We start from the raw sequence: 43,200 nt of genomic DNA, 5'->3' as shown, positions 1-43,200 counted from the left end.
GGTACTGCAGGGGGGACCCTGTGGGAGAGTAGGACGCCGCCGAACAATTATTGTGGGGAAGCCCCGCACCTTCTGGTGCGGGGCTTTTCTGCGTTTCAGGGCAGCCGTCCACCCCGTCCACCCCTGTGCACGTGCCGGCGATGGCTGAGGGTAGGGTCAGGAGGCATCGTTGGCACGTTCCACACAGGAGGCCCCCGGGTGGAGGTCCAGGAGACCCGCGTTCAGACGGACCGGGTACTCACCATCCCCAACATCCTCAGCATGGCGCGCCTGGCCGGTGTGCCGCTCTTCCTGTGGCTGATTCTCCGCCCCGAGTTCGGGGGGCCGAAGAGCGATGGCTGGGCATTGCTCGTGCTGATGCTGAGTGGCGTCAGTGACTATCTCGACGGCAAGCTTGCCCGGCGCTGGAACCAGATCAGCAGTCTCGGGCGGCTTCTCGACCCCGCCGCCGACCGTTTGTACATCCTCTCCACCCTTGTCGGGCTGACCTGGCGGGAGATTCTGCCCATCTGGCTCACCGCGGCCCTATTGGCCCGGGAGCTGATGCTGCTGGTGATGGTGGGAATCCTCCGTCGCCACGGGTATCCGCCACCGCAGGTGAACTTCCTGGGCAAGGCGGCCACGTTCAACCTCATGTATGCCTTCCCGCTGCTCCTCCTCAGTGACGGAAGTGGGTGGCTTGCGTCACTGGCTGCTATTTTCGGATGGGCGTTCGCCGGATGGGGTACAACTCTCTATTGGTGGGCAGGGATCCTCTACGTGGTCCAGGTCCGCCGACTCGTCAAGGCGGATGCAGCGGCCGATTGACCTCGTCGATGCGGCGCCCTGCAGAGTTGCAGGCCGCGCATGACGCCAGAGGGCCTCTTTGGGCGGGTGAAGTCGGCTGGACCGTCGTCTCTTCAAGGAGGACGCTTCCGACATGAAGGCCGTCGTGATGGCCGGAGGCGAAGGAACCCGACTTCGCCCCATGACTTCGAGCATGCCCAAGCCGCTCCTGCCGGTGGTCAATCGGCCGATCATGGAGCATGTGCTGCGGCTGCTCAAGCGGCATGGGCTCAATGAGACAGTCGTAACCGTGCAGTTTCTCGCCTCACTCGTCAGAAACTACTTCGGGGACGGCGAAGAGCTCGGGATGGAGCTCACCTATGCCAACGAGGAGAAGCCACTCGGCACAGCGGGGAGTGTGAAGAATGCCGAGGAAGCGCTGAAGGACGATGCATTCCTGGTCATCTCCGGGGACGCGCTCACCGACTTCGACCTCACCGATCTGATTTCCTTCCACAAGGAGAAGGGCGCACTGGTCACGGTATGTCTGACCAGGGTGCCGAATCCGCTGGAATTCGGCATCACCATTGTGGACGAACACGGAAAGGTCGAGCGCTTCCTGGAGAAGCCGACCTGGGGTCAGGTCTTCTCGGACACCGTGAATACGGGCATCTATGTGATGGAGCCCGAGGTATTCGACTATGTCGAGGCCGACGTGTCGGTGGACTGGTCCGGAGATGTGTTCCCGCAGCTCATGAAGGAAGGCAAGCCCATCTACGGCTATATCGCCGAGGGCTACTGGGAGGACGTCGGCACGCACGAGAGCTATGTGAAGGCCCAGGCCGATGTCCTGGAGGGCAAGGTCGATGTCGAAATCGACGGGTTCGAGATCTCTCCCGGTGTATGGGTCGCAGAGGGCGCGGAGGTCCATCCGGATGCCGTGCTGCGCGGCCCGCTCTTCATCGGAGACTACGCAAAGATCGAAGCCGGTGCCGAGATCCGCGAGCACACCGTCGTAGGTTCGAACGTGGTCGTCAAGAGCGGTGCCTTCCTCCACAAGGCCGTCATCCACGACAACGTCTACATCGGAGAGCACTGCAATCTCCGTGGCTGTGTGATCGGCAAGAACACCGACATCATGCGGGCCGCGCGCATCGAGGACGGCGCCGTGATCGGTGACGAGTGCCTCGTGGGCGAAGAATCGATCATCCAGGGCAATGTGCGGGTCTACCCGTTCAAGACCATCGAGGCCGGCGCCTTCGTCAACACCTCGGTCATCTGGGAGTCGCGGGGCCAGGCGCATCTGTTCGGCGCCCGCGGCGTGACCGGGATCCTCAATGTCGAAATCACGCCGGAACTGGCGGTGCGGCTGGCCGGTGCGTACGCCACCACCCTCAAGAAGGGGGCGACGGTCACCACGGCCCGTGACCACTCCCGTGGTGCGCGGGCGCTCAAACGGGCCGTCATCTCGGCGCTGCAGACCAGCGCCATCGACGTACGGGACCTGGAGAACGTGCCGCTGCCCGTCGCGCGGCAGCAGACCGCACGAGGCAGCGCCGGCGGCATCATGATCCGTACGTCTCCCGGTGTGCCGGACTCCGTCGACATCATGTTCTTCGACGAGCGAGGGGCGGATCTCTCGCAGGCCGGGCAGCGCAAGCTCGACCGTGTGTACGCGCGCCAGGAGTACCGGCGTGCGTTCCCGGGCGAGATCGGGGATCTGCACTTCCCCTCCAGCGTGTTCGACTCGTACACCGGCTCCCTGCTGCGCAATGTCGACACCTCGGGGATCGCCGAGTCGGGGCTGAAGGTCGTCATCGACGCGTCGAACGGCAGTGCCGGGCTTGTGCTGCCCAGCCTGCTCGGACGGCTCGGAGTGGACGCCCTCACGATCAACCCCGGCCTCGACGAGTCGCGGCCGACCGAGTCGGCCGACACGCGCCGGTCCGGTCTGGTGCGGCTCGGCGAGATCGTTGCCTCGGCGCGGGCGGCCTTCGGAGTGCGCTTCGACCCCGTGGGCGAGCGGCTCTCCCTGGTCGACGAGCGGGGACGGATCGTCGAGGACGATCGCGCGCTGCTGGTGCTCCTCGACCTGGTCGCGGCCGAGCGTCGCAGCGGGCGGGTGGCGCTGCCCGTGACGACCACGCGTATCGCCGAGCAGGTGGCCGCGTACCACGGCACGCAGGTGGAGTGGACGACCACGTCGCCGGACGATCTGACCCGGGTGGCGCGTGAGGAGACGACGATCTTCGGCGGTGACGGCCGGGGCGGCTTCATCGTGCCGGAGTTCAGCAGCGTCTTCGACGGCTCGGCGGCGTTTGTGCGGCTGGTCGGGCTGGTGGCCCGGACACAGCTCACACTCAGCCAGATCGACGCCCGGATCCCGCGGGCGCATGTGCTCAAGCGTGATCTGGCGACGCCCTGGGCGGTCAAGGGGCTCGTCATGCGGCGGGTCGTCGAGGCTGCCGGGGACAGGGACGTGGACACGACCGACGGCGTGCGGGTGGTCGAGCCCGACGGCCGCTGGGTGATGGTGCTGCCCGATCCCGCGGAGGCGGTCACTCATTTGTGGGCAGAAGGACCGGATGACGCATCGGCCCAGGCTCTGCTCGACGAGTGGGCCGCCGTAGTGGACAGCGCAGGTCACTGACGTGTGACCGGTGTGCCGGAAGTCGTCTGCGGGCGGCTTCCGGCACACCGGTGGGGCCATTCGGCGGTAGCGCCCGCGACGTGCGACGATGTGCGGCATGTCGCAGCAGCCCCCCGTTCGGAGCACCGGCTCTCCACCCGCACGTCCCGATGCGTCCATGTCGCTGCTGACGAACGTGATGGAGCACAGCCTGGACGACGGTTACGCGGAGGCCACCGCCCGCCGGGAGGCCGAGGGCGGCGGGCTTCCCCGTCCGCTGCGTGCCAAGCTCGGGCTCGCGGCAGGTCTTGTGCTGGCGGCTCTGGTCGTCACCGTGGGGGCCGCGCAGGCGCGGATATCGGCACCGGTCGTGGCGAAGGAGCGCCAGGAGCTCATCGACCGGATCGACAAGGAGACCGCGGACGCCGATGCGCTGGAGCGGAGCGTGGACAAACTCCGCGACGAGGTGGGTGACCGGCAGCGCAAGGCACTCAAGACACAGGGCGGGGATCAGGGGGAACTGGTCGCACTGCTCTCCGGTGCCACCGAGGTGGTGGGCCCGGGCGTGAAGCTCGTCGTCGACGATGCGAAGGACACCGAACAGGGTGGCGGCGGACCGCGCGAGACCAGCGGCTTCAACGACACGGGCCGGGTGCGCGACCGCGATATGCAGCGGATCGTCAATGGGCTGTGGGAGTCGGGCGCGGAGGCGGTCGCGATCAATGGGCAGCGGTTGACCGCCCTGTCGGCGATCCGCGCGGCGGGCGACGCCATACTGGTCGACAACAAGCCGCTGGTGCCGCCGTACACGGTGCTCGCGGTGGGGGACGGGAAGAAGTTGAGCACCGCGTTCCAGGACAGTGCCGACGGGCAGTATCTGCACGCGTTGCAGGAGAACTTCGGTATCCGCACCAGCATCTCCACCGAGGCGAAGGTGCGTCTGCCGGCGGCGCCGAGCTTGATCGTACGTACAGCAGAGCCGAAGACCGCCGACGCCGGGAAGGGCAACGGGCAGGGCACGGCTGACACAGGGAAGGGCACATCGTGATCGCCGTACTGGGCCTCGTCGTCGGAGTCGTGGTCGGACTGTTGGTCCGACCCGAGGTGCCGGCGGTGGTCGAGCCCTATCTGCCGATCGCCGTCGTCGCGGCTCTGGACGCGGTCTTCGGTGGCCTGCGGGCCATGCTCGACGGGATCTTCGTCGACAAGGTCTTCGTCGTCTCCTTCCTGTCGAACGTGGTGGTGGCAGCGCTGATCGTGTTCCTGGGCGACAAGTTGGGCGTGGGCGCCCAGCTGTCGACGGGTGTGGTGGTCGTGCTCGGCATCCGGATCTTCTCGAACGCTGCCGCGATCCGCCGGCATGTGTTCCGGGCGTGAGGCGAATGAACAGCGAGCCGATGAACAGCGAAGACAAGCCGCAGGGCGAGGAGCCGGAGGCGAAGGCGCCACCGGCTGCCCAGCCGGATCCCGCGGAACCGCGCGAACCCGCTCTGCAGCCCGCTCCCGCTCAGCAGCCGGCCACCGCCGAGCGGACCGGCAGGCAGCGACTGGCCGCCGTACTGTGGCCGCCGCGGGTCACGCGCGCTCAACTCATCGTCGCCGTGCTGCTGTTCGTCCTCGGCCTGGGGCTTGCCATCCAGGTCCGCTCGAACAGCGACAACAGTGCGCTGCGCGGCGCCCGCCAGGAGGACCTGGTGCGCATTCTCGACGAGCTGGACAACCGCACCCAGCGCCTGGAGGACGAGAAGCAGCGTCTCGAGGACCAGCGCACCGAGCTGGAGAACAGCTCGGACCAGGCGGAAGAGGCACGCAAGCAGACGGTGCAGAAGGAACAGCAGCTGGGCATCCTGGCCGGCACGGTCGCGGCGCAGGGCCCGGGCATCACGCTCACCATCGATGATCCGTCCGGCACGGTGGAGTCGGACATGCTGCTCGACGCGATCCAGGAACTGCGCGCCGCCGGTGCGGAAGCGATTCAGGTGAACGACATCCGGGTGGTCGCGAACACGTACTTCACAGGAAGCGGCGGCGACATCGAGGTGGACGGCAAGAAGATCACCGCTCCGTACCGCTTCAAGGTCATCGGCAAGCCGCAGGACCTTGAGCCCGCCCTCAACATCCCGGGCGGCGTGGTGCAGACACTGGAGAAGGAGCAGGCCACCGCCACGGTGGTGCGCTCGCCGAAGATCGTCGTGGACGCCTTGCGACCCGCGAAGCGGCCTGACTACGCTCGGTCGTCAGCGCAGTGAGCCGGGGGCGCATGGGGTACGGCGGACCCGGGCAAGAGCTTGCGGGGGGTCGGCACATGACAAGCGTGCGGCGTGGTGGAAACTGTCTGGTGGTTACGGACGTTGTGAGGATGTCCGGGTCGGCAGGTGTGATCATTGAGGATTCGTCCTGCCCCACGGGCGGGTCTATTTCGGTCAAGGGGAATCGCCCGTGAAGTTGTTTGGGAAGTTGTTCGGCAAGAGCGCACGCGAGGACGGCGGCAACGCCCGCCATCGCGCTCCGCGCCATGGCCAGAGTGAGGAGCAGGGCGCGGAGCGGCCGCTCTTCCGGGACGAGGTCGCTGGTCCGGGCGGTGACAATTCGGGCGGCCGGGGCGCGTCGTCTGTTGACCCTGCTGGTTCCGGCCGCATAGGTTTCGGAGAACCATCAACCTCAAGTACGGGTGGAGGGTTTAGCCCCGACCCGTATGCGACCAATCCCCACGCGGGGCAGCCGCAGCAGGAGGATCCGTCCATGTCGGCCTTGGTTTGTACGAGGTGCGGGCACCGCAACGCCGAGGCCAGCCGGTTCTGCTCCAACTGCGGCGCGCCGCTGCGGGCCGGGGCCCCGGCGGAGCGCCCGTCGGAGACGACCTCGACGATCTCCATTTCCGGCCTCGAGGCGTACGACTCGGAGGTGACGGGTCAGACGCAGGTTCCGTCGCTCTCCCCGGAGGCCCAGGCGGCCGTCGACGCGCTGCCGCTCGGCTCGGCACTGCTGGTGGTGCGCCGCGGTCCGAACTCGGGCAGCCGCTTCCTGCTGGACGGCGACCTGACCACGGCCGGCCGTCACCCGCAGAGCGACATCTTCCTCGACGACGTGACCGTCTCGCGGCGTCATGTGGAGTTCCGCAGGGGCGCGGACGGCCGGTTCAGCGTCGCGGACGTCGGCAGCCTGAACGGTACGTACGTCAACCGTGAGCGGATCGACTCGGTCCTTCTGTCGAACGGTGACGAGGTCCAGATCGGCAAGTACCGGCTGGTCTTCTACGCGAGCCAGCGGGGCATCTGACCCTCCCCCCGGACTCCGTCCAGGGGGACCCCCAGGGAAGGTTCATGCTGCGAACACCGACGGGCGGTGCCGGCCACGGCACCGCCACCGCGGGCGACAGGCTGATGAGCATCGGTACGGTGCTCAGTCAGCTGCGTGACGAGTTTCCCGAAGTCACCATCTCCAAGATCCGTTTTCTGGAGGCCGAAGGGCTGGTCGAGCCCCGGCGCACGCCGTCCGGGTACCGCAAGTTCAGCCCGGAGGACGTGGAGCGGCTGGCTCAGGTGCTTCGTATGCAGCGGGATCACTATCTTCCGCTGAGAGTCATCCGTGAGCATCTCGACGCCTTGAGCCGTGGCGAGCAGGTGCCGCTGCCTGCGCAGGGCGCCCAGCGGGAACTGCCCGAGGGCGCTTTCGAGTCCGACGCCGAGCGTCCGACCGCCGCCCGGGTGGGCCGGCCGGAGCTGATTGCGGCCGCGGAGGTGAGCGAGGCAGAGCTCGACGAGTGGGAGTCGTACGGCCTGCTGGCCGAGGACGAGGACGGCGGTTACGACGCGGAGTCGGTGACCGTGGCCAGACTTGTCGCCGATCTTGGGCGATTCGGTCTCGAACCCCGCCATCTGCGCGCGATGAAAGCCGCCGCCGACCGCGAGGCCGGGCTGGTCGAGCAGCTGGTCGCGCCCTTGCGGCGGCACCGTAATCCGCAGACCAGGGCACATGCCGAGGCCACCACGAAGGAGCTCGCAGCCCTGTCCGTACGGCTCCATGCGGCCCTTGTGCAGACCGCCCTCGGAGTCCGTCTGCACTGATCATGGGGGAGCCCGACTACCCAAACCGGTCGGGCACGTCCTAGGGTTACTGTGTGAACGAGCTCGACGTTGTGGGTGTCCGGGTCGAAATGCCCTCGAACCAACCGATCGTGCTCCTGCGCGAAGTGGGAGGCGATCGGTACCTCCCCATTTGGATCGGTCCCGGGGAGGCGACCGCGATTGCCTTCGCCCAGCAGGGCATGGCACCGGCCAGACCGCTGACTCATGACCTTTTCAAGGATGTGCTGGAGGCGGTGGGCCAGGAGCTCACCGAGGTCCGCATCACTGACCTGCGCGAAGGCGTCTTCTACGCGGAGCTGGTCTTCGCCAGCGGGGTAGAGGTGAGCGCCAGGCCGTCCGACGCCATAGCGCTTGCCCTGCGCACTGGTACGCCGATCTACGGCAGCGACGGCGTGCTCGACGACGCGGGAATCGCCATCCCGGACGAGCAGGAGGACGAGGTGGAGAAGTTCCGCGAGTTCCTCGATCAGATCTCGCCCGAGGACTTCGGCACCAACAGTCAGTGACCGCCCGATGGGGCGGCATGGGCACATTCGACTAGCTGTTCCCTGAGCGGGGGCACGGCAAACCACTCTCAGGGTGATTATCACTCGGCGTGCCGAGTGTGGCGATCGTTGACGCACCCCTGGTGACTGCCTACCGTCGACATGGCAGGTCAAGGACGGAGGTCGGCGTGAGAAACAGCGGCGACGGTGCGGCAGGGGGTCCCCCCGGACTGAGTCTGGGGGAGAGCGGGCCGTATCCGCTTCACGAGAGCGCGGCCGACTCCACCAGGGAGACGATCGGCTACCGGGGCCCCACCGCGTGTGCGGCGGCCGGCATCACCTATCGGCAGCTCGACTACTGGGCGCGCACGGGTCTTGTCGAACCCAGCGTGCGTCCTGCGTACGGATCGGGAACCCAGCGGCTCTACAGCTTCCGCGATGTGGTCGTCCTCAAGATCGTCAAGCGTTTCCTGGACACCGGTGTCGCGCTGCAGAACATTCGTGCCGCGGTGCAGCATCTGCAGGCCCGGGGCTTCGTGGACCTTGAGCGCATGACCCTGATGAGCGACGGAGCGACGGTCTACGAGTGTTCCTCGCCCGACGAGGTCGTCGATCTGCTCCAGGGCGGGCAGGGGGTCTTCGGAATCGCCGTCGGGGTGGTCTGGCGGGATGTCGAGGCGGCACTTTCGCAGCTGCACGGCGAGCGCATCGACACCGGCGAGACACTGGTCGGGAACAACCCTGCGGACGAGCTCGCCAGGCGCAGACGCGACCGGGCCGTCTGAGCGCTGAGAGCGCTGCCGGGTCCCGGCGCCAATGTCAGTGGCGTAGGGCAGCATCGAAGTTGTGAGAACCGCGCCGACGATTCTGCATCTGGACATGGATGCCTTCTTCGCCGCCGCCGAACAGGCGGCGAAGCCGAGTCTGCGCGGAAAGCCGGTGGTCGTCGGCGGGCTCGGGCCGCGTGGAGTCGTCGCCACCGCGTCGTACGAAGCCAGACGGTTCGGGGTGCACTCGGCGATGCCGATGGCGCAGGCCAGACGTCTGGCGCCGAACGCCGCGTATCTGGTGCCGCGCTTCTCGCTCTACCGGGCGGTGAGCGAGCAGGTGATGGGGCTGTTGCAGCGTCTGTCGCCGCTGGTGGAGCCGCTGAGCCTGGACGAGGCCTTTGTCGACCTGGAGGCGGGGGGCGCGGCGGACGATGCCTTGTCGGCCCGTGCGACCGGCGAGCGGCTGCGGGCCGACATCCGAGCGGTCACCGGGCTGACCGGTTCCGTCGGTCTCGCGGGATCCAAGATGCTCGCCAAAATCGCTTCCGAGCAGGCGAAACCCGATGGCCTGGTGCTCATAGTGCCCGGTACGGAACGGGACCTGCTCGGTCCCATGTCCGTACGCACGCTGCCCGGGGTCGGGCCGGCGACGGGGGAGCATCTGCGGCGGGCCGGTATGACGACGGTTGCCGATCTGGCGGAGGCCGGCGAGGACGAGCTCGTACGGCTGCTGGGCAAGGCGCACGGGACCTCGCTGTTCCGGATGGCCAGGGGGTATGACGACCGGCCGGTGGTGGCCGAGCGGGACACCAAGTCGGTGTCGGTCGAGGACACCTTCGACGTGGATCTGCACGACCGGGTGCGGGTGCGGATCGAGGTGGACCGGCTCGCGGACCGGTGTGTGCGGCGGCTGCGGGCTTCCGGGCACTCGGGGCGGACGATCGTACTGAAGGTACGGCGGTACGACTTCTCGACGCTGACGCGCTCGGAGACGCTGCGCGGGCCGACGGACGACCCTGCGGTGGTGCGAGAGGCGGCGGGGCGGCTGCTGGAGGCCGTGGACACCACGGGCGGGGTGCGGCTGCTCGGGGTCGGCGTGAGCGGGCTCGCGGACTACACCCAGGAGGATCTGTTCGCCCAGGCCGCCGCTGACGAGCAGGCCGATTCCGTACCCGAAGAAGCGGGGGCGGAGGCCGAACAGCGGGCGCCGGAGGCCGAAAAGGCGTCCGGGCCGGAGCCGGTGGCGCCCGCGGAGCGGCGCTGGGCGGCCGGGTACGACGTACGGCATGCCGAGTACGGGGCGGGGTGGGTGCAGGGCAGCGGCGTCGGCCGGGTCACCGTGCGGTTCGAGGAGCCGGGGTCGGCGCCCGGCCGCGTGCGCACCTTCCGGGTGGACGATCCGGACCTGGAACTGTCCGATCCGCTGCCGCTGGTGCCGCTGGTGCCGCTGGTGCCGCTGGTGCCGCTGGTGCCGCTGGTGCCGCTGCCCGCGTCCGGGCCGGAGCCGGGTCAGTCCTCCCGGCCCGCAACGCGGCCGAAGGAGGTGTCACCCGAGGAGGGCGGGGGACCCGAGGGAGGCGCGGGACCGGAGGAGGGCGCCGGCGTCTCGGGCGGCGCGGAGAGCTCGAGGCCGTAGTGGTGGTAGAGCTGCAGCTCCTGCTCGGGAGAGAGATGACGGCCGACGCCGAAGTCCGGTGCGTCCTTGATCAGCGAGCGCTCGTACGGGACGTGCAGGGTGTCGTCGACGACCTTGCTCGGCTCCAGCGGGACGAAGGCGTCCCTGCTGAACAGGCCGGTGCGCACGGCCGCCCACTCGGGCACGCCCGTGGCATCGTCCAGATACACCTCGTCCACAGTCCCGATCTTGGTGCCGTTGCGGTCGAACGCCTTGCGGCCGATCAGGCTGCGCGGATCGATGTCGGTCTGCACGGTCCCTCCAATAGGTCGCAACTGCTGATTAAATACTACAAAAGTGCACATCAGTGGTGTCGGCCACTTGAGCGATCGGCGAGGGGGCACGCTGGTACGCTGGCAAGCGGCTGCTGACCCCGTGCGGGAGAGTCCACCGGTGACGTACCGGCGGCGCCGAAGGAGCAAATCCTCCCCGGAATCTCTCAGGCCCCTGTACCGCACGGACGAGGTCACTCTGGAAAGCAGAGCGGGTGTCGGACGGCATCCGCTCTCACCGACGGTGAAAGCCGGGGTGCCTCGTGCGCGCCGGTGAAGCTCTCAGGTTGAGATGACAGAGGGGGAGGCCGTCCGGGCATCCGCGCCGGATGCCCCTCGTAGGTCGCGTCAGACCAGGAGGCCTCCTTAATGACCGCCAATCGCATTCCGCTCTCCCAGCTCGAGCGAGGCACCCCCTTCGAGCAGCGCCACATCGGGCCCGACGCCGAGTCCCAGGCCAAGATGCTGGCACACGTCGGGTACGGCTCACTCGACGAGCTGACCGCCGCCGCGGTGCCTGATGTGATCAAGAACGCGGAGGCGCTGAACCTCCCGGACGCGCGCACCGAGGCCGACGTCCTCGCCGAGCTGCGCACTCTTGCCGACCGCAATCAGGTGCTCGCGCCGATGATCGGCCTCGGTTACTACGGCACCTTCACGCCACCGGTCATCCTGCGCAACGTCATGGAGAACCCGGCCTGGTACACCGCGTACACGCCCTACCAGCCGGAGATCTCCCAGGGCCGGCTCGAGGCGCTGCTCAACTTCCAGACGATGGTCGCCGAGCTGACCGGGCTGCCCACTTCCGGCGCCTCGCTGCTCGACGAGGGCACTGCCGCCGCCGAGGCCATGTCGCTCGCCCGCCGGGTCGGCAAGGTCAAGAACGGCGTCTTCCTGGTCGACGCCGACGCCCTGCCGCAGACCATCGCCGTGATGGAGACCCGTGCCGAACCGGCCGGCGTCGAGGTCGTCACCGCCGACCTGAGCGACGGCATCCCGGCCGGGATCGCCGAGCGCGGCGTCTTCGGCGTGCTGCTCCAGTACCCGGGCGCGTCCGGTGCCGTACGCGACATCAAGCCCCTCATCGAGCAGGCACACGAGCTCGGCGCGATCGTCACCGTGGCCGCCGATCTGCTGGCGCTGACCCTGCTCACCTCGCCGGGCGAACTGGGCGCCGACATCGCCGTGGGCACCACGCAGCGCTTCGGCGTCCCGATGGGCTTCGGCGGCCCGCACGCCGGATACATGGCCGTACGCGAGAAGTTCGCGCGCAGCCTGCCCGGCCGGCTGGTGGGCGTCTCCGTCGACGCCGACGGCAACAAGGCGTACCGGCTCGCGCTGCAGACCCGTGAGCAGCACATCCGCCGGGAGAAGGCCACCAGCAACATCTGCACCGCCCAGGTGCTGCTCGCCGTCATGGCGGGGATGTACGCCGTCTACCACGGCCCCGAGGGCCTGCGCTCGATCGCGCGGCGCACCCACCGGTACGCGACGCTGCTCGCCGCGGGCCTGCGGGCCGGTGGCGTGGAGGTCGTGCACGGTTCGTACTTCGACACGCTGACCGCCCGGGTGCCCGCCAAGGCCGCCGAGGTCGTCGCCGCCGCCCGTGAGGGCGGGGTCAACCTCCACCTCGTCGACCCCGACACCGTCTCCATCGCCTGCGACGAGACCACCGGACGTACGCAGCTGACCGCCGTATGGGCCGCCTTCGGCGTCGAGGGGGACATCGAGGCACTGGACGCGGCGATTGCGGATGCGCTGCCCGAGGCGCTGCTGCGGACCGACGACTACCTCACGCATCCGGTCTTCCACCAGCACCGTTCCGAGACGGCGATGCTGCGCTATCTGCGCAAGCTGGCCGACCGGGACTACGCGCTGGACCGCGGCATGATCCCGCTCGGCTCCTGCACGATGAAGCTGAACGCGACCACCGAGATGGAGCCGGTCACCTGGCCGGAGTTCGGGCAGATCCACCCCTTCGCGCCGGTCGAGCAGGCCGAGGGGTACCTCACGCTCATCCATGAGCTGGAGCAGCGCTTGGCCGAGGTCACCGGGTACGACGCGGTGTCCATCCAGCCCAACGCCGGTTCGCAGGGCGAGCTCGCGGGCCTGCTCGCCGTGCGTGCGTACCACCGCGCCAACGGCGACAGCCGGCGCACCGTCTGTCTCATCCCGTCCTCGGCGCACGGCACCAACGCCGCCAGCGCCGTGATGGCCGGTATGAAGGTCGTCGTGGTCAAGACCGCCGACGACGGCGAGGTCGACGCCGAGGACCTGCGGGCCAAGATCGAGCAGTACCGCGACGAGCTCTCCGTCCTGATGATCACCTACCCGTCCACGCATGGTGTGTTCGAGGAGCATGTCGCCGACATCTGCGCGCAGGTGCACGACGCCGGCGGCCAGGTGTACGTCGACGGCGCCAACCTCAACGCCCTGGTGGGCCTCGCCAAGCCCGGAAAGTTCGGCGGCGACGTCTCGCACCTCAACCTGCACAAGACCTTCTGCATCCCGCACGGCGGCGGCGGCCCCGGCGTCGGTCCGGTGGGCGTACGGGCGCACCTCGCTCCGTACCTCCCGAACCACCCGCTCCAGCCGACCGCGGGACCGGAGACGGGCGTGGGACCGATCTCGGCCGCCCCGTGGGGTTCGGCGGGCATCCTGCCGATCTCCTGGGCGTACGTACGTCTCATGGGCGGCGAGGGCCTCAAGCGCGCGACGCAGGTCGCCGTGCTCGCGGCCAACTACATCGCCAAGCGCCTGGAGCCGCACTACCCGGTGCTCTACACCGGCCCGGCCGGTCTGGTCGCGCACGAGTGCATCGTCGATCTGCGGCCGATCTCGAAGGCGACGGGCGTCAGCGTCGACGACATCGCCAAGCGCCTGATCGACTACGGCTTCCACGCGCCGACGATGTCGTTCCCGGTGGCCGGCACGCTGATGATCGAGCCCACCGAGAGCGAGGACCTGAACGAGATCGACCGCTTCTGCGCCGCGATGATCGCGATCCGCGGCGAGATCGAAAAGGTCGCGTCCGGCGAGTGGCCCGCGCAGGACAATCCGCTGAGCAACGCCCCGCACACCGCGGCGGCGCTGGGCGGCGAGTGGGCGCACCCGTACAGCCGCGAGGAGGCGGTCTTCCCGGCCGGAGTGAGCGCCGCGGACAAGTACTGGCCGCCGGTGCGCCGGATCGACGGTGCGTTCGGCGACCGCAACCTAGTCTGCTCCTGCCCGCCGATGGACGAGTACGACGGCTGACAGGCGTCGACGGACGGGCGGCGCGCATGCGTCGGGGCCGGTGCGGAGATTCAGTCTCCGGGCCGGCCCCTCGTCGTACGTGACTCGTCGTACGTGACTGGTCGTACGTGCCGGCGCTAGGCGGCCGTCATTACCTCGCGCGGCCGGTGCGGCGCGATGATCTGCCCGTCCGGCAGCAACTCGCCGGTGTCCTCGAAGAGCAGGACGCCGTTGCACAGCAGGCTCCAGCCCTGCTCCGGGTGGTGCGCCATGAGGCGCGCCGCTTCCCGGTCGGGTGAGTCGGATGTCGGGCAGGCTGGCTGGTGCTGGCACATGGGTGGGTTCTTTCGCTGCGATGTAGTGAGTGTCCTGCGGCTCGATGAGGTGTTCATGGCCGCCCCCCGTATCTGTCGGTCGGATCCCAGTGTTGCCCCACGGGCGTCAATCCGCAGGGATTTCGCGGCAGCTCTACTTACTGGTTTATGACGTATCACCCGCGCGGACGGTTCAGCTCAACTCCATTGTCTTTCCGGGTGGTTCACAGTGACCGTTATGGGCTAGTCCACCTGGGGCAGGAGTGCGCCCCGCGACCGAAGGGTCACGGGGCGCTAGCAGCGCTCGAGGCGGGCGCGAAGAGGGTTCGAGGGGCGCGCCCTCAGGCCGGTGAGCCGAGCAGCGGCGCCGGTGCGAGCCGCAGGGTCATCACCGGCAGCAGATCGGCGACCCGGTGCGGATGGTGCGCGGCGATTCCCGGCGGCGCGGGCGCGAGCGGCACCAGTACGTCCGCCGGCCGGGGGGTGCCGGCCGAGGCGTCGGCGTCCGTGTCGCCGTGCAGCCAGAGGGTGAGCATGTAGAGCTCGGGGATGGAGAGCAGCCGTGGCTGGAAGTGGGTTCTCATCGACTCGGCCTGGCGCAGCGCCCGCTCGGTGGAGCTGAGGTAAGGGCCTTCGAAGAAGTGCGAGAAGGTCCAGCCGTCAGGGGTGAGCACGGTCTCCGCCGCGGCCACGGCGCGGTCGCCGTTGCGGATCAGGAAGCGCCAGCCCGTCAGGCGGGTGTACGGGGTACTGCTGCTCGGCACGATCTGATCCAGTACGTGGACGGGGAGGGGCAGTTCGGCGCTCAGAGGTCCCTGGACGGACTTGAGGGCGGGGGTAGCGGCCTCGTGGACGGCCGTGGGAGAACCGAGTGCCGCGAGGACGCAACGCAGGGCGGGCGCGGGAGCCGGGGGGACATGCAGCGGCATGATGGGTCGCCTCTCACTTCGGAGACACGGTGATGCAAGGGGGAGGTGCGGACGGCACTGTCAGCGTTTGGGGGCCAGAGGGGGCCGGAAAGGCCACCGGGCGCCAACTCTCTGCCTCGTAAGCAAAGGTTATACGACACGTGTTCTCGCGGTGTTTCTGCTAGCGGTCGTGCGTATTTCCGGCAAGGCGGAATCAGGTCCTTCTGTTGCGGAGTTTCTGCCGATTTCTTCATGGCCGCAAGGCCCCGGCCTGGGATTTTATCGGAGGCGCGGTAGGCTGAAACGCGTCGGCATTTTTCACCAGGCATCGGGCAATGGTAACTGCGTACTGCATCATGCCGAGGGAATGTGCCAGTCGGCCAATGTCACCACCCTACCGGCAGTGGACCGCCCGTGGGGCGTTACAGATCAGCTCGTCTGGGCATTATCGTCCGTGACGCGAGCGGCCGATGCTGCGTGATGCCCACTCGAGGAGGGACGCTTCGATGGGGGAGAAGGTCGTGGCAGGCGGATTCGACCTGTCCGATCGGCAAAGGTACCGGAGGAAGTTGCAGCAGTGCCTCGCGGGACTGGGGAGGCTGCTGGCCGAGAAGAGGTTCGACCGGCCCCGGAATCTCATGGGCCTTGAGATCGAGCTGAATCTCGCAGGCGCCGACGGACTGCCACGGATGATGAATGCGGAGGTTCTGGAGCGTATTGCGAGCCGCGATTTCCAGACCGAGCTCGGAATGTTCAACCTGGAAGTAAATATCGTTCCGCACCGGCTGAGCGGGCGCGTTCTCGACCAGCTGGCAGAGGAGCTGCGCACCGGACTCGGATATGCCCACCGGAAAGCTGCCGAGATCGGCTCGGGGATCGTGATGATCGGAATTCTTCCGACGCTCGCCCAGCATGATCTCGTCTCCGCGAACCTCTCGGACGTCGACAGGTACGTACTGCTCAACGAGCAGATTGTCGCGGCCCGCGGCGAGGAGTTCATGCTCGATATCGACGGTGTGGAGCAGCTGACCTGCACCTCGGCGTCGATTGTCCCGGAGGCCGCCTGCACCTCGGTGCAGCTGCACCTCCAGGTGACCCCCGCGCGGTTCGCGGACGTGTGGAACGCCGCTCAGGCCGCGGCCGCCGTCCAGGTCGCCGTCGGCGCCAACTCGCCTTTCCTGTTCGGCAAGGAACTCTGGCGCGAGTCCAGGCCACCGCTGTTCCAGCAGGCAACCGACACCCGGCCGCCCGAACTCCAGGCCCAGGGCGTGCGCCCGCGGACCTGGTTCGGCGAGCGGTGGGTGAACTCCGCGTACGACCTGTTCGAGGAGAATCTGCGCTACTTTCCCGCCCTGCTGCCGATCTGCGACGAGGAGGAGGACCCGCTGCGGGTGCTCGACGACGGCAAGGTCCCCGGGCTCCAGGAGCTCGTTCTGCACAACGGCACGGTGTACCGCTGGAACCGGCCGGTGTACGGAGTCGTCGACGGCGTGCCCCATCTGCGGGTGGAGAACCGCGTGCTGCCCGCCGGGCCCACGGTCACCGATGTGGTCGCCAACGCCGCCTTCTACTACGGCCTGGTGCGCGCCCTCGCCGAAGATGCCAGGCCGGTGTGGAGCAGGCTGCCCTTCGCCGCCGCGGCCGACAACTTCGACACCGCATGCCGTCACGGCATCGACGCCGAGCTCCAGTGGCCGCGCCCCGGGCGGGCCGGCGGCATCTCGCGGGTGCCCGTCGTCAAGCTCGTACGGGACGAACTGCTGCCGCTGGCCGCGGCGGGGCTCGACGCGTGGCACGTCGAGCCCGCAGACCGAGACTTCTACCTCGGCGTCATCGAGGAGCGGTGCAGGCGGCGGGTGAACGGGGCCTCGTGGCAGGCCGACACCTTCCACCGGGCGCTGGAGGCCGGTCTGGAACGGGAGGCCGCCCTCGCCGCCACCACCCGCCGCTACAGCGAGCTGATGCACCAGGGGGAGCCGGTGCACACCTGGCCGGTCGGCTTCCCGGGTGCGCCCCCGGGCTCGGGCGCTGTCCCCGATGCCCAATTCTGAGTCTCCGTTCTGAGACTCAGTTCTGAGAGGAGGGCTCTCCTGTCTGCCCGACCGCCGTGATCGCCTTCAGGATCACTGCCTGGATGTCTGCGGGGTCGCTGACCTGGTAGCCCGCGCCGCCCGTCGCCCTGGCGATCTGGTCGACCTCTTCCCGGTCGGCGTCGGGCCCGACCGCGATGGCGATCAGCGGCACCGGGCGCTCCGTGTCGGAGAGCGCCTTGAGCCGGGAGATCAGCGCACTGCGGGAGATGCTGAACTGGTCCTGGTTGGAGCCGTCGGTGAGGATGACCAGGGCGTTGAACTTGCCCTTCACATAGGTCTCCCGGGCCTCCTTGTAGGCCGCCAGCGTGGTGTCGTACAGACCGGTCGCACCGTTCGGCACGGGAGCGAGCGCCGTGAAGGCCTTGGCGAGCCGTGCCCGCTGGGTGCCGCCGTCCTGCACCGGGGCGCCGAGCCGGGCCGTCGCCACCAGCTTGCGGTAGTCGTGCGCACCGTCGAGGCCGGTGGCGAACTCCCACAATCCGATCTCGTCCTCGGGCGTGAACTGGTCGAGCGCCTGGAGCAGCGAGGCCTTGGTGACATCGAGCCGGCTCTCCGGTTCACGGCCCGGCACCGGCGACTGCATCGAGCCCGAGACATCGACGACCGTGGTCAGCCGTGCGCTCTGCACGGTGATGGTCCACATACCCAGCGTCTCCTGGAGGGCATCCGACGACGGGGCCCCGGCGCCGGCCTGGTTGGCGTACGGCTGCGGGTCGCGGCCGCCCGCCGTGAGTACGAGCTTCTCCGCGGCCTTTTCGCCGGCCAGGCGGAAGCCGTGCGACGCAAGAGTCTGCTGGGACTCCGGCTCGCCCAGCAGCACCAGGAAGCGTGTGGCGGCCCGCCCCTCGTCGGTGCTCAGCTCGCTCTCGTCGACCAGGTTGTACGGATAATCCAGCTGCGGTGTGCCGTCCTCGGGATAGAAGAGCTCGAGGTTGCGCGCGCCGTCGGCGTCGGAGTTGTACGCGAAGGCGGCCTGCTCGGAGAGGAACGCGGCCTGGTTGCGCCGGGAGCCGCCGTTCGAGGGGGCGTCCGGCGCGAGGGTGCGCACGACCTGCGAGTCCGCCGCGGAGACCCGCTGCGAGAGCAGTTTGGCGGTGGCCGCGACCTTGGTGTCGGCGTCCGGGCCGCCCTCCTTCGCCACGGACTGGGAGATGCTCGCGAGCGCCAGCAGCCCGGTCGCGCTGCGCGCGGGGTCGGCGGAGCCGAGGCGCACGGTGCCCTGCGCCCCGCCGACCGCTGCCAACTGTGCCCAGGTGTATGTCTTCTCCGGCCAGCCGAGCGTCGTACCCGCCGAATGCGACGTGGCCAGGACAACGGGGGAGAGCGCGACATTGCCGGCCGGCGTCAGGGGCACTCCGTCCCCGAGTGCCTTGACCCGCTCGGCCCAGAGGCCGGAGTCGGGCAGCCACAGCTCGTAGTCGGGCTTGACGCGGCCTTCGGCGAGCTCCTGCGCGACCTGGTGGTTCTCGCGGGCGGTGACCCGGATGTCCATGCACTGCCCGTCGGAGGTGATCTGCTCCTTGCGGGCACGGTCGGCTGTCTCGCGCACGGAGGGGGCGATGTCGGGGGAGGCGACGAGGTCCAGGTGTACGGCCGAGCCCTCGCAGGTCTTCGCGAAGGACAGGAGGCCGCTCTGCGCTGCGACGCCCGTCCCCGCAGCCACGGCGAGTACGAGCATCGCGGCGACGGCGACCGTGCGGCGGCGCACACGAGGACCGGACCTGCTGCCGTCCGGCGCCTCGTCGTCGGGCAAGCTGTGACGTCCCATGCGGTGGTGCCCCTCCTTGAACGATGAACAAGGAAAAAGGGACCGCGTCATCACGATGACGCTGGTCCCCCGGCCTGTCGCGTGCGATCTTCGCACCTGCATTCGAGACCCTAGCGGGGCGAGGATGGGGATGAGGCGGGATTACTCAACTGGAGGCAGGTGTGCAGGCGGAGGCGGGACGCGTGGCCGATTCTCTTCCCCAAGAGGGCATGTCACGAAGGATCTTGCGATCCGAGACACTGCTCGTACTCGCGCTCTCGCTCGGTGCGAGCGCAGTGTCGGCGCTGATCAGCTTTGTGGGGTCGCTGACGAAACCGGGCGGGCTCAAGCAACAGGCGGCGACGCTGAACGGGTCGTACGCCCCCGGGCGGCCCTGGCTCGATCTCGCCTGGCAGCTGTTCGACATCGCGACGGCCCTGGTGCCTGTCCTGCTCGTTGCGCATCTGCTGCTGCGGGAGGGCGTGGGGCTGCGGTCGATCGGTTTCGACCGGAGCCGGCCATGGAGTGATCTGGGGCGTGGAGCGCTGGTCGCGGCAGGCATCGGCGGCGCCGGGCTCGCGTTCTACCTGGTGGCGCGCGCTTCCGGGTTCAACCTCACCGTGGTGCCGGAGGCACTGCCCGAGGTGTGGTGGAAGTACCCCGTGCTGATCCTCTCGGCGCTACAGAACTCCGTGGTGGAGGAAGTGATCGTCGTCGGCTATCTGCTGCGCAGGCTGGGGCAGTTGGGCTGGACGCCGATGGCGGCGCTGGTGGCGAGCTCGGTACTGCGCGGTTCGTACCACCTCTACCAGGGCATCGGCGGATTCATCGGCAACATGGTGATGGGCGCGGTCTTTGTGCTGCTCTACCGGCGGTGGGGGCGGGTGGGGCCGCTGGTGGCCGCACATGCACTGCTCGACATCGTGGCTTTCGTCGGCTACGCGCTGCTGGCCGGGAAGGTGGAGTGGCTGCCCACGCCATGAGCGGGGCGCGCTGCAGGGGGCTTGCTGAAGGGGCGTACGGCAGCTGCCGTACGCCCCTTGGTGTGTGCGGATCAGGGTGCGGTCAGCAGCTCGCCGTCGATGACGGTGACGGCGTGACCGGTCAGCAGGGTGCGTTCGCCCTGCAAGGAGGTGCGGACCAGGCCGGAGCGGGCGGAGGCCTGCAGGCCGGTCAGTTCGGAGCGGCCGAGGCGAGCCGACCAGAACGGCGCGAGAGCCGTGTGTGCGCTGCCGGTGACCGAGTCCTCGTCGATGCCGACCCGGGGGAAGAAGCAGCGCGATACGAAGTCGTGGCCCGCGGCCGGATCGTCGGCGGCGGCCGTGGCGATGATGCCGCGCTCGGAGTGGTCCACGAGAGCGCGGATGTCCGGAGTCAGCTCTCGTACGGCCTTCTCGTCGGCGAGCTCGACCAGTAGATCGCCGATGTGCGGTCCGGTGTCGTGCGCCGAGAGCACGTCGGCGCCCAGCGCCTCGCTGATGCCGTCCGGGATCTCCACCTTCGTCAGCGGCGAGGTCGGGAAGTCGAGGGTGACCGTGCCGTCCTCGTGGGCGGTGGCGGTCAGGATGCCGCAGCGTGCGGTGAAGCGCACCGTGCCGCTCGCGGTGCCGGTGGTGTGCAGGACATGGGCGGTGGCCAGCGTGGCGTGGCCGCACATGTCGACCTCGGTGGCGGGGGTGAACCAGCGCAGCGCCCAGTCCGCCGCGCCGCCGGCGGGGAGCGGGTGGGCGAAGGCCGTCTCCGCGTGGTTCACCTCCGTCGCCACGTGCTGGAGCCAGGAGTCGTCAGGAAAGTGGTCGGAGTCCAGCAGCAGGACTCCGGCGGGGTTGCCGCTGAAGGGACGGTCGGTGAAGGCGTCGACGATTCGAATCCGCATGGAGCGACCGTAGGGGTGGCGCAAAGCCGCAGGCCAAGGCCAATCCGGGGTCGCTGGACCGATTGGGTGTTGTCAGGCGACAGGTTCCGATATATCGTTGACGCATCGCGACAGATCAACGATGGAAGGAGCGTAGCGATGCGTTCACATGGACAGGGGCATGAGCACGGTCATGGGCACTGCGGACCCGGCCATCAGGGTCGGGGCGACTTCGAAGGGCGCCGGGGGGCATTCGGTCCGTTCGGGCCGCCGTTCGGCGGGCCCTTTGGTGGCGGACGCGGTCGTGGCGGCGGTCGGGGAAGGGCGCGGCGCGGTGATGTGCGCGCCTCGATCCTGGCGCTGCTGAAGGACCGCCCGATGCACGGTTACGAGATGATCCAGGAGATCGGCGAGCGCAGCGGAGGGGCCTGGCGGCCCAGCCCGGGCTCGGTCTACCCGACGCTCCAGCTGCTCGAGGACGAAGGTCTGATAACCAGTGCGAGCGAGGGCGGCAAGAAGCTGTTCACGCTCACCGACTCCGGGCGCACCGAGGCCGAATCGGGGCCCGAGGCCCCGTGGGAAGAGGCCGGGCGCGGAGTCGACTGGGACACGGTCAATGAGATCCGGCAGGCCGGTTTCGGTCTGATGGAAGCCTTCGGCCAGGTCTGGAAGACCGGCAGCGCCGAGCAGCGGCAGAAGGCCGTCGCCGTGATCAACGAAGCCCGTAAGAAGCTCTATCTGATCCTCGCCGACGAACACTGAGCCGGCGAACACGGTCGGCGAACGCTGAGTCGTGCGCGAGAAGGGCCCCGTGCAGCCGCGCGGGGCCCTTCCTCGTATCTCCGGTGTCAGGCGACGAGTCCGCCCAGCTTGCGCAGCGACTCATTGAGCGCGGCGGTCGCCGAGTCCTTGAGCTTTCCGGCCATCAGTGACACGGCGGCACCGGTGAACTCCCCGTCGATGCGCACCTTCGTGCCGTTCCCGTCCGGGGTGAGGGTGTAGCGGTTGCCGACGCTGACGCCCATCGGTCCCTTGCCCTTGATCCCGAGCACCCGGCCCGACTCGAACTCGTCCACGGTCCAGGCCACTTCGGCGGGGAAGCCCATGAGCTTCATGTTCTCCTCGTAGGTGGCTCCCAGCTCCAACGTCGCCGGTCCGCCGTTGGGGAAGCTGGTGTGGGTGGCGTTCCACTGGCCGTAGCTGGTGAAGTCCGTCAGCCGGGCCCAGACCGTCTCGGCCGGCGCCTCGATACGGGCCTCGGCACTGACTTCGGCCATACGACCACCCCTTCATGTCGGGTCTCGGTGTCGCGGAACGTAGCCGTGCCTGCGCGAACATTCAATACTGATGAACAGTCAGGCTCGGTGGAGGACTCCGGCGCGGTTCCTCTTGTACGTGGCCGCGTTGTTTTGACATGTGTCACGGGGGTGACGGTCCTGACTGGCGCTGACATGATGTGCCGATGCACGCGTCTCAGGGAAGGAGCGCCGGCCTGGGACTCGCCCTGGGCTCGGCCTTCGCATTCGGTGGGTCAGGGGTGGCGGCCAAGCCGCTGATCGAGGCGGGTCTCGACCCGCTGCAGGTGGTCTGGCTGCGTGTGGCGGGCTCGGCGCTCGTCATGCTGCCCGTGGCCTGGCGCCACCGTGACCTGGTACTGCGCAGGCCCGCGCTGCTCGCCGGCTTCGGACTGCTCGCCGTCGCGGGCGTACAGGCCTGCTACTTCGCGGCCATCTCCCGCATCCCCGTCGGCGTCGCGTTGCTCATCGAATATCTCGCGCCCGCGCTGGTACTCGGCTGGGTCCGCTTTGTGCAGCGCAGGCCGGTCACCCGTGCCGCGGCCCTCGGAGTGGTACTCGCGGTCGCCGGTCTCGCATGCGTCGTCGAGGTGTGGTCGGGGCTCGGCTTCGACGCCCTCGGCGTGCTGCTCGCGCTCGCCGCGGCGTGCTGCCAGGTCGGCTACTTCGTGCTGTCCGACCACGGCGGTGACGGCGACGACGCAGCAGATCCGCTCGGCGTGATCGCGTACGGACTCCTCATCGGCGCGGTGGTGCTGACGCTGGTGGCGCGGCCGTGGGGCATGGACTTCTCGCTGCTCGCCGGGAGCGCGGACATGGGCGGCACCCAGGTGCCGGCCGCGCTGCTGCTCGGCTGGATCGTGCTGATCGCCACGGTGCTCGCGTATGTCACCGGAGTCGTCTCGGTGCGCAGGCTCTCGCCGCAGGTGGCGGGTGTGGTCGCGTGCCTGGAGGCGGTGATCGCGACGGTGCTGGCGTGGGTGCTGCTGCGGGAGCACCTGTCGGCCCCGCAGATTCTGGGCGGTGCGGTGGTGCTGGTGGGGGCGTTCATCGCGCAGTCACAGGCGCCGAAGGCGGCGTCGGGGCCGGTGGCGTCGGGCGGGCCCGCTGCGTATGAGGGTGCGGCCCCCGAGGGAGAGTTGTCGGCACCGCAAGCCGCACCTTAGGGTGGCGATCATGCATTTGACCGTACTTCCGCCGCCTGCCGCTTAGCGCGGGCGGCCCTTCTCTGACGAAGACCGGGCTCGGGGTGTTCCCGAGCGGTTCGTCGCTGCCCGCGTGACGGAGCCGAGCGATCATCCATCCCGTTCTTCACACGGAGAAGTCACGTGTCGAATCATTCCTGCGCTCCTGCCGTCGGTGTGTCCGTCGGGCGGAGCCTCATCTGTCTGATCTTCGCCGGAGTCGCGTGGGGGACCGCGGGCGCGGCTGCCTCGCTGGTCTTCGAGGCGAGCGATCTCGGCCCTCTCGCGCTGTCCTTCTGGCGCTGCGCCGGGGGACTTGTGCTGCTGCTGGGTGCGCTGGCGGTGCGGGCGCGGCGTAAGGGGGCCGCCGGTGGGGCTGTGTCCCTCGGGGCCTTGTCCGCCGAGCCGCGGCGCCGTCGGCTGCTGCGGATTCTCGCTACGGGCGTCGGGCTCACCCTCTTCCAGAGCGCGTACTTCGCTGCCGTCCAGGCGACCGGGCTTGCGGTGGGCACGGTCGTCACGCTGGGCGCGGGGCCGGTCCTCATTGCGGTCGGCGCGCGGCTGACCATGGGCGAGCGGCTCGGGCGTGGCGGCATGGTCGCCGTCACCGGGGCGCTGGCCGGTCTCTTCGTCCTCGTACTGGGCGGCGAGGGCGGGACGGTACGGCCGCTCGGCGTCGCGTTCGCCCTGCTCTCGGCGGCCGGGTACGCGGCGATCACGCTGCTGACGCGGTGGCTGGGGCGGGACGGCGGTGGCGATTCGCTCGCCACGACGGCGTGGGCGTTCGCAATCGGCGCGGTGGGACTGCTGCCGATGGCCATCGGCGAAGGGCTGCTGCCGCACACGGCGGAACTGGGGCGTGTGGTCTGGCTGCTGGCGTATGTGGCGGCGGTGCCGACGGCGTTGGCGTACGCGCTGTACTTCGCGGGAGCGGCGGTGGTGCGGGCCGCGACGGTCTCGGTGATCATGCTTCTCGAGCCGGTGAGCGCGGCGGTGATCGCGGTGACGGCGCTGGGAGAGCGGGTGACCGGGGCGACGGTCGGGGGGACCTTGCTGTTGCTGGGGGCGGTCGGGGGACTGGCCTCGGCGGAGACGCGCAGGTAGTGGGGTGTGCGGGGCAAGGTCGCCTGTGGCGGGCTTGTCCCGCACCCGCTGCCCTCCCTGCTCCGCCGGCTGGTCGCCTCAGCCGGCCCGCAGGTAGTCCGGGACCGCAATCGACGCGTCCAGGTCAAGCGCAGGGATCGGGGTTCCCTGCTGGGTCGTCAGCGGGACCACTCCCGTCCAGAACGGGAGCGTCGCGTCCTCGGGGTCGTCGTTCGGCCCGCCCGTGCGGAGCTTGGCCGAGACCTCCGTGAGGTTCAGGCGCAGGACCGCCGTCGCCGCGAGCTCCTTTGCGTTGGCGGGGCGGGAGTCGCGGGAGCGGCCCGGGACCACGTGGTCCACCAGGGCGTCGAGAGCCGTGCGCTTTTCGGCCGGGTCGGTGACCTGGTGAGCCGTGCCGTGGACCACGACCGAGCGGTAGTTGAGTGAGTGGTGGAAGGCCGAGCGCGCCAGGACCAGGCCGTCGACGTGGGTGACCGTCAGGCAGACCGCGAGGCCCGGGTCCGGTTCGGCCGCCATGCGCAGGGGGCGGGAGCCCGTCGAGCCGTGGACGTACAGGTTGTCGTCGACGCGGGCGAACAGCGTCGGCAGGACGACCGGCGCGCCGTCGCGGACGAAGCCGAGGTGGCAGACGTACGCCTCGTCCAGTATGGAGTGGACCAGCTCGCGGTCGTACGCGGCGCGTTCCTTCGCACGCGTGGGGACGGTGCGTTCGGTCGGCTCGTAAGCGTCCGGCATTGCGTACTCCATTGCACTAGTGCATAATCTTGTTTGTGCTAGGAGAGTATCGGATCGTGGGGCGTCGCGCATCGGAGATTGCCGCCAGCGTCGAGCGCGCGGTCGGCGCCGGTGAGCTGGAACCGGGTCAACTGCTGCCCCCCATGCGGGAGTTGGCGACAGATCTGGGGGTCAATCCGAACACCGTCGCGTCCGCGTACCGGACCCTGCGCGAGCGTGGAGTGATCGAGACCGCCGGACGCAAGGGCAGCCGGGTGCGTCCGCGGCCGGCCAGTACCGCGCGCGGGACCATCCGGGTCGACGCCCCGCCCGGCGTACGGGACCTGGGTGAGGGGAATCCCGACCCCAGGCTGCTGCCGCCGCTGTACGACGCGCTCGCCGCCGCGGCGCGGCGCAATGCGCAGGAACCCGGTCTGTACGGACAGGTTCCCGTCGACGCGGACTTCGCCCGGCTCGCCCGCGCCGGAATGGACGCCGACGGCGTGCCCGACGGGCCGGTCGCCGTCACCTCCGGATCGCTGGACGCGATCGAGCGCGTGCTCGCCGCGCACCTCAAACCCGGTGACATGGTCGCCGTCGAGGACCCCGGCTGGGGCAGCCTGCTGGACCTGGTGCCGGCGCTGGGGCTGAAGCCCGTTCCCGTGGCGCTCGACGACGACGGGCCGCTGGCGAGCGAGGTGGAAAGGGCGCTCGCGGCCGGCGCCCGCGCGCTCATCGTCACCGACCGGGCGCAGAACCCCACCGGCGCCGCCGTGAGCCAGGCACGCGCGCGTGAACTGCGGGCCGTGCTCGCCAGATTCCCCCGGACCTTGCTCATCGAGGACGACCACGGACACGCCATCGTCGATCTGCCGCTGCACCCCCTCGCCGGGGTCACGGACAGCTGGGCGCTCGTACGCTCCACCGCCAAGGCGTACGGCCCCGATCTGCGTGTCGCCGTACTGACCGGTGACGCCGTCACCGTCGACCGCGTCCTGGGACGGCAGCGGCTCGGTCCCGGCTGGGTCAGCAGGCTGCTGCAGCGCGCGGTCGTCCAGCTGTGGACCTCGGGCGCGGTGGATCCGCCGGCGGTCGCGCGCTCGTACGGAGAACGGCGCGACGCGCTCGTACGGGCACTGGCCGAGCGCGGCATCGAGGCGCACGGCCGCAGCGGCATGAACGTCTGGGTGCCCGTCCCCGACGAGACCGGCGCCGTGGCGCGGCTGCTGCACGCAGGGTTTGCCGTCGCGCCCGGGGCACGGTTCCGGATGTCCGCGCCCCCGGGCGTCCGGCTCACCGTCTCGGACCTGTCGATGGACGACATCGGGCCGGTCGCCGACGCGGTGGCGGCCGCGGCCGGCCCGGGGCCCGCGCGCAGCTACGGCTGAGCGGCAGCGGCAGCGACGGCCGGCGCCTTCGGCCTGCTCTGGGTCAGGGCCGCGCCCGCCAGGACGATCAGCGCGCCCACCGGGGTGTTCCAGCCCAGCTGCTCGCCCAGGACCGCGACACCCGCCGCCGTGGCGATGACCGGGATGAAGTACGTGACCATCTGCGCGGTCGTCGGGCCGACCTCGGCGACCAGGCCGTACTGCATGAGGAGCGCGAAGCCCGTACCCAGCGTGCCGAGCGCGAGTACCGCCAGCAGCGGAAGCAGCGGGAACGACGTCGGCAGGGTGGTGAACAGCGGTGTGACCACGGCAAGTTGGACCGTGGCGAGCAGCAGCTGCGCCCCCGTCAGTGAGAGATGCGAGTGGCTGCTGCCGGCCAGGGTGCGACGGACATAGATCCAGCCGACCGGATAGCTCAGCGAGGCGAGCAGCGCCATCGCCGTGCCGCCGAAGTCGAGTCCGGAGAAGCCCTGCCAGGCGCCGAGCACGGTCAGCACGCCGAGAAAGCCGATGCCGAGTCCGGCGACCCGGCGGCGGGTGGGCCGGTCCTCGGAGAGCGCGACCAGGGACAGGACCATGCCCCACAGCGGCGAGGTGGCGTTGCAGATGCCGGCGAGCGTGGACGGGATCGTCAGCTCGGAGTAGGCGAACAGCGAGAACGGCAGCGCGTTGAGCAGAAACGCGGCCACGGCGAGATGCATCCAGGTGCGGATCCCGCGCGGCAGCCGGTCGCGCCGCACCACCATCGCGACGGCGAGCACCGCTGTCCCGAAGAAGAGCCGCCCGAAGGTGACCTGAAAGGGGGCGAAGCCACCGGTGCCGACCTTGATGAGCAGAAAGCTGAAGCCCCACACCGTGGAGAGCAGCGCGAAACGGATGCGCCAGTCGAGGCGACGGCGTACGGAGTCGGCGGGCGGGGCGGTGGGGGAGGTGGCGGCCGAGGAGGAGGCCCGGGACGGGGCGACGGTGCTCATGCCGTCTACCCTGGCCGCTCCAATCTCGTAGGACAAGCGAGAATTATTTGCTCCGTTCGCTTAGTATCGCTTACATGTTGAATCTGGAGCGCCTGCGGACACTGGACGCGCTGGCCCGCCACGGCTCGGTCAGCGGGGCGGCCGACGGGCTGCATGTGACGACCTCGGCCGTCTCCCAGCAGATGGCGAAGCTGGAGCGGGAGGTGGGCCAGCAGCTGCTGGCGAAGAACGGACGCGGGGTCCGGCTCACCGACGCCGGTCAGCTGCTCGCCGACCATGCCGCGCGCATCCTGTCCCAGGTCGAGCTCGCCCAGTCGGACATCGAGGCACAGCGTGGGCAGGTCGTCGGCGAGGTCAGGATCGGAGCCTTCCCGACGGCCGCCCGCGGACTGCTGCCCGCGGCACTGACGTCCTTGCGCGACGACCACCCCGAACTGCGCGTCCGCTCACGCGAGTTGGAACCAGAGCAGGCGATCAGGGAAGTGATCAGGGGCGGCCTCGACCTTGCCGTCGTACTCGACTGGAGCAACAAGAAGCTGCCCGTGCCCGGCGGGCTCGCGCAGGCCCATCTGCTCGACGACATCCCCGATGTAGCCATGCCGGCGGATCATCCGCTGGCGGGCCGGGCGGAGGTGGATCTGGAGGAGTTCGCCGACGACGACTGGGTGTCCTGGCCGGAAGGCGAATTCTGTTACGAGTGGCTCATGTTCACGCTGCGCTCGAAGGGCTTCGAGCCCCGGATCGCGCACATGGCGGAGGAGCACCACACACAGCTGGCGCTCATCGAGGCGGGGCTCGGCGTGTGCGTCACACCCAGGCTGGGACGGGGGTGGGTGCCCGACGGGGTGCGGCTCGTACCCGTACGACAGCTGATGCGCAGGCACATCTACGCGGTGTGGCGGACGGACGCCGACCGCCGCCCGTCGATCAGGGCATCGGTAGCGGCGCTGCGCCGGGCGGCGGGGAGGGAGGGGGCGTCTCCGCCGCACGGTCGGACCGCCTGAACCCACATGGCTGTCACAGGACGGGCAGGGAACGCGGCCGGACATTCGGACGTCCGTGGAGGCGGCACGTCACAGGGACGCCAGTTTTCTGAAGTCCCACGACGCAATCGCGTCCGGCGTCAGCCGTAGCCACGCATGTCTGCCGTCGTGGGGCATCTCGTCCAGGCCGAAGTTCTTCCGTGCGAACAGGGCCTCCGGCACGTCCAGTTCCGGGCACGGCTCCCCCGTGCGTGGTGACTCGCCCACGAACACCGCCGCGCCGGAGAGCTCGACGCCGCGCAGGTCGCCGTACTCCTCCCCGGCGTCGATCACCACCGCCAGCCGTGGATCCTGCCGCAGCTGAGCCCAGCGGCGGCTGCGCGTGATCGAGTACAGCCACAGTGACGTCCCGTCCCACGCGAACCACAGCGCGCTGACATGCGGGCGGCCGTCCGGGGAGACGGTGGCCACGCGGCAGGTTCGCTGCCGGGTCAGGAATTCGTCCAGCTCGGCGGGCGTCATCATGATGCGACGGCCCCGGCGCTGTGTGACGGCCATACGCGGCCCCCTCAGTGAAGCTGACTGTGTGTCAGGAATCATGGGGGCTCTTCCGTCATCGCGCAATGGCGGTTACCGTCACGCGCCCGGCGCTTCGCCCGTGCTTCCTGAAGAGAGGGGACGTCGTGCCGTCCTTCGAACAGCTCGCGGCGCAGCTCGACCCGGCCACCACGGTGCTGCTCACCGTCGAGTGCCAGCAAGGCGTTGTCGGCAAGGACAGCGCACTGCCCGAACTCGCCGCGCAGGCACGGTCATCCGGCGCGCTCCACAAGGTCGCCCGGCTGGTCGCGGCCGCTCACGAGGCGGATGTGCAGGTCATGCACGCGGTGGCCGAGCGGCGTCCCGACGGACGCGGCGCCAACCTCAATGCCCGCCTCTTCACGGCGGCCGCCCGGCTGCCCGTCCAGCAGCTCTCCGGCACGACGGCCGTACGGATCGCGCCACCGATCGAGGTCGCGGACGAGGACATCGTCGTACGGCGGCTGCACGGTCTGTCGCCCATCGCCGGCACGGACGTCGACGCGGTGCTGCGCAACCTGGGCTGCCGCACTCTCGTCATCACCGGGGTCTCGGCGAACGTCGCCATACCCAACGCCGTCTTCGACGCCGTCAACCTCGGCTATACGGCGGTGGTTCCGCATGACGCCATCGCGGGGGTGCCCGCCGACTACACCCCCGCGATGGTCCGCAACACGCTCGCCCTGGTGGCCACGATCGCCACCACCGACGATGTGCTGGCCGCCTGGAAACGGCCCCGCCGTACTACGCGAGCCTGATCGAGCCGCCGTCGACAGTGATCGAGGCGGGCGGCAGCGGAGATGTCGCGGGCCCCTTCTTGACGCTGCCGTCCTCCACGCTGAACTGGCTGTTGTGACACGGGCAGTTGATGACGCCGTCCGAGATGCCCTTGACCGCGCAGCCCTGGTGGGTGCACTTGGACGAGAACGCCTTGAACTCGCCCGCCCTCGGCTGTGTGACCACCACATCGCCGACGACCTTGCCGCCGCCCTCGGGGATGTCCGCGGTCTTGGCGAGCTCCTTGCCCGCGGCGCCGCTGTCCGTTCCACCGTCCGTTCCGCCGGCCGACTTGTCGGCCGGTTTGTCGGCCACCGACTGCCCGCCGTCGTCCGAGCTGCCGCATGCGGTCAGGGCCACGGCAGCCACACTGGCTCCGCCCACCGCGGCGACGACGGTGCGGCGCGTGACGGTCCGCGACGGTCCCTGCGATCCGGTCATGCTGGCTCCCTTGCTCTCACGGTCCCTGGCCGGCCCTCCAGCGGCCGGTTCCTGGTGTTGTACGCGATGGCGGAGCGAAGAGTTCACGTCCTCAGGGAATTCTTAAGAAAGCGGACCTCGTGGAGCAGGAGATTGCTGGCCTGGTCCGGCTGGGTGACCAGATGCGTGGCCCCGGAGAGCGGCAGCACACTGTGCGGACGGCCCGCGGCCAGCAGCGCGGCGGAGAAACGCAGCATATGGGCGAGGACCACATTGTCGTCGGCCACGCCGTGCACCAGCAGCAGCGGACGGGAGAGCTTGTGTGCGTGCGGGACGAGCGAACTGCGTTCGTAGTTCTCCGGCAGGACGTCCGGGTGGCCGAGGAATCGCTCCTCCCAGTGGGTGTCGTACAGCCGCCGGTCGGTGGGCGCGGCGCCCGCGATCGCCGCGTGGAAGACCTCCGGGTGGTGCAGCACCGCGCCCGCAGCGAGATAGCCCCCGTACGACCAGCCGCGGATCGCCACCGCGTCCAGATCGAGCTCCGGACGGCGCTCGGCCGCCGCGTGCAGCGCGTCGATCTGGTCCTGGAGTACTGGCGTCAGCCGGTCGCCATGGATCGCCTTCGCCCAGGCCCGGCCCCGCCCGGGGGTGCCGCGGCCGTCCGTCACGAGTACGGCGAACCCCTGCTCGGCGAACCACTGCGAGACGGCCGACCACCAGCCGCGCGCCCGCACCACGAGTTGGGTGGCGGGGCCCGAATACGGGCTGAGGAGCACCGGCAGCCTGCCGGAGCCGGGCTCGTACCACGACGGGAGGAAGAGCTGGCCGCGCAGCTCACGCTTGCCCAGGGAGAGGAAGCGAGGCCGGGGAGTGACCAGCGGCTCCTCGGCGAGCACGGCGATCTGCCCGGCCGGCTTGCCGTCGTGCAGCACGGTCACCGTCCGGCCGTCGTCCGTCGAGCTGTCCAAGACCATGGTGTCGCCGCCCACGGAGGCGGTGTGGACACCGGGACCTTCACTGATGCGGACGAAGCCGGTGGCGGGGTGGTGGGACCAGACATGGATCTCGGTCGGCTCCTCGCTCGCCGTGAAGAAGACCCTTTCGCCCATGGCTGCGAGCACCTCGTGCACTTCGAGTCCGGCCGGGGTGAAGCGGTTTCCGATGCGCAGACCCTGCGTGTCCTTGCGGCACCAGGGGATGACGGGCGCGCCCGACGGGAGTCGCAGCGGGGTGCCCGGCACCAGGGCCACCCACGCCCGGTCGCGGGCGTGCCGCAGCAACTGTGTCGCTCCGGTCGTGGGGTCCACGGCCAGGACGTACTCGGAGCGCTGGTCGCGGGTCTGCACCGAGATCAGCGGGCCGTGGCTGTCCCAGGACGCCGCCGTGACGTACTCGAAGGCGGGATCGGTCCACTCGGCGACGTGGTGCTCGCTCGCCACCGCGGGGATCTCGACCGCCACACGGCTCCAGCCTCCGGACGGCGGGACGCCCGTCCCGCTTCGCTCGCCGTCGATCCGCACGAGGTGCATCGACACGTCCGCGTTCGCCGTCCCCGCCGCCGGATACGGCATGGACCTCGGTGGCTTCGCCGGATTCGCCGGGTCGGCGAGGTACCAGCGCTGCACCGGCGAGTTGTCCACCCGCGCGACCAGCAGCGCGTCCCCGTCCGGCGACCACCAGTGGCCGCGCGCCCGCCCGATCGACTCCGCGGACACATGGTCGGAGAGACCGTAGGTCACCTCGGGCCCCTCCGGCGCGGCCAGCAGCCGGTCGTTCGTGCCGTCGGTCCGTACGACACGGAGTGCGCCCCCGGTGACGTACGCGATCGAGGCCCCGTCCGGCGACGGACGGGGGTCGACGACCGGGCCCGCGGTCGCGATCCTGCGCGGGGCGCCGCCGTCCGTCCGCACGGTCCAGAGCTCGCCGCCCAGCGCGAAGGCCACCATCAGCGCCTGGCCGTCGGTCGCGTACGACACCACTCCCGAGGACGTCTGCCGGGCGCGCTCCCGGCGGATTTGCTCCGCCGCGGGCACGTCCTTCTCGCCGCCCAGCGACGCCGGATCGGCGAGCATCCGCTCCGTGCCCTGTTCGTACAGCCACAGCCGGCTCACCGCGTCCGTGCCGCTCGTGGTCCGTACGAACAGCACGCGCGCGCCGTCCGGCGAGACCGTCAAGTGCTGGGGGACACCGAGCGAGAAGCGCCTGGTGCGGGCTGACTGACGAGGAAATCCCTGGGCATCCATGGGGGATCCTTGTCATGCCCGGGCAAGTCCTGACAAGCCAAAATCCGAGCGATCACGAGACCTGCCCCGAAGTACTGTGGGGCAATGCTCTCCGAAGTCACAGCGACCCGCTATGTCACGCCCTTGCGTGAAGGCGGCTCGCTCCCGGGCATCGTCGAGGCCGACGATCTCGGTACGTACGTCATGAAGTTCACCGGTGCGGGACAGGGCCGCAAGACCCTGGTCGCCGAAGTCATCTGCGGAGAGCTCGCGCGGCGGCTCGGGCTGCGGGTGCCCGAGCTGGTCACCATCCAGCTCGACCCGGTCATCGGTCTCGCCGAGCCCGACCAGGAGGTGCAGGAGCTGCTGAAGGCGAGCGGCGGGCTGAACCTCGGGATGGACTTCCTGCCCGGTTCGATCGGCTTCGACCCGCTCGCCTACGAGGTGGACCCGGCCGAGGCCGGAAAGGTCGTCTGGTTCGACGCACTGATCAACAATGTCGACCGCTCCTGGCGCAACCCCAACATGCTGGTGTGGCACGGCGACCTGTGGCTCATCGACCACGGGGCCACCATGATCTGGCACCACAACTGGCCGGGGGCCGCGGCCTCCGCCGCCAAGCCGTACGACGCCTCGGACCACGCGCTGGCTCCCTTCGGGCCGGACATCGCGGCCGCAGCCGCCGAGCTCGCGCCGCTGGTCACCGAGGAGTTGCTGACCGAGGTCGCCGCCGACGTCCCCGACGAGTGGCTGGTCGACGAGCCGGGCTTCGCGAACACCGACGCCGTGCGCCGCGCCTATGTCGAGGCCCTGCTGCCGCGTGCGGCCGACATCCACACGCGCATCACGCTCGGCGCGCCCACCAAGGACAGGCGCTCGGGGGCCCCCGGCTGGCTGTCCGGAAAGGGCGGCGCCAAGTGAGCGAGCGCGATGTCTTCGAGTACGCGCTGCTGCGCGTGGTGCCGCGCGTCGAGCGCGGCGAGTGCTTCAACGCCGGCGTGGTGGTCTACTGCCGCGCCAAGTCCTTTGTCGCCGCCCGTACGCATCTGGACGAGACGAAGCTCAAGGCGCTGGACCCGCGCGCCGATGTGACAGGTGTACGGGCCGCGCTGCGGGCCGTCGAGGGTGTCTGCCGCGGCGGCGAGGACGCCGGGCAGGCGGCGCGCGACGACGCCGGCCGCCGCTTCCGGTGGCTGATCGCGCCGCGCTCGACAGTCGTACAGCCGGGTCCGGTGCACACCGGTCTCACGGCCGATCCGGCGGCCGAGGTGGAGCGGTTGCTCGCGCTGCTGGTGAAGTAAGTGACCGGGGGCACCCGGTGGGCCGTTGACACCGGGTGCCAGGGCTTCTAGCGTCTCGTCTGCTGAAGGTACTAAGCGGTCGCTCACCCCCGGACGTGGGACTTACGGGGTGAGCCGCATCCAAGGGCGAGGAGAACCAGCATGTCCACCACCGAGCAGCGTGTCGCTGTCGTGACCGGGGCGGCCCGCGGCATTGGCGCCGCCACCGCTCTGCGGCTGGCGGCCGAGGGCCGCGCCGTAGCCGTACTCGACCTCGACGAGGCGGCCTGCAAGGACACCGTCGAGAAGATCACCGCGGCCGGCGGCAAGGCCATCGCCGTCGGCTGCGACGTGTCCGACAGCGCCCAGGTGGAGGCCGCGGTCGCGCGCGTCGCCGCCGAGCTCGGCGCTCCGACGATCCTCGTCAACAACGCGGGCGTGCTGCGCGACAACCTGCTCTTCAAGATGAGCGAGTCCGACTGGGACACCGTGATGAACGTGCACCTCAAGGGCGCGTTCCTGATGGCCAAGGCCTGTCAGAAGCACATGGTGGACGCTGGATTCGGCCGTATCGTCTCGCTCTCCTCCAGCTCCGCCCTCGGCAACCGTGGCCAGGCCAACTACTCCGCCGTCAAGGCCGGTCTGCAGGGCTTCACCAAGACCCTCGCCAAGGAGCTCGGCAAGTTCGGCATCACCGCCAACGCCGTCGCCCCCGGCTTCATCGTCACCGAGATGACGGGTCAGACGGCCGCCCGTGTCGGCATGGGCTTCGAGGAGTTCCAGGCCGCGGCCGCCACCCAGATCCCGGTCCAGCGCGTCGGGTACCCCGAGGACATCGCCAACGCCATCGCCTTCTTCACGGGCGACGCGGCCGGCTTTGTCTCCGGCCAGGTCATGTACGTGGCCGGCGGACCGCTCAACTAGTCGGGAGACGACGGACATGACTGCAGAAGTACAGGACAGCGGGAAGGTCGCGCTGGTCACGGGCGCGAGCCGGGGCATCGGCTACGGCATCGCGGAGGCGCTCGTCGCTCGCGGCGACCGGGTGTGCATCACCGGCCGCGGTGAGGACGCCCTCAAGGAGGCCGTCGAGGTGCTCGGCGCGGACCGGGTGATCGGCGTCGCGGGCAAGGCCCACGACGAGGCCCACCAGGCGGCGGCCGTGGCGCGCACCATGGAGGCGTTCGGCCGGGTCGACTTCCTGATCAACAACGCCGGCACCAACCCGGTCTTCGGCCCGATGGCCGAGCTCGACCTGAACGTGGCGCGCAAGGTCTACGAGACCAATGTGATCTCGGCGCTCGGCTTCGCCCAGCAGACCTGGAAGGCCTGGCAGAAGGAGAACGGCGGCGCGATCGTGAACATCGCCTCCGTCGCCGGTATCGCCCCCTCGCCCTTCATCGGCGCCTACGGCATGAGCAAGGCGGCCATGGTCAATCTGACCCTGCAGCTGGCGCACGAGTTCGCGCCGGTCGTCCGGGTCAACGCGATCGCCCCCGCGGTGATCAAGACCAAATTCGCCCAGGCGCTGTACGAGGGCCGGGAGGCCGAGGCGGCCTCGGCCTATCCGCTGGGCAGGCTCGGCGTACCCGAGGACATCGGTGGAGCAGCCGCTTTTCTCACCTCCGACCAATCGGACTGGATCACGGGGCAGACGCTGGTCGTTGATGGGGGTATCTTCCTCAATGCCGGAGTGCATTGAGCACCCTGGGGCGTTTTGTTCCTAAATGTGTCAAGTGCCCTGCCGGGCCTCCATATTGCCCCGGCAGGGCGCTGCGGTATGGTCGGCCGACCCATGGCTGAACGAGGAGCGTGCACGTGTTCTACCGGACCAGTCTGCAGGCCGCTGCAGCCCTAGCGTCCATATCTCTGCTGGCCGGATGTGGCGTGTTCTCGGACGAGGACACCCAGGGTGAGCAGAAGATTTCGGTCGGTACGATGAGCGAACCCACGACTCTCGATCCGGCCGCTGCCTGGGACGGCTCGTGGGAATTGATGCGGAATGTTTTCCAGACGCTGCTGAGCTTCCCGTCCGGCAGCACCGCGCCGCAGCCCGACGCCGCGAAGTCCTGCCGGTTCACGGACGCCGGCAACAAGCTCTTCGAATGCGAACTGAAGCCGGGGCTGACCTTCTCCAACGGCGACAAGCTCGATGCCGCGGCGGTCAAGCACTCCATCGAGCGGATCCAGAAGATCGATGTGAAGGGTGGCCCCAACGGTCTGCTCGGCTCTCTCGACACGGTCCAGACGTCCGGCGACCGCATTGTGAAGTTCAGCCTCAAGGCGCCGGACGCCACGTTCCCGTTCATCCTGGCCACGCCCGCCATGTCCCTCGTCCCGCCGAAGGAGTACCCGTCGGACAAGCTCCGCGAGGACGGCAAGCTGACCGGTTCGGGCCCCTATGTCCTGGATTCGTACGACAAGGGCAAGCAGGCTGTGCTCGTTGAGAACTCCAAGTACCAGGGGTTCGCGAAGCGCAAGAACAAGGCCGTCACCATCCGTTACTTCGGGGATTCCGACACGATGGTCGACGCCCTGAAGAAGAAGCAGATCGACGCGATCTACCGTGGTCTGACCGCGCAGGAGGTCGTGAACTTCCAGTCGAAGAAGCCCGAGTACGACGGTCTCCAGCTCGTCGAGACGGTCGGCGCCGACATCCGCTACCTCGTCTTCAACACCAAGGACCCCATGGCGGGCAGGCTCGCCGTGCGGCGCGCGATCGCCCAGGTCATCGACCGCGGCGCGCTGGTGGGCAAGGTCTACCAGGGTACGGCCGAGCCGCTGTACTCCATGGTCCCCAAGGGCATTTCCGGCCACACCACCGAGTTCTTCGACCGGTACGGCGAGCCGAACGTGACCAAGGCGCGCAAGATCCTCAGGGGGGCGGGCATAAGCAAGCCGGTGGCGCTGACGTTCTGGTACTCCTCCGACCGTTACGGCTCCGCCTCCACGCCCGAGTTCGCCGAGATCAAGCGTCAGCTCGACGCCTCCGGGCTGTTCGAGATCACGGTGCAGGGCCGGCCCGAGAAGGACTTCCAGAAGGGCTACAAGGCCGGCGAGTACCCCGTCTTCGGCCGCGGCTGGTTCCCCGACTTCCCGGACCCGGACAACTTCGTGGCGCCGTTCGTCGGCCAGAAGAACGTGCTCAACATTCCGTACGACAGCCCCGAGATCACCGACACGCTGCTGCCCGCGTCCCGGCGCGAGAGCGACCGCGGAGCGGTCACCAAGCAGTTCGAGCGGGCGCAGGAGATCCTCGTCGACGATGTACGGCTGCTGCCACTGTGGCAGGGCAAGCTGTACGTCGCCTCCAGTGAGGAGATCGGCGGCGGCGAACTCGCCCTCGACCCGCAGACCGTCATGCAGATGTGGGAGCTCTACCGGAAGGCCAGCTGGTAGCCGGAAGGCCGGCCGGCAGTCCGATTGTCAGTGCCCGCCGGTAGGTTCTCTTCTCGAGAACTGGTCCCATTCCGGAGGTTGTTGACGTGACCGACACCGACATGCTGCCCGAGTCCTGGCGCGGCGTCCTCGGCGAAGAGCTGCAGAAGCCCTACTTCAAGGAGCTCACCGAGTTCGTCGAGGAGGAGCGGGCCAAGGGGCCGGTCTACCCGCCGCGCGAGGAGGTCTTCGCCGCGCTCGACGCCACGCCGTACGAGCAGGTGAAGGTCCTCATTCTCGGCCAGGACCCGTACCACGGAGAGGGGCAGGGGCACGGCCTCTGCTTCTCCGTGCGGCCAGGCGTCAAGACCCCGCCGTCCCTGCGGAACATCTACAAGGAGATGCAGGCCGAGCTCGGCCACCCGATCCCGGACAACGGCTATCTGATGCCGTGGGCGAAGCAGGGTGTGCTGCTGCTCAACGCGGTGCTGACGGTGCGGGCGGGCGAGGCCAACTCCCACAAGGGCAAGGGGTGGGAGAAGGTGACGGACGCGGTGATCAGCGCCGTGGCCTCGCGGCCCGACCCGGCGGTGTTCGTCCTGTGGGGCAACTACGCGCAGAAGAAGCTGCCCCTGATCGACGAGACGCGGCATGTGGTCGTGAAGGGCGCGCACCCCTCGCCGCTCTCGGCGAAGAAGTTCTTCGGCTCGCACCCCTTCACGCAGATCAACGAGGCGGTCGCGGCCCAGGGGCACGAGCCCATCGACTGGCGCATCCCCGACCTCGGCTGAGGACGCCGGCCGAGTCCCCGGTCGAGCGTTCGCGCACCCGGCTGACAGGCTCGGGCCGCTGCCCGAGCCTGTGCGGCATTGTCGGAGGCGGCGGATAGCGTCGTGTTCCGTGGCGTCGACATCAGCGGCTGACGCCGCGGACCGCTGTGCGCCGCTCGGACGTGGGAGACCGCAGTTATGGAGCAGCAGGAGGCGTCGGAGGACGCCGTGACGACCCGGATCGGGCAGGCGATCATGCTGCTGCACGGCGGTGACCGCGAGGAGGCCCGCAATCGCTTCGGCGCTCTCTGGTCGGAGATCGGCGAGGCGGGCGATCCGCTCCATCGCTGCACACTCGCGCACTACCTGGCGGACACCCAGGACGATCCCGGCGATGAGCTCGCCTGGGATCTGCGGGCGCTCGCCGCGGCGGACGGGCTGAGCCAGGAGCGGCTGGACCAGCACCGGGCGGCGCTCGCCGTGCGGGCCTTCTATCCCTCTCTCCATCTCAATCTCGCCGCCGACTATGTGAAGCTGCAGCGCCCCCAGGCCGCGAGGATCCACCTCGACCGGGCGCGCGCGGCGACGGATGCCCTGGGGGACGACGGATACGGAGACGGCATCCGTGCCGCGATCGACCGGCTGGAGTGGACCCTGCGGGGCGAGTGAACTCAACTCCGGTTCCTGGGGTAGACCTGCGGGCAGATCCGGGCCTCGGGGCTGTCGGGACGCCAGTGACCGTAGCTCTCGCCCAGCGCGCAGATGTCCGGCCCGACGACCGGCGCCGGTTGCGCGGGGGGCGTTGGTGGCTGGGGTGCCGGGGCGGGCCGCTCGGCGGCTCTCGGCTTCGCCGGCCGGGGCCCCGGCCGCTCGCGCGTCAGAGGCTCGGCGGCGGGCTGCGGCGGGGGAGCGGTGGTCCCGTCCACGGCGGGAGGTTCCAGAACCTCGTGTGCCGGGCCCTGCACGATCTGCGGCTCCACGACCTCGGCAGGGCGGCCGCTGGGAGGCGGCGCCGGGGGTGCGGGCCGTGCCTGCACGGTCACACACCCGGCCGCGGCTGCCCAGGCGGCCATCCCTACCAGGACCTTCGTAGTGGTTCTTGTTCGGTGCACCCGCGCAACTCTGGTGTGCGTGCGGCCCGTTGGCAGTCATACGGGTACACAATGGCCCGCACGGGTGACGACGTGACCGTCAGAGGCCCTTCGCTCCGTCGATCCGCTCGCGGACGAGGTCGGCATGGCCGTTGTGGCGTGCGTACTCCTCGATCATGTGGGTCAGGATCCAGCGCAGATTGAAGGTCTTCCCCGCGCGGTGCTTGCCCACCCCGATGTCGTCGAGTCCGTGGGCCGCGGCCAGTTCACGCGCCCGGGTGATCTCCGCCTGCCAGGCGGCATGCGCCTCGGCATAGGTGTCCTGCTCGCCGAAGTGCCAGTCCCCGTCCCTGTCCTCGTTGGAGTAGAGCCACTCGACGTCCTCCCCGGCGAGGATCTTGCGGAACCAGTGCCGCTCCACCTCCGCCATGTGCCGTACGAGGCCGAGCAGCGATATCTCGGAAGGCGGCGCGGACAACTCGCGAAGCTGCTCGTCGGTCAGCTCCGCGCACTTCAGCTCGAGGGTCTCGCGGTGGTACTCCAGCCAGCCCTCCAGCATCTCGCGCTCGCCCGCGGTGGTGGAGGGTTCGGTGCGTTCGGATGTGGTCATGGCGGCCATCCTGGAACACGGGGGCGGAGCGCCGCCAGGGCTTATTCGGCGAGCATTCCGCGCAGCAGCCTGCCGCCCCGGCGCACGTATGCTGACCAGGCACAGCACGGGCGAGTGACACGGCGCTAGGGAGGCTCCTGTGAAGGTCGGCTGCATCGGGCTCGGCGACATCGCGCAGAAGGCCTACCTGCCTGTCCTCACCACTGTGCCGGGGGTCGAGCTGCATTTGCAGACCCGCACACCGGCAACACTGGCCAGGATCGCCGCGATCCATCACATCCCGGTCGAGCGGTGCCACGCCGACCTCGACTCGCTGCTGGCCCAGAACCTGGACGCGGCCTTCGTCCACGCCCCCACCTCCGTGCACGCCGAGGTCGTCAGCCGACTCCTCGAGGCGGGTGTGGCGACGTATGTCGACAAGCCACTGGCGTACGAACTGGCCGACTCCGAGCGGCTGGTGCGACTCTCCGAGGAGCGCGGCACCAGCCTCGCCGTCGGCTTCAACCGCCGTTTCGCGCCCGGCTACGCCCAGTGCCTTGAGCACCCGCGCGAGCTGATCCTGATGCAGAAGAACCGCGTCGGCCTCGCCGAGGACCCGCGCACGCTCGTGCTCGACGATTTCATCCATGTCGTAGACACCCTGCGCTTTCTCGTCCCCGGACCGGTCGACCACACCGACGTACGGGCCCGGATCGTCGACGGCCTCATGCACCATGTCGTGCTGCAGCTGTCCGGCGACGGTTTCACCGCCATCGGGACGATGAACCGGATGAGCGGCTCCACCGAGGAGATCCTCGAGGTCTCGGGGCAGGACACCAAGCGCGAGGTCCGCAATCTCGCCGAGGTCCTGGACCACAAGGGGCAGCCGACCGTGCGGCGGCGCGGCGACTGGGTGCCGGTCGCCCGCCAGCGCGGCATCGAGCAGTGCGTGCTGACCTTCGTCGATGCCGTGCGCGCCGGGAAGTTCCTCAGCGCACAGGACGCGCTGAGGACTCACGAGCTGTGCGAACGGGTGGTGCTGCGAGCCCTGGAGCAGGCCGCCTGAACAAGCGCGCGCCCTCGGCCGCGCAGAGCGCCGCCAGCACGGCGAGCGCCCCGTACACGGGCCAGTCGCCGAACCTGACGTACAGCGTCGTGCCACGGGCCAGCGGCACCTCGTAGACGGCGGCGGTACTGCTGTCGGTGCCCAGCGCCCGGCCGACCCGGCTACCGTCCGGCCCGTACACCGCGCTGACGCCGGTGAGCGTCGCATGCACCATGGGCCGGCCGCTCTCGGCGGCCCGCAGCGCCGCCAGCGAGGCATGCTGCTCCGGCGCCCAACTCCCCTGGAACGACGAGGTCGCCGACTGGGCGATCAGCAGCTGCGCGCCGTCGCGGGTCAGCCGCCGGCTCATGTCGGGGAACGCCGACTCGAAGCAGACCAGGGGCCCGAGCCGCAGTCCGCCATCGCCTTCGCCGGGCAGCACCATCACCACCGGGCGGGTGCCGCGCAGCCGGTCCTCGCCCGCAGCCTTGCCCACCGAGGTCGCCCAGCCCAGCAGCGAACGGGCCGGTATGTACTCGCCGAAGGGGACCAGCCGCATCTTGTCGTAGCTGTCGCCGGTCGGACCCTGCGGGCCCACCAGGACAGAGCTCTTGAAGATCCCGGCCCGGCCCGAACCGTCCTCGCGCCGGGCGTCCACATTGACCAGCACCTCGGCGCCCACCGCGCGTGAGAGCACGGCGATACGGGCCGCGAGGTCGGGGCGCTCGCGCAGATCCGCGCCGACGCTGCTCTCGCCCCACACCACCAGATCGATATTCTTGCCGGCCAGTTCGCGGGTCAGCTGCTCGCCGCGGTCGAAGCGGCGCTCGGCGCTGTCCATGCCGTCGACGACGCCCGGCTGCACCACCGCGATACGCGCCCGGCCCGACTGCTCGGGCTGCGGAACCCAGATCCAGACCGCTGTGGTGGTCAGGGCACAGAGGACGCCGCCGCCCACCGCCGCCTTACGGGCATGCGGCATCGCCACCAGCACGGTGACCGCCGTGTTCACCGCCAGCACCAGCAGGCTCACCAGCCATACGCCACCTACCGACGCGACCCGCAGGGCGGGGGAGAAGTCCCACTGGCTCGCCCCCAGCAGACCCCAGGGGCCGCCCAGGCCCTCCCAGGACCGGACCAGCTCGATCATCAGCCAGCCGGACGGCACCACCGCGAGAGCCACGAAGACCCGCGGCGGTGACGGCAGCCCGGAAAGCTGGGCCCTGACCAGCCAGCCCCAGGGCGCCCACAGCAGCCCCAGCAGCGCGGCGAGTACCACGATGAACACATGCAGACTGGGGATCAGCCAGTGATGTACGGCGATCATGAAGCCGATGCCGCCCAGCCAGCCCTCGACCGCCGCCCGGCGGCCCGTCGGCGCGGACCGCACGAGCAGCATCCACGGCACCAGGGCGACATATGCGAACCACCACAGCGACGGCTCGGGAAAGGCGAGTGCGGGCAGCGCACCAGCCGCCACCGCGGCCACGCCCCGCCCCCGTGGAGAGGACCGCACCCACTGTGTGGGCTCCCACCGCTCGCGTCGCCCCCGCGTCTCCCACAGCTTCGGCCGGCCGGCCAGAATCCGCATGCAGCGCCTCCTCGTCCTGCCTCGAAGGGCCAGCGAGCAGTGTCCCCTCCAGTGTGCGTGAGGGGACCTCGCACCGACAGTGGGCCCCCGGGCTGTGCCCACGCCGGCGCACCCGTAGCTACGGCGACGGACCGTGCACCCGCAGCTACGCGCGCAGACCTTGCCGGGGGAACGTGCCGCGCGCGTCAGCTGCCGTCGAGCGCGCCCGAGGGCCGACGCCACTTCTCGTGAATCACCACCGTGCGCAGCCGCCAGCCTGCGTCCGTGCGCAGCAAACTGAAGGCGTATCGGCCGCCCGAGACGAAGTCGTCCCCCGACTCCAGCCGCATCGGGTTCAGATAGTCCGCCTGCACCTCGGCCCGGTCGCCGGGGTAGCCGCCCAGGTCCTGGATGTGCAGCCGCCGGTTGACGATCAGGTGCTGGCGTACCGGAAAGAGCCGCATCGTCTCCGCAAGCCAGTCGGCGACCTCGGCGGCCGGGCCCTCGATCCCGCCCGAGCTGCGGTAGTCCGCGCGACCCCCACTCGCGAACAGCGCCCGGTACGCACCCCAGTCGTCATCGTCCACCGCCACCGCGTAACTGGTGACCAACTCGTCGATGGCCAGCCGGTCCATCACCGTCGCGAGATCCACGCGCTGCGTCATCGGGTCAGTTTCGGGCAGTGAGCGCGTCAGGCCAAGAGCCGTGCACGCCAGTCACCCGCTACGGGTCAGCAAACGGTCGATCTCCGCCAGTTCGGTGTCCGTGAAGCCGGGCGCGTCGAGGTTCTGCTCCAGTCGGCGATCGCTGCTCGCCCCGACAAGCACGGCGGTGACGCGGGCGTCCCGCAGCAGCCGTCGGTCCGTCAAGTGACCGCCTCCGACGGCGAGGTCAGGAGGTCAGGAGGCACCCTGTGTGAAGCGACCGAGCAGTGCGTCCAGACCTGCGGCCAGTCCCTGTGGCCCGCCGTGTTCGGCGAGAGCGGGGGCGGCCTCCCGGAGTCTG

At 69.7% G+C, this 43,200-nt stretch carries 42 protein-coding genes, 1 pseudogene and 1 riboswitch; of the genes and pseudogenes, 27 read left to right on the top strand and 16 right to left on the bottom strand.

Translation table 11 applies throughout. The features are described 5' to 3' along the window. The first annotated feature begins 198 nt into the window (after positions 1-198). From ACI2LP_RS32290 to ACI2LP_RS32245, 10 genes and pseudogenes are all read left to right on the top strand, one after another. The gene (locus ACI2LP_RS32290) at positions 199-807 is read left to right on the top strand and encodes a CDP-alcohol phosphatidyltransferase family protein (protein ID WP_404728092.1); all 609 of its coding nucleotides are present in this window, start codon (positions 199-201) and stop codon (positions 805-807) included. Positions 808-919: 112 nt separating this feature from the next. Next, positions 920-3,415, top strand: coding sequence for a sugar phosphate nucleotidyltransferase (locus ACI2LP_RS32285; RefSeq protein WP_404728091.1), 2,496 nt, complete (start codon positions 920-922; stop codon positions 3,413-3,415). A 97-nt stretch (positions 3,416-3,512) separates the two neighbouring features. Further along, entirely contained in the window at positions 3,513-4,442 is a 930-nt protein-coding gene (locus ACI2LP_RS32280; protein ID WP_404728090.1) for a DUF881 domain-containing protein, read from the top strand. Next, entirely contained in the window at positions 4,439-4,771 is a 333-nt protein-coding gene (locus ACI2LP_RS32275) for a small basic family protein (protein WP_003970459.1), read from the top strand. Before ACI2LP_RS32280 ends, ACI2LP_RS32275 begins: the two co-directional genes overlap by 4 nt. Positions 4,772-4,791: 20 nt before the next feature. Next, positions 4,792-5,643 (top strand): DUF881 domain-containing protein, encoded by an 852-nt coding sequence (locus ACI2LP_RS32270; RefSeq protein WP_404728089.1) that lies wholly within the window; start codon positions 4,792-4,794, stop codon positions 5,641-5,643. Between the two features lie 148 nt (positions 5,644-5,791). After that, positions 5,792-6,673, top strand: a complete 882-nt coding sequence (locus ACI2LP_RS32265; RefSeq protein ID WP_404728093.1) for an FHA domain-containing protein — start codon at positions 5,792-5,794, stop codon at positions 6,671-6,673. A 44-nt stretch (positions 6,674-6,717) separates the two neighbouring features. Beyond that, positions 6,718-7,461, top strand: a complete 744-nt coding sequence (locus ACI2LP_RS32260) for a MerR family transcriptional regulator (protein ID WP_404728088.1) — start codon at positions 6,718-6,720, stop codon at positions 7,459-7,461. A gap of 53 nt (positions 7,462-7,514) precedes the next feature. Beyond that, positions 7,515-7,988 carry a bifunctional nuclease family protein gene (locus tag ACI2LP_RS32255; protein WP_006123076.1) on the top strand — a complete coding sequence of 158 codons (474 nt, stop codon included), beginning with the start codon at positions 7,515-7,517 and terminating at the stop codon, positions 7,986-7,988. Positions 7,989-8,155: 167 nt separating this feature from the next. Continuing rightward, the gene (locus ACI2LP_RS32250) at positions 8,156-8,752 is read left to right on the top strand and encodes a MerR family transcriptional regulator (protein WP_404728087.1); all 597 of its coding nucleotides are present in this window, start codon (positions 8,156-8,158) and stop codon (positions 8,750-8,752) included. Between the two features lie 61 nt (positions 8,753-8,813). Continuing rightward, positions 8,814-10,175 (top strand): annotated as a pseudogene (locus ACI2LP_RS32245) (DNA polymerase IV); the annotation flags it as partial. Between the two features lie 71 nt (positions 10,176-10,246). Here the strand turns inward: ACI2LP_RS32245 and ACI2LP_RS32240 are convergent. Beyond that, on the bottom strand, positions 10,247-10,666 hold the full coding sequence (locus ACI2LP_RS32240; protein ID WP_404728086.1) for a PRC-barrel domain-containing protein: 420 nt from the start codon (positions 10,664-10,666) through the stop codon (positions 10,247-10,249). A 114-nt stretch (positions 10,667-10,780) separates the two neighbouring features. Next, a riboswitch (glycine riboswitch) is annotated at positions 10,781-10,877 on the top strand. 176 nt (positions 10,878-11,053) lie between these two features. Between ACI2LP_RS32240 and gcvP the strand changes: the two genes are divergently transcribed. After that, positions 11,054-13,939, top strand: coding sequence for an aminomethyl-transferring glycine dehydrogenase (gene gcvP, locus ACI2LP_RS32235; protein WP_404728085.1), 2,886 nt, complete (start codon positions 11,054-11,056; stop codon positions 13,937-13,939). Positions 13,940-14,055: 116 nt separating this feature from the next. Here gcvP and ACI2LP_RS32230 read toward each other — a convergent pair whose 3' ends face one another. Beyond that, on the bottom strand, positions 14,056-14,253 hold the full coding sequence (locus tag ACI2LP_RS32230; RefSeq protein ID WP_360883233.1) for a DUF5999 family protein: 198 nt from the start codon (positions 14,251-14,253) through the stop codon (positions 14,056-14,058). A 320-nt stretch (positions 14,254-14,573) separates the two neighbouring features. After that, positions 14,574-15,161, bottom strand: coding sequence for a hypothetical protein (locus ACI2LP_RS32225; protein ID WP_404728084.1), 588 nt, complete (start codon positions 15,159-15,161; stop codon positions 14,574-14,576). Positions 15,162-15,646: 485 nt separating this feature from the next. On the opposite strand from ACI2LP_RS32225, the gene ACI2LP_RS32220 reads away from it, so the two are divergent. Next, the gene (locus tag ACI2LP_RS32220; protein WP_404728083.1) at positions 15,647-17,191 is read left to right on the top strand and encodes a glutamate-cysteine ligase family protein; all 1,545 of its coding nucleotides are present in this window, start codon (positions 15,647-15,649) and stop codon (positions 17,189-17,191) included. 16 nt (positions 17,192-17,207) lie between these two features. On the opposite strand, the gene ACI2LP_RS32215 is transcribed toward ACI2LP_RS32220, so the two are convergent. Continuing rightward, positions 17,208-19,001 carry a substrate-binding domain-containing protein gene (locus tag ACI2LP_RS32215; RefSeq protein WP_404728082.1) on the bottom strand — a complete coding sequence of 598 codons (1,794 nt, stop codon included), beginning with the start codon at positions 18,999-19,001 and terminating at the stop codon, positions 17,208-17,210. Between the two features lie 182 nt (positions 19,002-19,183). On the opposite strand from ACI2LP_RS32215, the gene ACI2LP_RS32210 reads away from it, so the two are divergent. Then, entirely contained in the window at positions 19,184-19,963 is a 780-nt protein-coding gene (locus ACI2LP_RS32210; protein WP_404728081.1) for a CPBP family intramembrane glutamic endopeptidase, read from the top strand. A gap of 71 nt (positions 19,964-20,034) precedes the next feature. Here ACI2LP_RS32210 and ACI2LP_RS32205 read toward each other — a convergent pair whose 3' ends face one another. Then, positions 20,035-20,856, bottom strand: a complete 822-nt coding sequence (locus tag ACI2LP_RS32205; protein ID WP_404728080.1) for a PhzF family phenazine biosynthesis protein — start codon at positions 20,854-20,856, stop codon at positions 20,035-20,037. 138 nt (positions 20,857-20,994) lie between these two features. On the opposite strand from ACI2LP_RS32205, the gene ACI2LP_RS32200 reads away from it, so the two are divergent. After that, complete coding sequence (locus ACI2LP_RS32200) at positions 20,995-21,597, top strand: PadR family transcriptional regulator (RefSeq protein WP_360883251.1); 603 nt, start codon at positions 20,995-20,997, stop codon at positions 21,595-21,597. An 86-nt stretch (positions 21,598-21,683) separates the two neighbouring features. Here the strand turns inward: ACI2LP_RS32200 and ACI2LP_RS32195 are convergent, their stop codons facing one another. Then, positions 21,684-22,112: an SRPBCC family protein gene (locus ACI2LP_RS32195; protein WP_404728079.1), complete on the bottom strand. Its 429-nt coding sequence runs from the start codon at positions 22,110-22,112 to the stop codon at positions 21,684-21,686. 185 nt (positions 22,113-22,297) lie between these two features. Between ACI2LP_RS32195 and ACI2LP_RS32190 the strand changes: the two genes are divergently transcribed. Both ACI2LP_RS32190 and ACI2LP_RS32185 read left to right on the top strand, forming a co-directional pair. Then, positions 22,298-23,296, top strand: coding sequence for an EamA family transporter (locus ACI2LP_RS32190; protein WP_404728078.1), 999 nt, complete (start codon positions 22,298-22,300; stop codon positions 23,294-23,296). A gap of 162 nt (positions 23,297-23,458) precedes the next feature. Further along, positions 23,459-24,418, top strand: a complete 960-nt coding sequence (locus tag ACI2LP_RS32185; protein ID WP_404728077.1) for a DMT family transporter — start codon at positions 23,459-23,461, stop codon at positions 24,416-24,418. Positions 24,419-24,496: 78 nt separating this feature from the next. Here the strand turns inward: ACI2LP_RS32185 and ACI2LP_RS32180 are convergent, their stop codons facing one another. Continuing rightward, positions 24,497-25,165, bottom strand: coding sequence for a pyridoxamine 5'-phosphate oxidase family protein (locus ACI2LP_RS32180; RefSeq protein WP_404728076.1), 669 nt, complete (start codon positions 25,163-25,165; stop codon positions 24,497-24,499). A gap of 23 nt (positions 25,166-25,188) precedes the next feature. Here ACI2LP_RS32180 and ACI2LP_RS32175 point away from each other — a divergent pair, with 23 nt between their 5' ends. Then, positions 25,189-26,520, top strand: coding sequence for an aminotransferase class I/II-fold pyridoxal phosphate-dependent enzyme (locus tag ACI2LP_RS32175; RefSeq protein WP_404728075.1), 1,332 nt, complete (start codon positions 25,189-25,191; stop codon positions 26,518-26,520). On the opposite strand, the gene ACI2LP_RS32170 is transcribed toward ACI2LP_RS32175, so the two are convergent. Then, positions 26,511-27,494 carry a DMT family transporter gene (locus ACI2LP_RS32170; RefSeq protein WP_404728074.1) on the bottom strand — a complete coding sequence of 328 codons (984 nt, stop codon included), beginning with the start codon at positions 27,492-27,494 and terminating at the stop codon, positions 26,511-26,513. The genes ACI2LP_RS32175 and ACI2LP_RS32170 overlap by 10 nt on opposite strands. A gap of 74 nt (positions 27,495-27,568) precedes the next feature. On the opposite strand from ACI2LP_RS32170, the gene ACI2LP_RS32165 reads away from it, so the two are divergent. Next, positions 27,569-28,498 carry a LysR family transcriptional regulator gene (locus tag ACI2LP_RS32165; RefSeq protein WP_404728073.1) on the top strand — a complete coding sequence of 310 codons (930 nt, stop codon included), beginning with the start codon at positions 27,569-27,571 and terminating at the stop codon, positions 28,496-28,498. A 69-nt stretch (positions 28,499-28,567) separates the two neighbouring features. Here the strand turns inward: ACI2LP_RS32165 and ACI2LP_RS32160 are convergent, their stop codons facing one another. Continuing rightward, a complete protein-coding gene (locus ACI2LP_RS32160; RefSeq protein ID WP_404728072.1) occupies positions 28,568-29,035 on the bottom strand; it encodes a pyridoxamine 5'-phosphate oxidase family protein in 468 nt (155 codons plus the stop codon). Between the two features lie 125 nt (positions 29,036-29,160). Here ACI2LP_RS32160 and ACI2LP_RS32155 point away from each other — a divergent pair, with 125 nt between their 5' ends. Then, complete coding sequence (locus ACI2LP_RS32155; protein ID WP_404728071.1) at positions 29,161-29,811, top strand: isochorismatase family protein; 651 nt, start codon at positions 29,161-29,163, stop codon at positions 29,809-29,811. On the opposite strand, the gene ACI2LP_RS32150 is transcribed toward ACI2LP_RS32155, so the two are convergent. Continuing rightward, positions 29,798-30,271, bottom strand: coding sequence for a Rieske (2Fe-2S) protein (locus ACI2LP_RS32150; RefSeq protein WP_404728070.1), 474 nt, complete (start codon positions 30,269-30,271; stop codon positions 29,798-29,800). The two genes, ACI2LP_RS32155 and ACI2LP_RS32150, sit on opposite strands and share 14 nt — an antisense overlap. A gap of 83 nt (positions 30,272-30,354) precedes the next feature. Beyond that, a complete protein-coding gene (locus ACI2LP_RS32145; protein WP_404728069.1) occupies positions 30,355-32,493 on the bottom strand; it encodes a prolyl oligopeptidase family serine peptidase in 2,139 nt (712 codons plus the stop codon). A gap of 84 nt (positions 32,494-32,577) precedes the next feature. Between ACI2LP_RS32145 and ACI2LP_RS32140 the strand changes: the two genes are divergently transcribed. The 7 genes from ACI2LP_RS32140 (at position 32,578) to ACI2LP_RS32110 (ending at position 38,569) form a co-directional block, all read left to right on the top strand. After that, positions 32,578-33,393 carry a HipA family kinase gene (locus ACI2LP_RS32140; RefSeq protein ID WP_404728068.1) on the top strand — a complete coding sequence of 272 codons (816 nt, stop codon included), beginning with the start codon at positions 32,578-32,580 and terminating at the stop codon, positions 33,391-33,393. Further along, complete coding sequence (locus tag ACI2LP_RS32135; protein WP_404728067.1) at positions 33,390-33,773, top strand: DUF3037 domain-containing protein; 384 nt, start codon at positions 33,390-33,392, stop codon at positions 33,771-33,773. The genes ACI2LP_RS32140 and ACI2LP_RS32135 overlap by 4 nt, the downstream gene beginning before the upstream one ends. 141 nt (positions 33,774-33,914) lie before the next feature. After that, positions 33,915-34,676 carry a 3-oxoacyl-ACP reductase FabG gene (gene fabG, locus ACI2LP_RS32130; RefSeq protein WP_404728066.1) on the top strand — a complete coding sequence of 254 codons (762 nt, stop codon included), beginning with the start codon at positions 33,915-33,917 and terminating at the stop codon, positions 34,674-34,676. A 16-nt stretch (positions 34,677-34,692) separates the two neighbouring features. Beyond that, complete coding sequence (locus tag ACI2LP_RS32125) at positions 34,693-35,454, top strand: SDR family oxidoreductase (protein WP_404728065.1); 762 nt, start codon at positions 34,693-34,695, stop codon at positions 35,452-35,454. Between the two features lie 116 nt (positions 35,455-35,570). Next, complete coding sequence (locus tag ACI2LP_RS32120; protein ID WP_404728064.1) at positions 35,571-37,151, top strand: ABC transporter substrate-binding protein; 1,581 nt, start codon at positions 35,571-35,573, stop codon at positions 37,149-37,151. Between the two features lie 86 nt (positions 37,152-37,237). Next, positions 37,238-37,921 (top strand): uracil-DNA glycosylase, encoded by a 684-nt coding sequence (locus ACI2LP_RS32115; RefSeq protein ID WP_404728063.1) that lies wholly within the window; start codon positions 37,238-37,240, stop codon positions 37,919-37,921. A gap of 177 nt (positions 37,922-38,098) precedes the next feature. Next, positions 38,099-38,569: a hypothetical protein gene (locus ACI2LP_RS32110; RefSeq protein WP_404728062.1), complete on the top strand. Its 471-nt coding sequence runs from the start codon at positions 38,099-38,101 to the stop codon at positions 38,567-38,569. A 2-nt stretch (positions 38,570-38,571) separates the two neighbouring features. Here ACI2LP_RS32110 and ACI2LP_RS32105 read toward each other — a convergent pair whose 3' ends face one another. Both ACI2LP_RS32105 and ACI2LP_RS32100 read right to left on the bottom strand, forming a co-directional pair. Further along, a complete protein-coding gene (locus ACI2LP_RS32105; protein WP_404728061.1) occupies positions 38,572-38,973 on the bottom strand; it encodes a hypothetical protein in 402 nt (133 codons plus the stop codon). A 118-nt stretch (positions 38,974-39,091) separates the two neighbouring features. Further along, positions 39,092-39,610, bottom strand: a complete 519-nt coding sequence (locus ACI2LP_RS32100) for a DinB family protein (RefSeq protein ID WP_404728060.1) — start codon at positions 39,608-39,610, stop codon at positions 39,092-39,094. A 130-nt stretch (positions 39,611-39,740) separates the two neighbouring features. Between ACI2LP_RS32100 and ACI2LP_RS32095 the strand changes: the two genes are divergently transcribed. Next, positions 39,741-40,646 (top strand): Gfo/Idh/MocA family protein, encoded by a 906-nt coding sequence (locus ACI2LP_RS32095; protein ID WP_404728059.1) that lies wholly within the window; start codon positions 39,741-39,743, stop codon positions 40,644-40,646. On the opposite strand, the gene lnt is transcribed toward ACI2LP_RS32095, so the two are convergent. The 3 genes from lnt to ACI2LP_RS32080 all read right to left on the bottom strand — a co-directional run bounded on the left by lnt (position 40,570) and on the right by ACI2LP_RS32080 (position 43,064). Further along, entirely contained in the window at positions 40,570-42,216 is a 1,647-nt protein-coding gene (gene lnt, locus ACI2LP_RS32090) for an apolipoprotein N-acyltransferase (protein WP_404728058.1), read from the bottom strand. The two genes, ACI2LP_RS32095 and lnt, sit on opposite strands and share 77 nt — an antisense overlap. Positions 42,217-42,401: 185 nt before the next feature. Continuing rightward, on the bottom strand, positions 42,402-42,860 hold the full coding sequence (locus ACI2LP_RS32085) for a nuclear transport factor 2 family protein (RefSeq protein ID WP_404728057.1): 459 nt from the start codon (positions 42,858-42,860) through the stop codon (positions 42,402-42,404). Positions 42,861-42,911: 51 nt separating this feature from the next. After that, positions 42,912-43,064, bottom strand: a complete 153-nt coding sequence (locus ACI2LP_RS32080; protein ID WP_404728056.1) for a hypothetical protein — start codon at positions 43,062-43,064, stop codon at positions 42,912-42,914. Between the last annotated feature and the right edge of the window lie 136 nt (positions 43,065-43,200).

The organism is Streptomyces sp. NPDC019890, assembly GCF_044903445.1.
Lineage (GTDB): Bacteria > Actinomycetota > Actinomycetes > Streptomycetales > Streptomycetaceae > Streptomyces.
The sequence above is the reverse complement of the archived record's forward strand: the minus strand, read 5'-3'. Positions and strand labels throughout refer to the sequence as shown.

What these genes read in the sequence shown, in the direction of transcription:
- ACI2LP_RS32285 (WP_404728091.1), top strand. Translation starts at nt 920, where the DNA reads ATGAAGGCCGTCGTGATGGCCGGAGGCGAAGGAACCCGACTTCGCCCC.
- ACI2LP_RS32280 (WP_404728090.1), top strand. Translation starts at nt 3,513, where the DNA reads ATGTCGCAGCAGCCCCCCGTTCGGAGCACCGGCTCTCCACCCGCACGT.
- ACI2LP_RS32270 (WP_404728089.1), top strand. Translation starts at nt 4,792, where the DNA reads ATGAACAGCGAAGACAAGCCGCAGGGCGAGGAGCCGGAGGCGAAGGCG.
- ACI2LP_RS32260 (WP_404728088.1), top strand. Translation starts at nt 6,718, where the DNA reads ATGCTGCGAACACCGACGGGCGGTGCCGGCCACGGCACCGCCACCGCG.
- gcvP (WP_404728085.1), top strand. Translation starts at nt 11,054, where the DNA reads ATGACCGCCAATCGCATTCCGCTCTCCCAGCTCGAGCGAGGCACCCCC.
- ACI2LP_RS32230 (WP_360883233.1), bottom strand. Translation starts at nt 14,253, where the DNA reads ATGTGCCAGCACCAGCCAGCCTGCCCGACATCCGACTCACCCGACCGG.
- ACI2LP_RS32225 (WP_404728084.1), bottom strand. Translation starts at nt 15,161, where the DNA reads ATGCCGCTGCATGTCCCCCCGGCTCCCGCGCCCGCCCTGCGTTGCGTC.
- ACI2LP_RS32220 (WP_404728083.1), top strand. Translation starts at nt 15,647, where the DNA reads ATGGGGGAGAAGGTCGTGGCAGGCGGATTCGACCTGTCCGATCGGCAA.
- ACI2LP_RS32215 (WP_404728082.1), bottom strand. Translation starts at nt 19,001, where the DNA reads ATGGGACGTCACAGCTTGCCCGACGACGAGGCGCCGGACGGCAGCAGG.
- ACI2LP_RS32205 (WP_404728080.1), bottom strand. Translation starts at nt 20,856, where the DNA reads ATGCGGATTCGAATCGTCGACGCCTTCACCGACCGTCCCTTCAGCGGC.
- ACI2LP_RS32200 (WP_360883251.1), top strand. Translation starts at nt 20,995, where the DNA reads ATGCGTTCACATGGACAGGGGCATGAGCACGGTCATGGGCACTGCGGA.
- ACI2LP_RS32195 (WP_404728079.1), bottom strand. Translation starts at nt 22,112, where the DNA reads ATGGCCGAAGTCAGTGCCGAGGCCCGTATCGAGGCGCCGGCCGAGACG.
- ACI2LP_RS32190 (WP_404728078.1), top strand. Translation starts at nt 22,298, where the DNA reads ATGCACGCGTCTCAGGGAAGGAGCGCCGGCCTGGGACTCGCCCTGGGC.
- ACI2LP_RS32180 (WP_404728076.1), bottom strand. Translation starts at nt 25,165, where the DNA reads ATGGAGTACGCAATGCCGGACGCTTACGAGCCGACCGAACGCACCGTC.
- ACI2LP_RS32170 (WP_404728074.1), bottom strand. Translation starts at nt 27,494, where the DNA reads ATGAGCACCGTCGCCCCGTCCCGGGCCTCCTCCTCGGCCGCCACCTCC.
- ACI2LP_RS32165 (WP_404728073.1), top strand. Translation starts at nt 27,569, where the DNA reads ATGTTGAATCTGGAGCGCCTGCGGACACTGGACGCGCTGGCCCGCCAC.
- ACI2LP_RS32160 (WP_404728072.1), bottom strand. Translation starts at nt 29,035, where the DNA reads ATGGCCGTCACACAGCGCCGGGGCCGTCGCATCATGATGACGCCCGCC.
- ACI2LP_RS32150 (WP_404728070.1), bottom strand. Translation starts at nt 30,271, where the DNA reads ATGACCGGATCGCAGGGACCGTCGCGGACCGTCACGCGCCGCACCGTC.
- ACI2LP_RS32145 (WP_404728069.1), bottom strand. Translation starts at nt 32,493, where the DNA reads ATGGATGCCCAGGGATTTCCTCGTCAGTCAGCCCGCACCAGGCGCTTC.
- ACI2LP_RS32140 (WP_404728068.1), top strand. Translation starts at nt 32,578, where the DNA reads ATGCTCTCCGAAGTCACAGCGACCCGCTATGTCACGCCCTTGCGTGAA.
- fabG (WP_404728066.1), top strand. Translation starts at nt 33,915, where the DNA reads ATGTCCACCACCGAGCAGCGTGTCGCTGTCGTGACCGGGGCGGCCCGC.
- ACI2LP_RS32125 (WP_404728065.1), top strand. Translation starts at nt 34,693, where the DNA reads ATGACTGCAGAAGTACAGGACAGCGGGAAGGTCGCGCTGGTCACGGGC.
- ACI2LP_RS32110 (WP_404728062.1), top strand. Translation starts at nt 38,099, where the DNA reads ATGGAGCAGCAGGAGGCGTCGGAGGACGCCGTGACGACCCGGATCGGG.
- ACI2LP_RS32105 (WP_404728061.1), bottom strand. Translation starts at nt 38,973, where the DNA reads ATGGCCGCCTGGGCAGCCGCGGCCGGGTGTGTGACCGTGCAGGCACGG.
- ACI2LP_RS32100 (WP_404728060.1), bottom strand. Translation starts at nt 39,610, where the DNA reads ATGGCCGCCATGACCACATCCGAACGCACCGAACCCTCCACCACCGCG.
- lnt (WP_404728058.1), bottom strand. Translation starts at nt 42,216, where the DNA reads ATGCGGATTCTGGCCGGCCGGCCGAAGCTGTGGGAGACGCGGGGGCGA.
- ACI2LP_RS32085 (WP_404728057.1), bottom strand. Translation starts at nt 42,860, where the DNA reads ATGACGCAGCGCGTGGATCTCGCGACGGTGATGGACCGGCTGGCCATC.